Genomic DNA, 56026 nt, shown 5'->3' with positions numbered 1-56026 from the left:
ACCGGGCTCTGGCCGTGAATCCGCGCTGCGCGCCCTTCAGGCTGCCGGCTTTGTGATCACGTCGATCCGCGATGTTACGCCGATCCCGCACAACGGTTGCCGTCCGCGCAAGAAGCGCCGGGTCTAATCCTCGTTCACATGCTGTAAGAGCCTCGGATTTCATCCGGGGCTCCTCTGCGGTTTCTTCACTTGATCGCTACGATAGGATGGTAGCGACGATTGATAGAGGGATACTCACATGATCCAGAAGAACTGGCAGGAACTGATCAAGCCGAACAAGGTGGAATTTTTCACCCACGGCTCCCGCACGCATGCAACCGTCGTTGCTGAACCGCTGGAACGCGGCTTCGGTCTGACGCTCGGTAATGCTCTGCGTCGCGTGCTTCTGTCGTCGCTGCGCGGCGCTGCCGTGACCGCCGTACAGATCGACGGCGTTCTGCATGAATTCTCTTCTATTCCGGGCGTCCGCGAAGACGTGACGGATATCGTTCTGAACGTCAAGGAAATCGCCATCCGTATGGAAGGCGAGGGCCCGAAGCGCATGGTCGTCCGCAAGGAAGGCCCAGGCGCCGTTACGGCTGGCGACATTCAGACTGTCGGCGATGTCGAAATCCTTAACCCGGATCACGTCATCTGCACGCTGGACGAAGGCGCTGAAATCCGCATGGAATTCACCGTCAACACCGGCAAGGGCTATGTGCCTGCCGACCGCAACCGTGCGGAAGACGCTCCGATTGGGCTTATCCCGGTCGACAGCCTGTACTCCCCGGTTCGCAAGGTGTCGTACAAGATTGAGAACACCCGTGAAGGTCAGGTTCTCGATTATGACAAGCTGACGCTGAACATCGAGACCAACGGTTCGGTTACCGGCGAAGACGCAGTAGCTTACGCTGCTCGTATTCTCCAGGACCAGCTGGCGATCTTCGTCAACTTCGAAGAGCCTCAGAAGGAAGCTCCGCAGGAACAGGTTGCGGAACTGGCTTTCAACCCGGCTCTGCTCAAGAAGGTGGACGAGCTCGAACTGTCTGTCCGTTCGGCAAACTGCCTGAAGAACGACAACATCGTCTACATCGGCGATCTGATCCAGAAGACGGAAGCCGAGATGCTGCGGACTCCGAATTTCGGCCGCAAGTCGCTCAACGAGATCAAGGAAGTTCTCGCGTCGATGGGTCTCCATCTTGGTATGGAAATCCCGTCCTGGCCGCCGGAAAATATCGAAGATCTCGCAAAGCGTTACGAAGACCAATACTAAGCATTTCCAGCGAACTGCGAAGCGGTTTCGCGTCGGACAATGCGTAAAACGAAGATAAGACCGGCATACCCCGGTACGTTACGAATTAAAGGAGAAGGCCATGCGCCACGGTAATGGACAGCGTAAGCTGAACCGCACTGCCTCGCATCGCAAGGCAATGTTCGCCAACATGGCGGCTTCGCTCATCGAGCATGAACAGATTGTGACCACGCTTCCTAAGGCTAAGGAAATCCGTCCAATCGTAGAAAAGCTTGTCACGCTCGGCAAGCGCGGCGACCTGCATGCACGCCGTCAGGCTATCTCGGCTATCCGCGACGTTAAGGTCGTGGCTAAGCTGTTCGATACCCTGGCTACGCGCTATGCAACCCGCAACGGCGGCTACATCCGCATCATGAAGGCTGGCTTCCGCGCTGGCGACAACGCGCCTCTGGCTGTTGTTGAATTCGTGGAACGCGACGTCGATGCAAAGGGCAAGGCTGACCGCGCTCGTGTAGAAGCTGAAGCTGCTGCTGAAGCCGACGCAGCGTAATCAAGGCATTTCCAGCAAAAGCGCGAAGCGTCTTTGCGTCGGATGATGCACGATTATGAGAAGAGATTAAAAAGGGCTGCCTTGCGCGGCCCTTTTTGTTTGCGCTGTTGCCGACATATGCGCTCACACATTGATGTGAGGGAAAATTACACCAGCTTTTCGCCCGTGGTCACAATGTGGCCCTTTATCCTTGGCCTCAGTTGGTTACATATGGACAACGAGTCTCGCATGCTTCCATCGGAAGTTTTGCGGGAAGGCTGGGAAAGCGCGGAGTTTGTGCATGAATTGGCGACGTTTCGGGATTACGGGCATCATTCTGGCATCGATTGGCATGGCATGCCTGCCAGCTTCAGCGCAGGACGCGCCGACGGCGCCGGGAAAACAGATACCGCTCAGCCGCGGTGATATGCAGCTTTCCTTCGCGCCATTGGTGAAGGAAACCACACCCGCCGTTGTTAATGTCTATGCTGCGCGACAAGTGCAGGCGCAGGCACGCTCGCCGTTTGCAGGCGACCCATTCTTCGAACAGTTCTTCGGCAGGCAGTTCGGCGATAGCAAGCCGCGCATTCAGCAATCGCTCGGGTCAGGCGTTATTGTCGATGCATCGGGCATTGTCGTGACCAATAATCACGTCATCAAGGATGCGGACGAGATCAAGATTGCGCTGGCTGATGGTCGCGAATTCGAAAGCAAGCTTTTGCTGCGCGACGAGACGACCGATCTCGCCGTGTTGAAGATCGAGTCCAAGGAAAAATTCCCGGTTCTGTCGCTCGGCAATTCCGACGAGGTGGAAGTGGGCGATCTGGTGCTTGCTGTCGGTAATCCGTTTGGCGTCGGCCAGACCGTCACGAGCGGTATCGTCTCGGCGCAATCGCGCACGCAGGTTGGCATTTCTGATTTCGACTTCTTCATCCAGACCGATGCCGCCATCAATCCGGGTAACTCCGGCGGCGCTTTGGTGGATATGCGCGGACGGCTGATTGGTATTAACACGGCAATCTATTCGCGTTCGGGCGGTTCTGTCGGCATCGGCTTTGCCATTCCGTCCAATATGGTGCGCGCGGTTATCGATGCGGCGCAGCGGGGCAGTTCCAGTTTCGAACGCCCCTATATTGGTGCGACCTTCCAGGGCGTGACGGCTGATCTCGCCGAAGGCCTTGGTATGGATAAGCCCTATGGCGCTTTGATTACCGCTGTCGCCAAAGGCGGACCTGCGGAGGCTGCGGGTTTGAAGGTCGGCGACGTTGTGCTCTCCGTGCAGGGCGCACGCGTGGATAATCAGGATGTGCTGGGCTATCGTCTGTCGACCGCAGGGATCGACAGCACGGTTTCCGTTGCGATCCTGCGCGGCGGCGAAAATGTCACCGTGCCGGTCAAGCTGTCCAAAGCGCCGGAGGTGAAGCAGACAGCACCTCTCGTTATCGAGGGGGATAATCCCTTCTCCGGTGCGGCGGTGCAGGAACTGACGCCTGCCACAGCTACCAAACTGCGTCTGAAGAGCGATGTAAATGGTGTAGCTGTGATGGACGTTTATTCCGGTTCGCCTGCTGCACGGCTGGGGCTGCGCCCGGGCGATATCATTCGCAATCTCAATGGCAATGTGATCCGCAGTGTGACCGATCTTTCTTCGGTTCTGAATGCCGGCCGTGGTCTGGCATGGCGCATGGAAATCGAACGCAACGGTACGCTTCTGCGCCAGTTCGTTCGATAAACCCGCTACGAAAAGTTGCATGCCGCTTCAGGTAAGATTATGCCTGAAGCGGCATTTTATTTATCGACCGAGTTATCGAATGAGCGATCTTTTTTCATCGGCCTCAGATCCGAATGCGGACCGTAATCGTCCGCTGGCGGATCGCTTGCGCCCGAGGCACTTGTCTGAAGTGACCGGTCAGGAACATCTGACGGGACCGGAAGGCGTGCTGACGCGGATGATCGAATCCGGTTCGCTCGGTTCGATGATTTTCTGGGGACCGCCCGGAACCGGTAAAACGACGGTCGCTCGCCTGTTGGCGGGCGAAACCGATCTGGCCTTCGAGCAGATTTCGGCGATCTTCTCCGGTGTGGCCGACCTCAAGAAAGTCTTCGAGACGGCCCGTGCGCGGCGCATGTCCGGACGTCAGACCTTGCTTTTTGTTGACGAGATTCATCGCTTCAATCGCGCGCAGCAGGATTCGTTCCTGCCGGTGATGGAAGACGGCACCGTTATCCTGATCGGCGCGACGACCGAGAACCCGTCATTCGAACTCAACGCCGCTCTTCTATCGCGAGCGCGGGTGCTAACCTTTCATCCGCATGAGGCGGAGAGTATCGCAACGCTGCTGATCCGCGCCGAGGAGCAGGAAGACCGTTCGCTGCCGCTGGATGAAGAGGCGAGGGCTAGTCTGATTCGTATGGCCGATGGTGATGGCCGTGCTGCGTTGACGCTGGCCGAAGAAGTCTGGCGCGCTGCGAGACCGGACGAGGTCTTTACCGCCGAGAAACTTCAGGATGTGGTACAGCGTCGTGCGCCGGTTTACGACAAGAGCCAGGACGGGCATTACAACCTGATCTCGGCGCTGCACAAATCGGTGCGGGGCTCTGATCCTGATGCGGCGCTTTATTATCTATCACGCATGTTCGATGCGGGCGAAGATCCGCTCTATCTGGGGCGGCGCCTTGTGCGCATGGCGGTTGAAGATATCGGGCTCGCGGATCCGCAGGCGCTCGTGATTTGCAACGCTGCTAAAGACGCTTATGACTATCTGGGTTCGCCGGAAGGCGAGCTGGCGCTGGCGCAGGCATGTGTTTATCTCGCCACGGCACCCAAATCGAACGCAGTTTACATGGCTTACAAAGCCTCCATGCGCGCCGCCAAGGAGCATGGCTCTCTGGTGCCGCCAAAGCATATTCTCAACGCCCCAACCAAGCTGATGAAGAATGAGGGCTATGGCGACGGTTACGCCTATGACCATGACCAGCCGGATGCATTTTCAGGGCAGGATTATTTCCCGGAAAGCCTTGGACGGCAGAAATTCTATGACCCGCCGGAACGCGGTTTTGAGCGCGATATCCGCAAGCGGCTCGACTACTGGGCACGGCTGCGTCAGGAGCGTCAGGGTAGGGGCCGCTAAAGCGGTTCTTGACCTGACGGAAACATCTGAACCGCTCTATCCATTTGTTTTCACGCATTATCCTGTGCATCGAAGCGGGATCAGAAATCAGTCCAGTGGACTGATTTCCTCGCGTAGGCGCTTCGCACTTTTGCTGGAAATGCTCTAAGAACCTGCCCGGCTGAAACTCAACGCATGAGTGCCGGATAAGTGAAGAACAATGCGTGGCTCAGATTCAGCAGAAAATGCACTGCGATTGATGAGGTCAGCCGGCCTGTCTTGTAATAGGCCGTACCGTAAAAAATCCCGGCAACACCCGCCAGCGCGATATAGCTCCAGCCGCCATCAAAGTGCAGAAGACCGAACAGAATTGCAGAGATCGTGATCGCAAAGGCTGGATGCCAGCCACGATAGTGGGAATAGGCTAGCAGGCGTCCCTGTATCATGCCGCGAAACAGCACTTCTTCTGCAAAGGCAACGAAGACAAGATTGTTGATGGCCCAGATGCCGAAATAGGGCATGATCTTCGGGTCGAACTTGATATAGCCGATGGCCAGTGCCGCCGGGATCAAGGTGATAAGACAACCACCCCACATCAGGCCGATGATTTTCAGGGTGTATGCTGTCCCCGCTGGCTTTATCGGGGCGTCAAATTCGGTTCCAGACGTGAAAAATCGCCCACTGAGAGCGAGAAGGATCGCCGCCGCTGTCTTGTCCAAGTTCAGATACATGGAAAACGGCGCACCGCCAGCCGACATCACCTCAGCATCAATGACTTTTGTGTTGTGAAAGCCCCGCACATAATGAAGGAAAAATGCGACACTCGCTACGACCACAATCAGGTCTACAGCCCACTCCGTCCAGGGAAACCGGCGATACATGCTCTCGCGGAGAATGTTGAACCGCCAGCGCGTAAGGATCGCGAATATTGCCAGCGCCAACAGGCCTACCAGAGAGATGGACTCTCCGAGCAGCGCTGTGATGAACACGGCGATCAGGAGAGCGAGGGCGACAATTTCATGTCTGGTTACAACTGCGATGACGGATGCCGCCAGAAATATATAGGTAAATCCATAGGGAATAAAATATTGCATATAGCTCATAATTCATTCTCCAGTTATTTATAAAAATAATAATCAAACGTGTATTTTCTAGAAATTCCAAAATTTTTATCAAATATTACTCGCTTGATTTTATTTTTATTAATTTGCGTATCAATGCATTTATTCAATAATATTTCTTATTTCGGGGAAAAAATTGGTTATCGGGATGGATTTTATCTTCCAGGCCGGATGACGTGCACGCGATGCGGTGCATTCAGGTTAATAGGAAGTTTACTTTTACATTTTATCAATTTTTACAATTTGACGAGGTTTCCCATGATGCGCGTTTTGTGTCTCGTAGCGCTCGTGATCCTTGGAGGCTGTGCGACCGCCCCACGGCAGGTCAGCAATGTATGCGCAGTCTTCGATCAGCGTGACGGTTGGTTCAACAATTGGCAGAGTGCCGCGACGCGCGTATCGCGTGAGTTCGGCGTGCCTGTTCCGGTTCTTATGGCGACGATCTATACGGAATCTGGCTTCCAGCCCTATGCGAGGCCGCCTCGCACGAAGATTCTCTGGATCATTCCATGGAAACGGGCATCCAGCGCTTATGGCTATTCACAGGCGCTGAGCGGCACCTGGGAGCGCTACAAGCGTGAGACCGGTCGTTGGACTGCTTCGCGCACCAATTTTGCCGACGCCATCCATTTCATCGGCTGGTATCACTATCAGAGCTATCAGAAGAACGGCATCAGTCGTGGCGACGCCTACAGCCTCTATCTGGCCTATTATAGTGGCCATGGTGGTTATGCACGCGGGGCTTGGCGCGGCAACGCCACGGCGCTCAACGGAGCAAAGCGGGCGCAGGCAATGGCCAATCGCTACGCGGCGCAGTTGCGTTCTTGTGGCGGTATTAGCTAAAAGATGAGGACGGTGGATTCAAATACGAGATTTGGAACACCATCCGGCCTTAATCGCAATTATCATGCGCGCGGAATCGCAAATTGAGGATGACCTTTGCATGTTGAAAAGAATCGGTATCGCCCTGATTGGAGCCACTTTGCTGGCGGGCTGCACCACTGACCCATATACGGGCGAACAGAAGATGTCGAACACGGCGGGCGGGGCGGCAATCGGTGCTGCTGTGGGCGCTCTGGGCGGCCTCATGGTTGGCGGTTCCAGCCGCGCACAGCGCAATGCCGTGCTGATCGGCGCGGGTATCGGCGCGCTCGGCGGCGGCGCTATCGGCAACTACATGGATCGTCAGGAAAGCGAACTGCGTGCCCAGTTGCAGGGCACCGGTGTTTCCGTGACGCGTAACGGCGATCAGATTATCCTGAACATGCCGTCGAGCATCACGTTCGACACCGATCAGGATCAGGTCAAGAGCCAGTTCTATCCGACGCTGAACTCCGTGGCCATCGTGCTGCGCAAGTTCAACCAGACCCTCGTTGATGTTCTGGGTCACACCGACTCGACAGGTAGCGCCAGCCATAATCAGGATCTGTCGCAGCGTCGCGCCGGATCGGTGGCGAGCTATCTGGGTTCACAAGGCATCGACCCGCGTCGCTTTGCGATCATCGGTTATGGCGCAAGCCAGCCCGTGGCCACCAACGCCACGCCGGATGGTCGCGCTCAGAACCGTCGCGTTGAAATCCAGATTTCGCCGCTGCGAGCTGCAAGCTAACACTTCGGCAGACAGAATCGGGTCGTCCAGGCCCGTCATATTGAACGCAGTTCTTCGCAAGAAGGGCTGCGTTTTTGTTTGTTTGAACCGAATCGTTGATCTGTCAGAAGCGCCTGAGTGGCTTAAAGCGTGGATAGGCTTTTTATTTTACCTATGTCTAATTGTAGAGAACAATAATGGAACAAAATAATAATATCCAATAATTTCAGTGTGTTATCTGTATTGCCAAATGAGAACAAAACAGATACAAATAGATATGAGCGATGAGCCTGCCGGGCTTCTAGCGGGACAAGAGGATGGTGTAAGATGTCTCAGAATTCATTGCGACTTGTTGAGGATAATTCAGTGGACAAGACTAAGGCACTTGATGCGGCGCTGTCACAGATCGAAAGAGCGTTCGGCAAAGGCTCGATCATGCGCCTGGGTCAGAACGACAAGGTGGTCGAGATCGAAACCGTATCGACCGGCTCGCTCTCTCTGGACATCGCGCTGGGTGTAGGCGGCTTGCCCAAGGGCCGTATCGTTGAAATTTACGGGCCGGAAAGCTCTGGTAAGACCACGCTCGCGCTACACACGATTGCCGAAGCGCAGAAAAAGGGCGGTATCTGCGCATTCGTTGACGCAGAACACGCACTCGATCCGGTCTATGCACGCAAGCTCGGTGTGGATCTGGAAAACCTGCTGATTTCGCAGCCGGATACCGGCGAGCAGGCGCTTGAAATTACCGATACGCTTGTGCGTTCCGGCGCGATTGACGTTCTGGTCGTGGACTCCGTTGCAGCGCTCACGCCGCGTGCGGAAATCGAAGGCGAGATGGGCGATTCGCTGCCGGGCCTTCAGGCTCGTCTGATGAGCCAGGCGCTGCGCAAGCTCACAGCTTCGATCTCGCGCTCAAACTGCATGGTCATCTTCATCAACCAGATCCGTATGAAGATCGGCGTCATGTTCGGTTCGCCTGAAACGACGACCGGCGGTAATGCGCTGAAGTTCTATGCTTCGGTTCGCCTCGATATCCGCCGCATCGGTTCGATCAAGGAACGTGATGAAGTCGTCGGCAACCAGACCCGCGTGAAGGTGGTGAAGAACAAGCTTGCTCCTCCGTTCAAGCAGGTTGAATTCGACATCATGTATGGTGCCGGTGTTTCCAAGACAGGCGAACTGGTCGATCTTGGCGTAAAAGCAGGTGTTGTCGAAAAGTCGGGCGCTTGGTTCTCCTATAACTCGCAGCGTCTCGGTCAGGGCCGCGAAAATGCGAAGCTTTATCTGAAGGAGAATCCAGAGGTTGCGCGCGAAATCGAAACGACGCTTCGTCAGAATGCTGGTTTGATCGCGGAACAGTTCCTCGATGATGGCGGTCCGGAAGAAGACAGCGGGTCCGACGCAGCGGAGATGTAATATCCGCAGGAGGTTCAACCCGAACCTCAAGTACCGCTTGAAAGTTGGAAGCCCTGTGCTGTTGCGCGGGGCTTCACTTTTTTCAATCGCAGCTTGATGAGAATTCAAAAAGAGCTGACAGAAGGCGCTTTCTCCGGGTGAATTTGCCTTTATGGCGCACGCTGCTTATCTGGACAGAAAAGCAGCACATCGTTAAAAGCGGTCAACCGAAGAACTCCACTTCACGTCTTTGCAGTACGAGAGGGGAGTAATGCCTGCGGTTTCCGTTATTTGTTGGCGGTATGCAGGTGCAAAAGACAATCGATGCAGCCATTGAAACAGGGTGCATCAATGCAGGGCAAGAAAAGCCCAAGGGTGAATTATGGCTGGCGTCAACGAGATTAGGTCCACATTCCTCGATTACTTCCGTAAGAACGGACATGAAATCGTGCCGTCGAGTCCGCTCGTTCCGCGCAATGACCCGACACTCATGTTCACCAATGCGGGCATGGTGCAGTTCAAGAACGTGTTCACGGGCCTGGAACATCGAGCCTATAATCGTGCGACCACCTCGCAGAAATGCGTTCGCGCCGGCGGCAAGCATAACGATCTCGACAATGTGGGCTACACCGCGCGTCACCACACTTTCTTTGAAATGCTGGGCAATTTTTCGTTCGGCGATTATTTCAAGGAAGATGCCATCAGCTTCGCCTGGAACCTGATCACCAAGGAATTCGGCCTGCCGAAGGATAAGCTGCTCGTCACCGTCTATCATACGGATGAGGATGCCGCGAATTACTGGAAGAAGATCGCCGGTCTGAGCGATGACCGCATCATCCGCATTGCCACCAGCGATAATTTCTGGGCGATGGGCGATACGGGTCCATGCGGCCCGTGTTCGGAAATCTTCTTTGATCACGGCGATCACATCTGGGGTGGACCTCCCGGATCGCCTGATGAGGACGGCGACCGCTTCATCGAGATATGGAATCTCGTTTTCATGCAGTTCGAACAGGTTACGCCGGATCAACGTATTGATCTGCCGCGTCCGTCGATCGATACCGGCATGGGTCTGGAACGCGTTGCGGCCGTGCTGCAGGGCGTGCATGACAATTATGACATCGACCTGTTCAAGGCGCTTATCCGCGCTTCGGAAGAAGCAACTGGCATCAAGGCGGAAGGCGATTTCCGCGCCAGCCATCGCGTGATTGCCGACCATCTGCGGGCTTCGAGCTTCCTGATTGCCGATGGCGTACTGCCGTCGAATGAAGGTCGTGGCTATGTGCTGCGCCGCATCATGCGTCGCGCCATGCGTCATGCCCAGCTTCTGGGTGCGAAAGAACCGTTGATGTGGCGTCTGCTGCCGGCGCTCATTCGCGAAATGGGTCAGGCCTATCCGGAACTCATCCGTGCTGAAGCGCTGATTTCGGAAACGCTGAAGCTGGAAGAAACCCGTTTCCGCAAGACGCTGGAACGTGGCCTCGGCCTGTTGTCCGATGCATCGGAAAAGCTGGTTGAAGGTGACCGTCTCGATGGCGAAACTGCTTTCAAACTCTACGACACCTATGGTTTCCCGCTTGATCTGACGCAGGATGCGCTGCGCCAGCGCGGCATCACTGTCGATACGGACGGCTTCTCCACCGCCATGGAACGCCAGAAGGCCGAGGCTCGCGCCAATTGGGCCGGTTCGGGCGAAGCTGCAACCGAGACGATCTGGTTCGGCATCAAGGACAAGGTCGGCGCGACGGAATTCCTCGGTTACGAAACGGAAAGCGCTGAAGGCGTTATCGCCGCTCTGGTGCGCGACGGCGCGGAAGTGCAGTCGGCCGCCGAGGGTGAGACCGTCGCCGTCGTGGTGAACCAGACGCCGTTCTATGGCGAATCTGGTGGCCAACAGGGCGACACCGGTACGATTTCCGGTGAAGGCTTTGTCATCACCATCAAGGACACGCAGAAGAAGGGCGAGGGCGTCTTCGTTCATATCGGCGAAGTTGCCAAGGGCACTGCGAAGACCGGCGAAGCCGTCGAACTGAAAGTCGATTCGGACCGCCGCACGCGCATCCGCTCCAACCATTCGGCCACCCATCTTCTGCATGAAGCCCTGCGCGAAACGCTGGGTAGCCATGTGGCGCAGAAGGGTTCGCTTGTCGCGCCTGACCGTCTGCGCTTCGACTTCTCGCACCCGAAGCCTATTTCGGCTGAGGAACTGGCCAAGGTTGAAAACATGGCCAATGAGATCATCCTGCAAAACGCACCGGTTTCGACGCGCCTGATGGCTGTGGACGATGCGATTGCCGAAGGCGCAATGGCGCTGTTCGGTGAAAAATACGGCGATGAAGTGCGCGTCGTTTCGATGGGTACGGCCAAGCATGGTCCAAAGTCGGGTAAGGCCTATTCGGTCGAGCTTTGCGGCGGTACCCATGTGCGCCAGACGGGCGATATCGGTCTTGTCCGCATCGTCTCTGAAGGTGCAGTTGCAGCCGGTGTTCGTCGTATGGAAGCGCTGACGGGTGAGGCTGCGCGCCTTTATCTCGAAGAGCAGGATGAGCGCGTGAAGGCAATCGCCAGCGCGCTGAAGACCACGCCTGCCGAAGCATTGGAGCGCGTCAACGCCCTGATGGACGAGCGCAAGAAGCTTGAGCGCGAACTGTCGGATGCACGCAAGAAGCTGGCGCTCGGCGGCGGTTCCTCGGAAGGCGGCAGCGCGGTTGAAGCTGTGAACGGCGTCAACTTCCTCGGTAAGGTCGTGACCGGCGTTTCGCCACGCGATCTGAAGCCGCTGGCCGACGAAGGCAAGAAGCAGGTCGGTTCCGGCGTGGTTCTGTTCATCGGCGTCGGTGAAGATGGCAAGGCCAGTGCGGTTGCAGCCGTGACGGAAGATATGGTTGGCCGTTTCAGTGCTGTGGATCTGGTCCGTGCCGCTTCTGCAGCACTCGGCGGCGCCGGTGGCGGCGGTCGCCCGGATATGGCGCAGGCCGGTGGGCCGGACGGCGATAAAGCCGATGCTGCTGTAGCAGCGGTCAAGGCGTTGATCGTCTAATGAAATCTAAAAAAGGCCGGGACAACCCGGCCTTTTTCTTTGTGGCTTAGGCTGCATGAGCTGTGCGGCTGTCGTCGGGCGCTTCGCGGCGCTCATCCAGCCCGTAGTCGCGAACCACGCTGGCAACCCGCAGACGATAATCTTCAAAAACGCCGCTGCGTCCCTTGGTCTGGGCGATGCGATGCGAAGGAAGGTTACGCCAAGCGTGCACCGCCTCTTCGTCGCGCCAGAAGGACAAAGAAAGCAGCTTGTCCGGTTCCACAAGGCTTTGAAAGCGCTCGATTGAGATGAAGCCGTCGATGCGGCTGAGATCCTCCCGCAGGCTTGCCGCTATATCCAGATATTGTTCGCGCCGTTGGTCATCGGCGGGCCATACTTCGAAGATGACTGCAATCATGGCTTTTTCAACTCCGCATGGGGTGCAGATTGCAACTTGAGAAAGATGCGATCCTCAGACCGGATGAATTGTTCCCGGCGCGCAAATTCATAATTCTCGCGTCCCAGCGGGTCGGCTGCCAGCCGCGCCCGATAGGCCTCGTAAGCAGCGAAGTTCTCCAGAGAATAAACGCCATAGGCCGTCGTGGCCGAACCTTCATGCGGGCCGAAATAGCCGATCAGTTGCGCGCCACAACGTGGAATGGCTTGTCCCCAATTACGCGCATATTCGGCAAAGGCATCCGCTTTGAACGGGTCGATCTGGTAGCGGATGAAACAGGTGATCATGCGGGGGTCTCCTTGATATGCATGCTTTTGATGGAGACACTGTAGCGCTTGAACGACAACGACACTTCGGTTATGATCGAAGTATGAAAGATGGACCGATCATAGCTTCTGTCGCCTCTCTTCTCGGTGATCCGGCACGCGCAAATATGCTGACTGCGCTGATGGATGGGCGTGCCTTGACCGTCAGCGAACTGGCGGCTGCGGCGGGCGTGACGCTACAAACGGCGAGCGGGCATCTGTCGAAGCTTGATGCGGCCAATCTGCTGGTTGCTGAAAAACAGGGGCGCCATCGTTATTTTCGCCTGTCGGGCACGGATGTGGCGCAAGTGCTGGAAGGGCTGATGGGACTTGCCCAGCGAACGGGGGCGGTGCGTGTGCGCACGGGGCCGAAGGACGAAGCATTACGCAAAGCGCGCATTTGCTACGACCATCTGGCAGGCGAGCGTGGGGTTGAGATGCTCGATGCGGCGCATAAGCTCCGCCTGATCGATGATGCGGATGAACCGGTGCTGACGGATGAGGGCAAGTCGTTCTTCACCTGCCTGGGTGTTGACGTGACGGCGTTGGAACACGGCAAGAGGCCTGTGTGCCGTCATTGTCTTGACTGGAGCGAACGGCGCAATCATCTGGGTGGCGCGCTTGGCGCAGCGCTTCTGAATAATTTCATCGCACGTGGTTGGGCCAGACGCGCCGAGGGGCGGGTGATCGCATTTTCACCCACCGGCGCGCAGGCCTTTAAAAACGCTTTCTCGATTGAAGCGCAGCCGACTTGAAATCGGCGCTTTAGCTTGCGGCTTTAACGGCAGCGTCATCCAGTTCGGATGCGCGTTTCCATGCCGGACGGGCTTGCAGCCGCTCCCAATAGCTGTCGAAGGCCGGACGATGCGGCAGACTGCCGAACATCATGCCCCAGCCAATATGGGAGCCGACATAGACATCGGCGGCTGTAAAACGATTGCCGGTGATATAGGGATGGCGCGATATCGCCTTTTCCAGTGTATCGACGACGCTGTCGTAATTGCCATAGCCCATCATGCGCTCGCGGTCCGGCGGGACTTCGAAGCCCATGGAGCGGTTTGAAAGGGCTGCTTCCAGCGGACCGGCGGCAAAGAACATCCAGCGATAAAAATCGGCGCGTTCATCAGGGTGGGGCGCAAGACCAGCTTCCGGAAAGGTGACGGCCAGATAAGCACAGATGGCCGCAGCTTCGGTGACGACCGCCTGGCCGTGGCGCAGTGCCGGTACTTTCCCCATGGGGTTCACGGCACAAAATTCAGGGCCCTTCATCGGAGGGCCAAAGTCGAGAATTTGTACGTCGTAGGGCTTGCCCGTTTCCTCCAGCATCCAGCGTGCGATACGTCCACGCGACATGGGATTGGTGAAAAGCGTGAGGTCAGCCATTTTTTCCTCCTGAACCTGGTCGGCACAGGATGCGCGTTTTCCCCTATGAAGCAAATCAAAAAGAAAACGGCGGGATAAACCCGCCGTTTTGCATTTCAATAAAGGATAGGCGCTAATCAGGCAGCCATTGCCTTCTTGAGGTTTTCGTCGATCTTGTCGAGGAAGCCGGTGGTGGAAAGCCACGGCTGATCCGGACCGATGAGCAGTGCCAGATCCTTGGTCATGAAGCCGCTTTCGACGGTGTCCACGCAGACCTTTTCCAGCGTGTCGGCAAAGCGCTTCAGCTCGGCATTGTCATCGAGCTTGGCGCGGTGTGCGAGGCCGCGGGTCCATGCGAAGATCGAAGCGATCGAGTTGGTCGAGGTTTCCTCGCCCTTCTGATGCTGGCGGTAGTGACGGGTCACGGTGCCGTGTGCAGCTTCAGCTTCAACGGTCTTGCCATCCGGCGTCATCAGAACCGAGGTCATCAGGCCGAGCGAGCCGAAGCCCTGAGCCACGATGTCCGACTGAACGTCGCCGTCGTAGTTCTTACAAGCCCAGACATAGCCGCCGGACCACTTGAGCGCCGAAGCGACCATGTCATCGATGAGGCGATGTTCGTACCAGATCTTGGCTGCCTTGAACTTGTCGGCGAATTCGGTCTGGTAGACTTCTTCGAAGATATCCTTGAAGCGACCGTCATAGGCCTTCAGGATGGTGTTCTTCGTCGAGAGATAGACCGGGTAGTTGCGCTGCAGGCCGTAGTTCAGCGAAGCGCGGGCAAATTCGCGAATCGATTCGTCGAGGTTGTACATGGCCATTGCCACGCCAGCCGCCGGAGCCTGATAGACTTCGTGTTCGATGGTTTCGCCGTCTTCGCCGACGAACTTGATCGAAAGCGTGCCCTTGCCAGGGAACTTGAAATCGGTCGCGCGGTACTGGTCGCCGAAAGCATGACGGCCAACGATGATCGGCTGGGTCCAGCCCGGCACGAGGCGCGGAACGTTCTTGCAGATGATCGGCTCACGGAAGATAACGCCGCCGAGAATGTTGCGGATGGTGCCGTTAGGCGACTTCCACATCTTCTTTAGCTTGAATTCTTCAACGCGTGCTTCATCAGGGGTGATCGTCGCGCACTTTACGCCGACGCCATGTTCCTTGATTGCGTTGGCTGCATCGATGGTGACCTGGTCATTGGTCGCATCGCGGTTTTCAACCGACAGATCGTAATATTTCAGATCGACGTCGAGATAGGGATGGATCAGCTTGTCCTTGATGAACTGCCAGATGATGCGGGTCATCTCGTCGCCGTCGAGTTCAACGACTGGGTTCGCAACCTTGATTTTTGCCATGGATGAAGCCTCTTTTTAAATTCGTCGCGCCCCTATAGCACCCGTAGGGAATAAGGCAAAGCTCTCAAGCCTTATTCTTTGGCCTATAGGTGAAATTGGCAGTCAAAAAATTGGGAAGGGTGCTGGTTTGGGTCAGGCAGCGCGATGCGTTGTGGTCTCGCCGTTGCGCGGCTTCTTCCAGCTCTCCTGCTGCTGGCGATAATTTTCCTGTTCGCACGCCAGAATAGCATCGGCGTCGAGCGCGGAAATGGCTGCCGCCTTGTCGGTCGGCACAAGGCCGCTCAGTTGCAGTGAGAGATAGCGCCCGCAGCAGACGCGCAGGAACGAAGCAAAATTTTCGAGGTCGTGGCCTTCCTCGCGGGATTCACCATAGAGCTTGCCGATAAGGCGGCTTACGCTGAGGCCATCACGGGAAGCGACATCTTCCAGTGTCCACCAGAAGAAGTTTTCAAGCCGGACGCTGGTGACGACACCATCAATGCGAAGAGAGCGTGTCACGCTCTGCCAGAGTTCTGGATCGGCACCGATGAACAATCTGCACATGATTTTCTCCCGGATAAAACTCCCCGGATAGTTTTGCGCAATATGAAGCTGCCTGCAACCGATGATGGTTGCAGGCAAGATCAAGTTGGCTCAAGCGTGCGTGATCTTGGTGCCGAGAACGCCAAGGAACTGCGACAGCCACGCCGGATGGGCTGGCCAGGCCGGTGCGGTGACGAGGTTTCCGTCTGTTGCAGCCTGATCGACAGGAATATCGGCATAGGTGCCACCGGCAAGTTCGACTTCCGGGCGGCAGGCCGGATAGGCCGAGCAGGTGCGGCCTTCCAGCACGCGTGCGGCAGCGAGCAGTTGTGCGCCGTGGCAAACGGCGGCGACTGGTTTGTTTGCTTCGAAGAAGTGTTTCACGACAGCGATGACCTTATCATCGAGGCGCAGATATTCAGGTCCGCGACCGCCGGGGATGACCAGTGCGTCATAGTTCTCAGCCTTCACATCAGCGAAGCTGGCGTTGAGCGTGAAATTATGTCCCGGCTTTTCGGAATAGGTCTGATGACCTTCGAAATCGTGGATGGCGGTGGCAACCTGATCACCCGCCTTCTTGCCGGGGCAAACGGCATGAACCGTGTGGCCGACCGCAAGCAGGGTCTGGAACGGGACCATGGTTTCATAGTCTTCGCCGAAATCACCGCACAGCATGAGAATTTTTTTACCGGACATGGCTTCCTCCCTGAATCCTGATTTTCCGTGCGGATAATCTGGCATGGATGATGTGAGGGCAGGTGTTATTCAGATACTACATACGCTTTTTGCGCATGAACGTAAGGGGAATCTTTGCGATTTCGCGTCAATTATGTCAGGGAAACGCCACGATCTAATATCACTAGAGCTTTTGGCTCTCGTTTCTTTCAATGTCGCATGGTCGCGGGCGCTCAATGAAGTCATTGGGCTGCGCCATGCTTTAGCGGAAAATATCATGGCAGGAACCGACAAACAGCGCCCCTTTATCGCGGAAGGACCGGCAATCGTGCTGGTGGAGCCGCAATTGCCGGAGAATATCGGCATGGTGGCGCGCGCCATGGCGAATTTCGGTCTGGCTGAACTGCGTCTCGTCAATCCGCGTGAGGAGTTCCCGAGCGAAAAGGCGAGGGCTGCCGCCAGCAAGGCCGACCATGTTATCGACAATGCGGTGGTTTATGACGATCTGCCGTCGGCCATTGCGGATCTGAATTTTGTCTATGCCACCACGGCGCGTGAACGCGACGGCTTCAAGCAGGTGCGCAGCGCCGTTGAGGCCGGTAACGAGTTGCGCAGGCGTTTCAAAACGGGCGAAAAGACCGGCATTCTTTTTGGTCGCGAACGTTTCGGCCTCAGCAATGAGGAAGTGGGCCTTGCCGACGAATTGGTGACTTTCCCGGTCAATCCCGCCTTCGCTTCGCTGAACATCGCACAAGCCGTGCTGCTGATGTCCTATGAGTGGATGAAGTCCGGTCTGGAAACGGAGACTGAAACGGTTTTCCGTGGACCGGAGATGGAACTTGCACCGAAGCAGGAATTGCAGGGCCTGTTCAACCATCTGGAAGAAGCCCTTGATGTCAGAGGTTATTTCCGGCCGGAAGCGCGCAAGGAAATCATGGTCAATAATCTGCGTGCCGTTCTAACGCGCGCCGGTTTCGCCTCGGCAGAATTGAAACTCCTGCGCGGGGTGGTCACCTCGCTTGATGTATTCACACCTAAGAAGCCGCGTGGCTCAGGTGCGCCGGAAGGTCGTGCCCGCAAGCCCGCCCCAGAGGACAAGGCAGAATGAAAGACGCGCCCGTCGCCAGCTTTTCCGCTTCCGTAACAACCGACAAGGAAAGGCCGATACTGGTCTTCGACAGCGGTATTGGCGGTTTGACGGTATTGCGCGAGGCACGGGTGATCATGCCGGACCGGCGTTTCGTCTATATCGCTGACGATGCCGGTTTTCCTTATGGTGGCTGGGAAGAAGAAGCGTTACGGGCGCGCATTGTTGAGCTGTTCGGCGGTTTCATCGCAACGCATAATCCCGAAATTGCGGTCATCGCCTGCAATACGGCGTCGACGCTGGTGCTGGACGACTTGCGCCGCGCCTATCCGTCGGTGCCTTTCGTGGGAACGGTGCCTGCGATCAAGCCAGCTGCCGAGCGCACTTCTTCAGGACTTGTGTCGGTGCTGGCGACGCCCGGCACGGTGAAGCGTGCTTATACCCGCGATCTCATCCAGTCTTTCGCCTCGCAATGCCATGTGCGTCTGGTCGGTGCCGACCGGCTGGCGGGCGTTGCCGAGGCGCATATTCGCGGTGAAGAGATTGATGAGGCGCTTGTTGTGGAACAGATCGCGCCGTGCTTTATCGAGAAGGATGGCAGACGCACCGATATCGTGGTGCTTGCCTGCACGCACTATCCATTTCTCGCCAATGTCTTCCGCCGTCTGGCGCCGTGGCCGGTGGATTGGCTCGATCCGGCGGAAGCGATTGCGCGCCGAACCGTATCGCTGCTGCCGGCGCGCAAGGGCGATTTGGAGCTGCATCATCACGACGATTTGGCGGTATTCACCTCGCAGAAGCCGGATTATGCTGTCCGCAGGCTGATGCAGGGCTTTGGACTGCAATTCGCATAAGATATCACTCTTAAAGTCTTGAATTTTCCTGATCTTACGCGATCATGCTCATGATCCGTCGATGAGGAAAAAGCGATGACCGGCACCATACCGCAGATCAAACTTCCTTCAGGTCAGGCCGTTCCCGCCTTGGGACAGGGCACCTGGTATATGGGGGAGAACGCCGGAGAGCGTCACCATGAGGTCGAGGCGCTTCGGCACGGTATCGATCTTGGCATGACATTGATCGACACCGCCGAAATGTACGCCGATGGCGAGGCCGAAGATGTCGTGGGCGAAGCCATAGCCGGTCGCCGCGATGATGTGTTTCTGGTGAGCAAGGTTCTGCCCTATAACGCGTCGCGTCGTGGCACGATTGAGGCGTGCGAGCGCAGTCTGGAACGTCTCGGCACGGATCATATCGATCTCTATCTGCTGCACTGGCGCGGACGCCATCCGCTGGCGGAAACAGTGGCCGCTTTCGAGGCGTTGCAGCAGGCAGGCAAAATCGTCGCCTGGGGTGTCAGCAATTTCGATACGAGTGATCTGAAGGAACTGTTCGGCATTGCGGGTGGTCAGGCCGTCGCAACCAACCAGATTCTCTACAATCTTACGAGGCGCGGGCCGGAATTCGATCTCATGCCTTGGTGCGATCAGCAGCATATTCCGCTCATGGCCTATTCGCCTATCGAGCAGGGGCGGTTGCTCGGCAATCGTGTTTTGGCAGAGATTGCTGCCGAATGCGGTGTTACGCCTCCGGCTGTCGCCTTGGCCTGGACGATGCGCAATGGCAACGTCATAGCCATTCCAAAGTCGTCGAACCTGCACCACGTTCGGGATAACAGAAAAGCCGCAGATCTGCGGCTTTCCGTCGAGCAATTGGCGCGTCTTGACCAGGTTTTTGCGCCACCTTCGCGAAAAGTGGCGCTGGAAATGCTCTGATGGTATCTTGTCAGATTGAATCAGATTTCCGATATAACTATTTGTTTTAACTAGAGTTATGCGTCTCAAAGACATTCGTCATTGCGCATGCTTTTTTAGCGAGCGTCTTTCTTCGCCTGCCGCACGCTTGCCGTCTTGCGGTTGCGCCCGCGATCCGCAGCCCGTGTGAAAGTGCTGTGTTTGTCGTTCGGGACGTTACGCATACCGAGATGCGCGTGACGTGTATTGAAGGTCTTGCCCTTCCTTTCGCTGGCGAGCTTTGCCGCAAGCGCCTTCTGGGCGTTGGCGATAAGATCGTCAGCAGCAGCCATTTGTTCGCGGCGTTCGACTTCGCCATTGATACGGGCCACAGCCGTTGCAAGAACGGCGACCTTGAGATGGGAGCCATCATCGCGCTTTGAGGCGGTTGCGCCACGGGCAGCCGACTTGCCACGCATTTCGCGACGGCGCTGGTTGGCCTGATCGCGCGCCTTCTGGCGGCGCTCGCGGATCAGTTTTGCCAGTTTTGCCAGTTCTTCGTCAGACACTTCCTGCAAATGCGGATGCTGGGTCTTTTCCACCAACTCCTTTTCGTCTGCATTGAGCGCGCGCGCCTGATCCTTTCTGCTGACGGCCATGGGATATCCTTTCCTTAAAAGAGCAGTTCCCGTAAAAATCCCAATAGGGATATAGGCCCCGCTTCTGGGCCGGGAAGAGCGTGTTTTAAGTTTTTATGTCGCTCTTTTTACAATGATCGCCGCCTCTCAACTATGGAACTATCATGATGACTTCCCGTTATATGATCTGGAGATCAGCGCGGAGATCAGCACATGGAAATCGTCGAAACTCGCATCGGTTCGATTGGTGGTTTTAAGCTCTACACGGTCGAGTTTATTGCCGAGGGTGATGAAAAAGTATCCGTGATTTTCGAGAATGAAACCGGAGCGGAACTGAAGCGCGATGATGCCATTCGTCGTGCAGCGGTGAAGCTCGGAGCGGCGCTTGGCGTTGCAGCCATGGAGTGCGGGATTGAGCCAGATCGCTTGCTGACGCGCCCGAGTGCACGACGGGCAGGTGACCGGGCGGAACTGGAGCGCCAGTTGGATGAAGGGCTGGAGGATACGTTCCCCGCGAGCGATCCGGTGTCCGTCACCAGTTCTGCAATACCTGCCTCCGCCGATCCGAAATCCTGAAACCTTAAAAGCAGAAAAGCCGAAGCATCTGCCTCGGCTTTGCGTGTTGAGAAATTGAATCTCTTTTTTGGTTTAACTCTATGAATTATAGTCAAAATCAGAGATTTCGACGCTTGCCTTCCAGAATGTCCAGAACCGCGCGCGCGCAGTCCAGCACATTGGAACCGGGACCGAATACAGCAGCGACGCCGTGGTCGAACAGGTACTGATAATCCTGACGTGGCACCACGCCGCCGCAGACCACGACGATATTTTCAGCGCCCTTGGCTTTTAGCGTTTCGACAAGTTGCGGCAGCAAGGTCTTGTGACCGGCGGCGAGCGACGACACGCCAATGACATGCACTTTCGACTTGATCGCCAGGTCGGCGGCTTCATCGGGTGTCTGGAACAAAGGTCCGGCCAGAACTTCGAAACCGATATCGCCGAAGGCCGACGCAATGATCTTCGCGCCGCGATCATGTCCGTCCTGCCCAAGCTTGGCGACCATCACCTTCGGTTTTGCGCCGCTATGCTGGGAGAATTCTTCCAGCCGCGATACCAGCATCTGATATTCCGGCTCGTCTTTATAGGCATCGCCATAGACCTTGCGGATGACTTTCGGCTCGGCAGCGTGGTCACCGAAAGCACGGCGCATGGCGTCGGAGATTTCGCCGACTGTGGCGCGAGCGCGAGAAGATTCCACAGCGGCGGCAAGAAGATTGCCTTCACCGCTGATCGCGATTTTCTCAAGTTCAGCAAGAGCCGCTTCCACCTTGGCCTTGTCACGCGTCTGGCGGATACGCTCGATGCGGGCAATCTGCGACTGGCGCACAGCGGTATTGTCGATTTCGAGAATGTCGATCTCGTCTTCCTGTTCCAGACGGAACTTGTTGACGCCGACGATCACTTCCTCGCCCTTGTCGACTGCTGCTTGCCGCCGGGTGGCAGCTTCTTCGATCAGGCGCTTCGGCAGGCCACTTTCGACGGCCTTGGTCATGCCGCCTAGACCTTCGACTTCATCGATCAACGCCCAGGCTTTTTCCGCCAGTTCATTGGTCAGGTTTTCGATGTAATAGGAACCTGCCAGCGGATCGACCACCTTCGTCACGCCGGTCTCATTCTGGAGAATAAGCTGCGTGTTGCGGGCAATACGTGCCGAAAATTCGGTAGGCAAAGCAATGGCTTCGTCGAAGGCATTCGTATGCAGCGACTGCGTGCCGCCGAGTGCTGCCGACATCGCCTCGAATGCCGTGCGCACGACATTGTTGTAGGGGTCCTGTTCCTGCAACGATACACCAGACGTCTGGCAATGGGTGCGCAGCATCAGTGAGCCCGGCTTTTTCGGCTCGAACTCCTTCATGATGCGGGTCCAAAGCAGGCGTGCAGCACGCAGCTTGGCGATTTCCATGAAGAAATTCATGCCAATGGCGAAGAAGAACGACAGGCGACCGGCGAAGTCGTCGACATTCAGGCCCTTTTGCAGCGCGGCACGCACATATTCGCGCCCGTCAGCCAGTGTGAAGGCCAGTTCCTGCACCAGCGTCGCACCGGCTTCCTGCATGTGATAGCCGGAGATGGAAATCGAATTGAATTTCGGCATTTCCGTCGCGGTATAGGCGATGATGTCCGCAATGATCCGCATGGAGGGTTCCGGCGGATAAATATAGGTGTTGCGGACCATGAACTCCTTGAGAATATCGTTCTGGATGGTGCCGGAAAGCAGATCGCGCGACACGCCCTGTTCTTCACCCGCAACAATGAAATTGGCGAGGATCGGGATGACCGCGCCATTCATGGTCATGGAAACAGAGACTTTTTCAAGCGGAATGCCGTCGAAGAGGATTTTCATGTCCTCAACGGAGTCGATGGCCACGCCCGCCTTGCCAACGTCGCCAACGACACGCGGATGGTCGCTGTCATAGCCGCGATGGGTGGCAAGGTCGAAAGCAACCGAAACGCCTTGCTGCCCGGCGGCAAGCGCCTTGCGGTAAAAGGCGTTGGATGCTTCGGCGGTGGAGAAACCGGCATATTGGCGGATGGTCCACGGACGCCCGGCATACATGGTGGCGCGCGGGCCACGAACGAAAGGCTCGAAGCCGGGCAGGCTGTCGAGATGGCCGACATTTTGCAGATCATCGGCCGTGTAGAGCGGCTTTACGTCGATGCCTTCCGGCGTATGCCAGACAAGGCTATCCGCCGGACGCTTCAGTTCCTTCTCGGCCAACGCTTCCCAATCCGCGCGGGTTTTCTGCGTCATTGGCTTATTCTCCATCCCATCCTGCCCTCACCCTGAGGTGGGAGCGTAGCGACCCTCGAAGGGCGAGGGTCCAGTTCATCAGTATATCGATCCTGTCCGGCTTCCCCATCCTTCGAGACGCACCCTGCGGGCGCTCCTCAGGATGAGGAAACTACGGCTGGAGGAGGCGCGAAGCGCCGTCTCCAAGATCACTCGAATTCCATGATCAGCTCATCGACGGCAAGGCTCTCTCCGGCCTTGACCGCAATGCGCTTGACGGTGGCGCGGCGCTCTGCGCGGAGCACGTTTTCCATCTTCATGGCTTCGACTGTTGCAAGCGGCTGCCCGGCTTCTACCGTAGCGCCTTCCTCGGCCAGAATCGAGGTGATGACGCCCGGCATCGGGCAAAGCAGCATTTTCGACGTATCCGGCGGCAGCTTGACCGGCATCAGCTTTGCCAGTTCCGCAACACGCGGTTTGCGCACATGCGCCGTCAGGTCCATGCCGCGCCAGCGCAGCCGCCAGCCGGACCCTGCGCGGGCAACTTTCACGCTGACCGGCTTGCCGCCAACGGTGAAGGTGGCAAGTTGGCTGCCGGGGTGCCAATCGCTGGCAATGGTAAGGTCGCCGCCATCGGCGAAATTCACCGTTGCGCCGCCTTCGCCATCCGCAAGGCGAACGGGCACCAGATGATCACCAATCTTCACAACCCAGTCGTTACCCGGCTTAACGTCCTGACCGGAAAGGCGACCGGAAATCTGTCCATCACGGGTGACGACAGTGAGATTGATATGGGCTGCGACAGCGGCCAGCAGACGCGCATCGTCTTCTGACGGTGTCACGCCAGCGAAGCCATCAGGATATTCTTCGGCGATGAAAGCCGTGGTCAGCGCACCGGCTCTGAACCGCTGGTGATCCATAACAGCGGACAGGAACGGCAGATTATGGCCGATACCTTCAACTTCAAATGCGTCGAGCGCATTGCCCATGGCGTCGATTGCGGAAAGGCGATCCGGCCCCCAGCTGCAAAGCTTGGCGATCATCGGATCGTAATACATCGAGATTTCGCCGCCCTCGAACACGCCCGTATCATTGCGGATGACGGTTCCATCTTCGCGACGGCCTTCCACAGGTGGCCGGTAGCGGGTCAGGCGACCGATCGATGGCAGGAAGTTGCGATATGGGTCTTCGGCATAGAGACGGCTCTCCATGGCCCAGCCGTTAAGCTTTACGTCTGCCTGACCGAAGCGCAGCTTTTCACCGGCGGCGACGCGGATCATCTCTTCCACGAGATCGATGCCGGTGATGAGTTCGGTCACCGGATGCTCCACCTGCAAACGTGTATTCATTTCGAGGAAATAGAAATTGCGGCTGCCATCGACGATAAACTCGACCGTACCGGCAGAATAATAACCCACCGCCTTGGCAAGCGCGACGGCCTGTTCACCCATGGCCTTGCGGGTTGCTTCGTCGAGGAAAGGTGAGGGCGCTTCCTCGATCACCTTCTGGTTTCGACGCTGGATGGAGCATTCACGTTCGCCAAGATAGACGACGTTGCCGTGCTGGTCGCCGAGCACCTGAATTTCGATATGGCGCGGCTGCGTGACGAATTTTTCGATGAAAATGCGGTCGTCGCCGAAGGAGGCCTTGGCTTCGTTGCGTGACAGCTGAAAGCCTTCGCGGGCTTCCTCGTCGTTCCACGCAATACGCATGCCCTTACCGCCACCACCGGCAGACGCCTTGATCATCACCGGATAGCCGATCATGCCTGCGATCTTCACCGCTTCATCGGCATTCTCGATCAGACCCATATGGCCCGGCACGGTGGATACGCCTGCTTCCGCGGCCAGTTTCTTGGAGGTGATCTTGTCGCCCATCGCGTCGATGGCGTTCACCGGCGGCCCAATGAAGGTGACATTGGCTGCCTTCAGCGCTTCGGCAAAGCGCGGGTTTTCCGAAAGGAAGCCGTAGCCCGGATGCACGGCATCCGCGCCTGTCGCCTTGATGGCACTGAGAATCTTGTCGATGACAATGTAAGACTGGTTGGAAGGTGCCGGGCCGATATGAACGGCCTCGTCGGCCATTTTCACATGCAGCGCATTGCGGTCGGCATCGGAATAAACCGCCACCGTCGCAATACCCATCTTCTTTGCGGTTTTGATCACACGGCAGGCAATTTCGCCGCGATTGGCAATGAGGATTTTCTTGATCATTTTATCTACTCAACTGAACCGGATCACAGCGGAATGGTGTCGTGCTTTTTCCAGGGCGTGCTCTGCTGCTTGTTGCGCAAGCTGGCAAAAGCGCGTGCAATGCGGCGGCGCGAGGAATGCGGCATGATCACTTCGTCGATGAAGCCGCGTTCCGCAGCCACGAACGGATTGGCAAAACGCGCCTCATATTCCTTCGTGCGCGCGGCGATCTTTTCAGGGTCGCCCAGCTCCGAACGGTAGAGAATTTCCGTTGCGCCCTTTGCGCCCATCACGGCGATTTCCGCCGTTGGCCAGGCGTAGTTGATATCTGCGCCGATATGTTTGGAGGCCATCACGTCATAAGCACCGCCATAGGCCTTGCGCGTGATGAGCGTGACCATCGGCACCGTCGCCTGACTATAGGCAAACAGCAGCTTTGCGCCGTGCTTGATGACACCGCCATATTCCTGCGCCGTGCCCGGCAGAAAGCCCGGTACGTCCACAAGGGTCAGGAGCGGTATTGAGAAAGCGTCACAGAAGCGCACGAAGCGCGCTGCCTTGCGTGAGGAATCGATGTCGAGGCAGCCTGCCAGCACCATGGGCTGGTTGGCGACGACGCCGACGGTCTGGCCTTCGATGCGCAGGAAGCCGGTAATGATATTCTTGGCGAAGGCTTCCTGAATTTCGAAGAACTCGCCTTCGTCTGCCAGCGCGAGGATCAGTTCCTTCATGTCGTAAGGCTTGGTCGCGCTGTCGGGGATCAGCGTATCGAGCCTCATTTCCAGTCGCGACGGATCGTCATGGACCGGGCGAACCGGCGGCTTGTCGCGATTGTTGAGCGGCAGGAAGTCGAACAGGATGCGTACCTGTTCCAGCGCTTCGATGTCATTCTCGTAAGCGCCGTCAGCGACCGACGACTTTGCGGTGTGCGTGCGCGCGCCGCCCAGTTCTTCCGCTGTGACGATCTCGTTCGTGACGGTCTTCACCACATCCGGGCCGGTGACGAACATGTAGGATGAGTCGCGCACCATGAAGATGAAATCCGTCATGGCAGGGGAATAGACCGCGCCGCCAGCGCAGGGGCCCATGATGACCGAAATCTGCGGGATGACGCCGGAAGCATCGGCATTGCGCTTGAACACATCGGCATAACCGGCCAGCGAAGCGACGCCTTCCTGAATGCGCGCACCGCCGGAATCGTTGAGACCGATGACAGGCGCGCCGTTCTTCATCGCCATATCCATGATCTTGCAGATCTTCTGGGCATGGGTTTCCGACAGCGAGCCGCCGAGAACGGTGAAATCCTGACTGAATACATAGACCTGACGGCCATTGATCGTGCCCCAGCCGGTGACAACGCCATCGCCTGCCACTTTCTGCTCCGCCATGCCGAAATCGGTACAGCGATGCGTGACATACATGTCGAACTCCTCGAACGATCCTTCGTCGAGAAGCACTTCGATGCGTTCGCGTGCGGTCAGTTTGCCTTTGGCGTGCTGGGCGTCGATACGGCGCTGGCCACCGCCAAGACGCGCTTCGGCGCGGCGGGCTTCGAGCTGTTCTAGGAGTTCCTGCATTATTGCGGCCTTCGAAAGTCGGTTATGAAACTGAAATGATAGGCATTTTTATATGCGTTTTCTGAAACGCTTAAAGCGCTTGTGAGCCGTCTAGAAAAGCTTGAAAAGGTGCGATTGTGTAAGTTATAAATTTGCAAATAGCAAAATGCGAAATTGCGAAAATGGCACCCAAGAAGCTCTATGTCGGCAGGAAGATACGCGAAATCCGCGAACAGCATAAGGCGACCCAGTCGGCTTTTGCTGAACGTCTCGGTATTTCAACGAGTTATCTGAACCAGATCGAGAATAACCAGCGTCCGGTTTCGGCTGCTGTCCTGTTGGCGCTGGCTGAAAACTATCAGATCGATATCGGTGCAATCTCGCTTGGCGATGATGACCGGCTGCTATCGGCGGTATCCGAGGCGCTGGCCGATCCCGTATTCGATAATTACAAGCCGAACCTTCAGGAACTGAAACTCATCACCCAGAATGCGCCGGGGCTGGCCCATGCTCTGATCGCATGCCATCAGGCTTATCGGCGCAACAGTGAGCAGCTTGCCAGTCTCGATAACCAGCTGGGGCGCGCACCCTCGATAGCTGAGCCCGCGCCTTATGAGGAAGTGCGCGACTTCTTTCATTTTATCGACAATTATGTGCATGAGATTGATGTTGCAGCGGAAAAGCTTGCAGAGCAACTGGATGTTCCCGGACGGGACATCGGCGTGGCCCTGCCGCAATATATGGAAGAGCGGCATCAGGTGCGGCTGGCAAGAGCTGGCTCCGACGAGGCGGTTCTGCGCCGCTTCGATCCGGTTGCGCGGGTTCTCTATCTCAATCCCTATTCACCTGCTTCCACCCGTCATTTCCAGATTGCGTTTCAGATCGCCGAACTTGAAATGGAAGATCTGGTTAATGCGATAGCGAGGCGAGCCGATTTTCGCTCGGTTGAAGCGGTCGAGATCTGCAAGATCGGTCTACGAAACTATTTCGCTGGCGCGCTGGTCATGCCTTACCAGACTTTCCTCGCAGCGGCGAAAGAGCTGCGTCATGATCTTGAACTGCTGGCTTCGCGCTTCGGGGCCAGTCTGGAGCAGGTTGCGCATCGTCTCAGCACGTTGCAGCGCTCGGGCCAGCGCGGCATCCCTGTGTTTTTCGCGCGCATCGACCGCGCAGGCAATATCACCAAGCGCCACAGTGCCGCCAAGCTGCAATTTGCGCGTTATGGTGCTGCCTGTCCGCTCTGGAATGTGCATCAGGCCTTTGAAATGCCGGGGCGGATTATTCGCCAGTTGGCCGAAACACCCGATGGCGCACGCTATCTTTGCGTGGCGACGGAACTGACGAAGAGCGAAGGAGGCTTCAACGCTCCGCAGCGGCGCTATGCCATCGCGCTTGGCTGCGAAGTCGGCTACGCGCATGATTTCGTCTATGCGGATGGTCTCGATATCACGGCGCGGTCAGCCTTTGACCCCATTGGCGTTTCATGCCGTATTTGCGACCGTGCGGAATGTGTGCAGCGCGCTGTGCCGCCGCTCAAAAGCAGGTTGGCGGTCGATCACGACCGCCGTGGAATCCTGCCGTACCGGTTGATGTAGATAGGGTATTTCTGGTTTCAATTGAAACCAGAAATACCCTATCCATTTGTTTTGACGCACATCTTATCCGAAAACCGTTTCACACTTTTCGGGATGTGCTTTAGAAACCGGCATGTTCCTTGAGGAAATCGGCTTCGTCTTCCGTCGTGCTGCGGCCTAGCACCTTGTTGCGATGTGGGAAGCGTCCGAACTGCTCGATGATATTGTGGTGTTCGCGGGCAAAGCCGAGCGAGTATTGGTCGCCGAGCTTTTCATAAAGGTCCACGCAGCGGCGCTGGTTGTCCAGATTTTCACTGTGCATGAAAGGCAGGTAGAAAAACTGCCGCTCATCGGCGGAAAGCTGCCGGTCGAAATCGTGGTCGAGCGCCTGCATGGCCACATCCAGCGCCAGACCGTCGCTCTCGAAGGAGCGGGACGAGCCGCGGAACATATTGCGCGGGAACTGGTCGAACAGAATGGTCAGGGCCAGCGCGCTTTCCGGTTGCTGTTTCCAGGATTCGAGCTTGCCAGCACGTGCATCTTCATAGGCTGCTGCGAATTTTTCGCGAATCTCTTCGTCGATAGCGTCGCTTTTCGTGAACCAGTTTTCACGCATCTTGGCTGAAAACCAGAATTTGAGCACATCTTGCGGTTCAATAGCCATTAGGGGCCTCCTTGTCTGGTTTTTCGTCTTTTGTTTCAGGCTCAGAAACTATTGAGCCTTGGGCGGAGCCTGATCTGGCTGCGGGCAGGGCGGCTCTCCCTTGAAGTTGCGAGACATACAGGCGAATCGGTCAAAACTCTTGCCCGTATCCATGGCGGCTTTCCCCGCACCACCGCAGCCCGTCAGGATGATGCCGGATAGCAGGGTGAGGGAGATGAAAATACCGGGTCGTTTCATGGTTTTTTCCCGAAATTGGACAGGCGCTGTAGGCTGACAAGATAATAGGTACGGGCGCAACGCAGAACAATAGAGCGGTTACCGGCTGTTGTCCTGACGCACATCCGAAGGTTCACATTCTCGCCAGATTAATTGGGTATGATTGCAACCATTAACCGGTCAGCAAGTTCTATCTTCTAGTAGCGATCGGTAATGGCCTCGTGGCGGAATGCAACGCAGGGAGCCTGCAAACTCCCCTGTCCTTGGTTCAAACCCAGGGCGAGGCCTCCATTATCCCCTTCCTCGATAATTTGGCACATTCTGTTCCGGGATCCATACATCCTGGGGTGCTGCGCCGGTCTGGTAAAACACGTCAATCGGGATGCCGCCGCGCGGATACCAGTATCCGCCGATGCGCAGCCATTCCGGTTGCAGAAGGTCCACCAGACGCTTGCCGATAGTCACGGTGCAATCTTCATGGAAAGCGCCGTGATTGCGGAATGAAAACAGGAAGAGCTTGAGCGATTTGCTTTCCACCAGCCAGCGATCCGGCACATAGTCGATCATCAGATGGGCGAAATCCGGCTGGCCCGTCATGGGGCAGAGCGAGGTGAATTCCGGCGCGGTAAAGCGCACGCAATAGCGCGTGCCATGCTGCGGATTGGCGACTTTTTCGAGAACGGCTTCTTCGGGCGAGGTTGGCACGCCGGTGGTCGAACCCAGCTGGGTCAAGCCGGAATATATCGTGTTTTCTGACATTTAAGCGCCTTTCATCAGGTTACGGCGCAGCCAGTTTCGCGCTTATGCGCGCAGCACAAGCATTGCTGCTTGGCTCTTGTCCTTGTTTTGACCGGGTAGGCTGCGACCGGTGGCAAAATTGCCGATGCGGCTGACTATCAGCCAGCCGAACGTGCGTAAAGTAAAAAGCAATTTGGATGCAGGAAGGCCCGCGCGAGGGGGCGGCGCGGGCCTTCCTTAAACCGGCTTCAATCGGCTTGCTTTAACGCATATTCCGAAAACCGTTCCACACGTTTCAGAATATACTCAGCGGCGATCCGAGATCGCACATCCGATGGCCACGCCGATCAGAATGCCGAGAATGCCAGCTGTCCCGAACAGCGTAGTCGCCGTTCCGGGGTTCTCGCGTATCGTTTCCGCCACCACTTGTCCGCGATCACGAACAGCCTGCGCCGTGTGCCGCAGCCGACCCGATACGTCATCCATTGCGTCTTCCGCGCGCTCCCGGAATTCTCCGGATTGGGAGGCAAGCGTACGGGAAAGACGTTTCAGCTCACCGCGCATATCGGCGATCTGCTTTTCCAAAGCTTGCTGGATATCGTTGGTGGTCTTGTCTTCGGCCATTTGTCGTCTCCGTTTACTGATGCAAGGAAAACGTGCGGAAGGCCGTTCGGTTCCATTCCATTTCAGAGCCGGGTGGGGCTTATGGTAAACGGATCATAAACCATTTTAATTTACCAATTTCGAATACATGAACTGTCTGGAGCGGGGCCAGAATGTATATCGAGAATGGTGCGCCTATCAGCCGAAACGAGCCGGTTTCAGCACGTATCGTCAAAGCCGCAGCGCTTGCGCAATGCTGCATTGACCAGCAGGAGCCGCAGCAATCTCGTGCCTTTGCTGAAGCAAGCCTGACGTTGATGCTGGATGATCCGTCGCCCAAAGTGCGTATCGCCATGGCCGATGTTCTGTCTACCAGCGCGCATTCCCCATTGCATATCGTCACGGCGCTTGCTGCCGATCAGCCCGAAGTGGCAGGCTATATTATCGCCCGCTCGCCGCTGCTGAGCGAAGCGGATCTTATCGACCGTGTTTCTTTCGGCGCGCCGCTGATCCAGTTGCTGGTCGCGGCCCGCCCGCATGTTTCGATCGCGCTTGCTGCCGCTATTGCAGAAGTCGGCACGTTCGAATCGGTCGCCGAATTGCTTCGCAACGGTTGTGCGCGGATTGCCCCGCTGTCATTCCGTCGGATCGCGGAGCGCTGCGGACATGAGCCGCATGTGCGTGAGGCGTTATTGGCGCATCCGCAACTGCCTGCCGATTGCCGTCATTTGCTGGTGGTGAAGGTTGGCGACGCCTTGAAAGAAATGCCGCTGGTCAATCGTCTTCTGGGCGAGCGCCGCGCTGCGAAGCTCGTCGGTGATGCCGCCATGCGTGCTTCCATCGACATTGCCGAGGCCTGCTCGCATGAGGAGTTGCCAGCCGTGGTGGAGCATCTGCGTCTGCGCGGTGAGGTGACGACAACTTTCATCATCCGCGTTGTTGCAGGCGGCCGTATCGATCTGTTCGCGGCTTTGATGGCGTCGTTATCCGATCTCGACGAAGACCGTATCTGCTCAATCATCTCGCATGGACGCCCCGCAGCGCTGGTTGCATTGCTGCGTTCTGCCGGTTTGGCGGATGCCACACATGCTGCGCTGATTGCAGCCATCGAAGCATGGCGCGCCGTTGCCAGTGGACGCAGCAAGTTCGGCCCGGTTGAAGTCTCCGCCCTGATGCTCGAAACCGCTGGCAAAAGCAGACATTTGGCTGCAAATGACGATCTCTTCGCATTACTGCGCTCAATTCATCAGGAATTCATGCGCCAGACCGCGCGCGACAGGCTGAGCCTGATGTCGGTCGCCTGATCGATTATGATTTGCGGGATGGGATGAGCAGGCTGAGAAAATAGCCTGCGGTCGTTCCGCAGACTGCGCCCGCAGCCTTGAACAGAAAATCTGCGATTTCCCCGTGACGCCCAGGCGCCAGACGCTGCAAAAGCTCGAACGCGCCTGCGCAGCCAACTGTCAGCAACAAGACCGATAGCCAATGGCGGGGATAGGCGAGCGCAAAAAGCGCACCGACGACAAAGAATGCTCCGAAACGTTCAACATTCGCAGGTTCACCAGTGATCGGGCGCAAGTTGATCGGGCCGACTGTGACGATGAGAATGAAGACGAGGACAAGCCAGGCAACAATGCGCAAAAAACGCTTCATGAAAGTGTGTCCTCTATCCGTCTCTATTCTTCACTGTGATCGCCCTCAGCTTCGTCCTGCCGGGGATCGCCGCATCGGGCATACATGCGGTCTGTAACGGATTTTTTTAGATTATTGCCGAATGGCAGTTCGTAATGCGCGATGACATCGACGCCCATACACCATTTAACATCGTGCGGCGAGAGGCCATAATTGGTTTCCAGAAAGGCCGTCACATATTGAATGCCTTCGTCACAGGTGTCTGTTTTACAGAATTTGCCATCCTGCGCGAGCTGGCGAATCGATCCTTCGCCGATCTTGACCACAATAGGCTCGACCGCAAATGGAACCGCGCCGCCGATTGCGATGACGATGAGTCCGATCAATGTGTATTTTACCGAGCGCCGCATAAATTGCCGTCATACCTGTTTCGTGATGTCGCTATAACGCATGATCGGCAATATCATGGCAAGATCGCCTAGCCGGATACAGCGCTATATTGCTGTTTTAATGCGTCTTTTCTGCGAGTATTCGCGCATTCTCCGCAATTTCTGCCTGTTATAAGCCCAAGATTGCGGCTCCTAAAAGAATGCCAATATTTTAGTATGTGACGGATTGATGTTGACTTTTACGTAAATGCAGTTGCACAACATTCAATCATTTGGTGCTTGTCCCAAAAACTGTGTGACGGTTTTTGGATAAGATGAGTGTAAAATAAAGATTGAGGGTGCAAGTCTGATTCATTCAGTTCAAAACGTGCTCTTAAGTAAGGTGTGATGATCGTGGTGCGCGAATATTATACGATTACGGAGTTGACGCGGGAATTCGGAATATCGACCCGCACGCTGCGTTTCTACGAGGATGAAGGACTGATCGCGCCTGTTCGGCGTGGCCGGACCCGTTTGTTCCGTCCGTCTGACCGTCACCTTCTCAAGCAGATTCTGCGCGGCAAGCGTCTGGGCTTCTCCATTGCCGAGATTCACGAGATCATCCAGATGTATCGCGAGCCCCCCGGCGAAACGGGTCAGCTCAAGCTTTTGATGAAGCGCGTTGAAGAAAAACGCGACGACCTGCGCCAGAAGCGCCGCGATATCGACGAAACGGTCGGCGAGCTGGATCAGATCGAAGAAGCTTGCATTGAGCGGCTGGCGGAGCTCGGCGTCAGTACGTAACACCGCTTATTCGGGTTGTGTATCGGGAACTGGCGAACACATATTCGCAATCTCGCGCACCGTGCTGTTGTTCTGCTGATCGGCCTTGCCGGTAAAGACATCATCAAACAGTTGCGCCTTGTCGAGTTCACTCACGACGCAGCCGCAGAACGCATTGCAAAGCGCTTCGCTGCCGGTTTGCGAACAAGCCGCCACGCATGACTGCGTAAAGGCTTCTCTGGGCGCTGGTCGGGCAGGCGGCGCGATCTGCACAAACACATAAACCAGCGAAATGAGCACCGGCTGGTGGATGAGGTAGAAGGCAAGGCTGTGCCTGCCGATGAAGGTGAGCGGCTTTTGCAGGAAGGTGGGCTTGATGCCTCCCGCAAGCAGTGCCAGCAAATTGTAACGCTCGGCGAGACGCGCAGCCGCAATCCCCACAAGAACAGCGCCAAACCATGGGAACAACGGCACATAGTCGTTGGAACGTATGGTGACGGTTGAAAGCCCGACAAACGCCAGTGCTGGATGATTGAAAATCTCGGCTCTGGCAAAGTATGGCGCGGCGATGACCAACACTGCGACGATCAGAGTCACAATCCACGGCAGGCGCAAGAAGAGCAGGCCGAGAACACTCGCCAGTGCAATCTGATGCAGAATGCCGAAAAAGATGAAGCTCTCTGGCGACATCAGATAGGTGACGCCAGTAATGGCCGCTGCTGCGACCACGATCTGCGCCAGACGTATGCCTACCGAATGCCAGCGTATGCCACGACCATGAGCGAGAACGAGGCTGAAACCGACAAGAAACAGGAAGCTGGAGGCGATGCAGCGTGCAAACAGTTTCCAGCCGCCCTGTGCCGTCGTCGCCGGGGCCATATAGCCAAAAAACTCCAGATCCCAGCCAAAATGGTAGATCGCCATGGCGATCAGCGCGATGCCGCGCGCTATATCGATGCGCCCGAGACGCCCCAGCGAGGTGCGAGGGCTGGCAGGTGTGGTTTCTGCTTCGGCAGTGTTCTGCATGGTGCTTTCCGGCTCCGATTCCTCGCAAATCTCTAACACAGCCTGCAGCCAATTCTATAGTATTGCGATGAGCGGGATTCGATCCCGCATTGATCGTTACGCTTGGGGCTTCATAGTGTTCTATAGTTTTTCAAAACTTTTCTGGCTTTTCTTTCAACCGCTTACGATCATTTTTCTGTTCGTTTTGCTTGGCTTTGTGGCCCTATGGATCGGCTTTCGCAAAACCGGTCTGGCTGCGCTGGGTGCGGCAGCGCTCATCCTGTTTTTTAGCGCGTTCACCACACTTGGCGCATTGTTTCTCGCGCCGCTTGAAGACCGTTTCCCAAAAGCCGCATTGCCGGAACATGTCGACGGCATCGTTGTGCTGGGCGGTTATATGAACGGTGACATCAATGCGGGACGGCCGGGATTTGAACTGAACAGCGCCGCCGACCGCATCGTCGAGACCATGCGGCTTGCGCGGCTTTATCCGAATGCGAAAATTATCGTTTCCGGCGGCGAGGGCGCATTTTTTGAAGAATCGAGCAGTGAAGCCGACACGACCCGCGCGCTTTTGAATGATCTGGGTTTTTCCGGGGATCGCTATATTTACGAGAACAAGTCGCGCAACACGGTTGAAAATGCGGAGTTTTCGAAAGAGCTGGCCCAGCCCAAGCCGGGTGAAAAGTGGTTGCTGGTGACCTCCGCTTATCACATGCCGCGTTCTGTCGGCTGTTTTCGCAAGGCCGGTTTCGACGTGATCGCTTGGCCAGTCGATTACAAGACGCGTCTCAACGAAAAACTCTCCATCTATCTGGAGTCACCCAATGACGCCCTGTCACGCTTCAGCGTGGCAATGCGGGAGTGGGTCGGGCTGGCCGCTTACCGGTTCACAGGCAAGACAGATATGTTCCTGCCACAACCCTGATGCCGCAATTCTGCCGTCACTATAAAGCTTTTGTTAACGAAAAAATTTCGTAAGTGTTTGATTGGAGTTATGTTTTTGAAGTGCGGCGCTAGTGGTTTTAACAGGTCGCCGCATTTCAGCCGCTTTTCGCCGTTGCTTTTTGCGCTTCACATAGCTATATGATTGGTAACAGTGACGTGATCAAAACCGCTGTTATCCGGACCGATACACAATAGGGTTATGAAAAGTTCCATGGACGAAACCGTTCAAAAATCCTGCTGGGGCGTTACGCTCTGGGCAGTCATTGGGCTCGCCGCTATCATTCTCATGGCCTACCTCTTCTCTGTCTGATCGACGAGGCGCTGCGGATCAGGCTGATCCGACGGCAGCGCGGAAACAGAGCTACGCATTCCGGAAAATTGATGCCGCATTTCGGCAATCCGTTTGCGTTATTCCTTTCCTACACTATCTGATATGAATGTACCGAAACGCGTGTTGTATTCGCTTGCGCATACAACTGTCCTGACAGGGCCAGCGTTACGGTCAAAGCTTGGTCAGTCCTCGCATGTCGACGGGCTGTAGAAGGTGTGGAATGTTTCTGTCGGTTTTCGATCTCTTCAAGATTGGTATTGGGCCTTCCAGTTCCCATACGATGGGGCCCATGACGGCTGCCCGAATGTTTCTCAATGAGATCATCAGCGGCAACTGGCCTCGGCCTGCGCATTCCAAGATCGTTCGCCTGAAAGCGAGCCTGCACGGTTCGCTGGCCTATACCGGCGTTGGTCATGCGACCGACCGCGCGGTCATTCTTGGCCTTTGCGGTTTTCTGCCCGACACGATTGACCCCGATATCATGGATTCGGAAGTCGAGAAGGTTCTGGCAGCTAAGAAGGTGCAGCCGGAAGGCCATCCGTCCTATCAGTTCGACCCGGCGGTCGATCTCGTTCTCGACCGCAAGACGCCGCTTCCCGGCCACGCCAACGGCATGGCATTCTCCGCTTATGACCGTGACGACAATCTCCTGTTGCGCCGTGCTTATTTTTCCATTGGCGGCGGTTTCGTTGTCACGGAAGAAGAGTTGAGCCGCGTCCAGCGCAGCGGAGCGAAACAGGATGACAAGGCCGATGTGCCTTATCCTTTCCGGAATGCCGCCGAGATGCTGGTCATGGCCCATGATAGTGGGCTGTCGATCGCTGAAATGAAGCGCGCAAATGAAGAAGTGCATATGTCGCGGGACGAACTCGACGCAGGTCTGGACCGCGTCTGGGGTGCTATGCGCGGCTGCATTGAGCGCGGCCTGAGCCGTGAGGGCATTATGCCGGGGGGGCTCGGCGTTCGTCGTCGTGCGCGGCATATCCACGACAAGCTTCAGGACGACTGGCGCAACAATCGTAGCAATCCGCTGCTCGCCAATGATTGGCTGTCGGTCTATGCCATGGCGGTCAACGAGGAAAACGCCTCGGGCGGCAGGGTGGTTACGGCCCCGACCAATGGCGCGGCGGGCGTAGTCCCGGCGGTCCTCCGCTATTATCTGCATTTTCACGACGATGCCGACGAGAAGGGCATACGCGATTTTCTGCTGACATCAGCGGCTATCGGCGGCGTTATCAAGCACAATGCGTCTATTTCCGGCGCAGAGGTTGGCTGCCAGGGCGAGGTGGGTTCCGCTTCGGCAATGGCTGCTGCCGGACTCGCCGCAGTTCTCGGCGGTTCGCCCGAACAGATCGAAAATGCAGCTGAAATCGCGCTGGAGCATCACCTTGGCATGACGTGCGATCCGGTCGCCGGACTGGTTCAGGTGCCGTGCATCGAACGCAATGCGCTGGGTGCCGTGAAGGCGGTGACCGCTGCGTCGCTGGCAGTGAAGGGCGATGGCAAGCATTTCGTGCCGCTGGATGCCTGCATCGAAACCATGCGCCAGACCGGCCATGACATGAGCGAGCGCTACAAGGAAACCAGTCAGGGCGGTCTTGCTGTGAACGTGGTGGCCTGCTGAGCGCTCAATTTTAGGAGAACGCGATTCTTCACGCTTGAAGCGGTCGCGTCCCTTGGCTAAACCGCTTCCATGGCTCTCAATCTCGTCAAGCTTTGTGTTGGTTGCGATAGTATCGAAGATCTCGCAGCCTGGATCGATTTCCGCCTCGCCGAACAGCGGGGCGTTGGGCTCGTGCCCGAACAGACCCACACGACGCGGATGGTGCCAAAGCGCATTGACGAGTTGCTTGAGGGCGGTTCGCTTTACTGGGTCATCAAGGGCAATATCCAGTGCCGTCAGCGACTGCTGGATGTCCGACCCTTTACGGATGAAGCAGGTATCAGCCGCTGCCACTTCGTGCTGGAACCGAAGATCGTTCCGACGGAATGGCAACCGCGCCGCGCTTTTCAGGGGTGGCGTTATCTGAGCGACAATGAAGTGCCGCGTGATGAAGCAGCCGGAAAATCGGGCAGAGCGGCACTTCCCGCCGAACTGCGTCAGGAACTGGCCGCACTCGGGCTGCTCTGATTTGAATGTCTTTTAAAACAAAAAGCCCGCCAATCGGCGGGCTTTTTGTAGTTCAGTTTGGTTCCGTCAGTTCTCGATCGTAACGCGAACGGTGATCGTGTTCGAATTGACAGGCAGTGTCATGCGCATTCTTGCGCGTGGCTGGGAAAGGCGCTTGTTGCGGGCTGCGTGGCTAACCAGCAGGCCGACGAGATCACGGGTTTGAAACCCGGTGCCGCGGCGCACATCGGCAATTCGCAATGCGGCTTGTTTGAGTGTCTGCACCGAGAACAGCCCGCCGAGTGCAGGCGCACGGTTTTCTTCATGAGACCAGACGGTCTTCAGCGGCGGTTGTACGTAAGTGTCTTTCATATTGGACATCTCGAAACCCTCTACGCTTTACAAAATTCGGGTTTGAAGCTGTTGCGAGGGGCGAAAGTCCCCTCGCGCTTGATCAGTTGGCAACGGCATAGCAGCCGAAGCTCTTCTTCTTGAGAGATGCGCAGGCATCCCATGCAGCCTGCTTCGAGTTGAAGCCGACAAAACGGGCACGGTAGTAAGTGGCGTTGCCCTTGCTGAAGGTTTCCGTGTAGGGCGATGCACTGCGCAGCGCGCCACCGACAGACGAGGAAGCCTTGGCAAGCATGTCGCGAGCCTGACCTTCGCTTGGCAGAGAACCGATCTGGATGGCCCAGCCGCCAGCTGATGGCGCCGAAGCGGTCGTGACCGGGTCAACATCCTGCTGCGATGCCTGAGCCTGCGCTTGGGCCTGCAACGTTCCCGATGGGATAGAGGCCTTTGGCGTCGGGCGAACGGCTGCTTGTGCGGCAAGGGCTGCCGGACGGGCGGTCGGAGCGGCCAGAGCCAGCACCTGCGGCTGATCCGCATCGCCTTCACCGGATTCGTTATTGATCGTGTCGTTGACCGTTTCTACGCGTGCAACGGGAACAGGCGCCTGTTTTGCCTTCGGCAGATCGACAGCGGCAACTGTTTGCGGCACGTCATTCGTCGCTGCAATGAGGGCGTCTGTGCTGCGGCCACGTTTGGCCTGCGGCAGATATTTGTTGATCAGCTGCGCCATATGGGCATCACGGCTTGCACCGGTATTACCGCCCATGACAACGGCGACGATGCGGCGGCCATCGAGATTGACCGACGAAACGAGGTTGTAGCCGGAAGCATTGGTATAACCGGTCTTGATGCCGTCCACGCCTTCGATGCGGCCGAGCAGACGGTTGTGACCATTGATGGTCTGACCACGATAAACGAAGCTGCGGCGCGAGAAATACGCGAATTCACGCGGGAAATGCTGACGCAGCGCAATGCCGAGAATCGCCATGTCGCGCGCTGTGGAATGCTGCGCCATGTTCGGAAGGCCGGATGCGTTGCGGAAAGTGGTGTTGCGCATGCCGAGACGACGCGCCTTGGCGGTCATCATCTGGGCAAAACGCTCTTCCGAGCCGCCAATATACTCGCCGACTGCGGTGGCCGCGTCATTGGCGGATTTGGTGACCATGGCGAGTGCCGCATCTTCAGCGCGAATGGTCTGGCCGGGGCGGAAACCGATCTTTGTTGGCGGACGTGCGCGGGCATAAGCCGACACAGGAATCGGCGTATCGCGGTTGATGCGTCCGGCCTGCATGGCCTCAAACAGCATATAGAGCGTCATCATCTTGGTCAGCGAAGCGGGATAACGCTGCGCATCGGCATTCGCGGCAAAAAGCGTCTTGCCCGTGTTCGCATCGACGACGATTGCAGCATACCTGTCGCTTGCGGCAATAGCCGGTATCGTGGTGGAGGCTGTCGAACAGCCCGTCACGGTCGCGAGAAGGAGCGTAGCTTGCGCCGCTTTTTTCAGGGCATATGCGACTTTACTGAATGCCAAACGCACGATGATGACCTATCTGAATGCTGGCCTATGAGCTGGCCTTGCCGGAACTTTTATGCTGCGGCACAAAAGGCACACAGCGATCTAATTCCTCCACCCTAATGTCATCAGCGTTACCAATCCGTTTATGGTAAGCGTGTCGTTCATAATTATCCGAAAATTTTTTTGGTCGCCCGATGTGGTTCCCACCTTTGATCACGCATTTATGAAGACCGTTTTACGACTGAACGGCATCTGTTCGGACAAAATGCGACGGCGGTTTTTTGCAGAAAGCGTTAGCAAACCGGGCCTTGACCTATATTAGTTGTGTCAAGGGGCTCGCTGGTAATAAGTCTCGGTTGCAAGTGCCACTGAAGGGCTTAAAATCAGCAGGAAAAGACCTACATATTGACGCAGGGCGGGGTCGGCAGATGGGCATTTGGGTACAGGTTTCATGAGGCATTTCAATACAATCATGCAAAGCAAGACCGATGGCGGGAACGGGCCGGATAACGGCACCGTTGTGGTCACGCGCACGCAGCCTAAAACCAAGAAGCCCAGCCTCTACCGTGTCCTGCTTCTAAACGACGACTACACCCCCATGGAGTTCGTCGTACATGTCCTGCAGCGTTTTTTCCAAAAAAGCCTTGATGATGCCACGCGCATCATGCTGCATGTTCACAATCACGGTGTTGGTGAATGCGGTGTATTTACATACGAAGTCGCCGAGACCAAAGTGAGCCAGGTCATGGATTTTGCCCGCCAGAATCAGCATCCGCTGCAATGCGTGATGGAGAAAAAGTGAGGTCATATGCCATCGTTCTCTCCCAGCCTTGAAAGGGCACTGCATCAAGCCCTGACAATCGCAAACGAGCGGCATCACGAATATGCTACGCTCGAACATCTTTTGCTTGCCCTGATCGACGATCAGGATGCGGGTGCAGTGATGCGCGCCTGCAACGTCGATCTGGACCACCTGAAGCGCGTCGTTACCGATTATATCGACCGCGAACTGGATAATCTCGTCACCGGCTATGACGAGGATTCCAAACCGACGGCCGCCTTCCAGCGCGTAATCCAGCGCGCGGTCATTCACGTCCAGTCGTCGAATCGTGAAGAAGTCACGGGCGCCAATGTGCTCGTCGCCATCTTCGCGGAACGGGAAAGCCATGCTGCCTACTTCCTTCAGGAACAGCAGATGACCCGTTACGACGCCGTGAACTATATTTCGCACGGCATTTCCAAGCGTCCTCAGAGCGGTGAAACCCGTTCTCCGCGCGGCGCTGAAAATCCGAGCGAAGAGCAACGCCCCGGCGTGGAGCAGGAAGAGGGACCGAAGAAGAAGCAGGACGCCTTGTCCGCTTACTGCGTCAACCTCAATGACAAAGCCAAAGCCGGTCGTATTGATCCGCTGATCGGTCGCGACAGCGAAATCAGCCGGACGATTCAGGTCCTGTGCCGCCGCTCGAAGAACAACCCGCTTTATGTGGGTGATCCCGGCGTCGGCAAGACCGCCATTGCCGAGGGTCTCGCAAAGCGTATCGTGGAAGGACAGGTTCCCGAAGCGCTCGCCGACGCGACGATTTTCTCGCTCGACATGGGCACGCTTCTGGCTGGTACGCGCTATCGCGGTGACTTTGAAGAACGTCTGAAGCAGGTCGTGAAGGAACTCGAAGAGTTTCCGGGCGCGGTGCTGTTCATCGACGAAATTCATACGGTCATCGGAGCCGGTGCGACTTCGGGCGGTGCGATGGATGCATCAAACCTGCTCAAGCCTGCGCTTTCTTCCGGCGCGATCCGTTGCATCGGGTCAACGACCTATAAGGAATATCGCCAGTTCTTCGAGAAGGATCGGGCCCTTGTGCGTCGCTTCCAGAAGATCGACGTCAATGAACCGTCGATCCCGGATGCGATTGAAATCATGAAAGGGCTGAAGCCTTACTTCGAGGATTTTCACAAGGTCAAATACACGGTCGACGCCATCAAGTCGGCGGTGGAATTGTCCGCGCGCTATATTTCGGATCGCAAGCTGCCCGACAAGGCGATTGATGTGATCGACGAAACCGGTGCGAGCCAGATGCTTTTGCCGGAAAACAAGCGCAAGAAGACCATCGGCGTAAAGGAAATCGAAGCGACTATCGCGACGATGGCCCGTATTCCGCCGAAGTCCGTCTCGAAGGATGACGAACTGGTCCTGTCGCATCTCGATGCGGAACTGAAACGTGTCGTCTATGGTCAGGATCTGGCTATCGAAGCGCTGTCGGCCTCGATCAAGCTGGCTCGTGCGGGTCTGCGTGAACCGGACAAGCCAATCGGCTCCTATCTGTTCTCCGGCCCAACCGGCGTCGGTAAGACGGAAGTTGCCAAGCAGCTTGCTGCTTCGCTCGGTGTGGAGCTTCTGCGTTTCGACATGTCGGAATATATGGAGCGCCATACGGTTTCGCGGCTGATCGGTGCACCTCCCGGCTATGTCGGGTTCGACCAGGGCGGTCTTCTGACCGATGGCGTCGATCAGCATCCGCATTGCGTGCTGCTGCTCGACGAAATCGAGAAGGCGCATCCGGACCTCTACAACATTCTGTTGCAGGTCATGGATCATGGCTCGCTGACTGACCATAACGGCAAGAAGATCGATTTCCGCAACGTGATCCTGATCATGACCACCAATGCCGGTGCGTCGGATATGGCCAGAGCGGCAATTGGCTTCGGCTCCACGCGGCGTGAAGGCGACGATATGGAAGCGATCAACCGGCTGTTCACGCCGGAGTTCCGCAACCGTCTCGATGCGATCATTCCGTTCGGTCCGCTGCCGGTTCCGGTTATTCATCAGGTCGTGCAGAAGTTCGTTCTTCAACTGGAAGCACAGCTTGCCGAACGTGGTGTTACCTTCGAACTGACCGAAGGCGCAATCGCATGGCTTGCCGACAAGGGCTATGACGAGCGCATGGGTGCCCGTCCGCTTGGACGTGTCATTCAGGAGCACATCAAGAAGCCATTGGCTGATGAAGTGCTGTTCGGAAAGCTCAAGCATGGCGGCACAGTGCGCGTCGACGTGATCACCAAGGCAGACGGCAAGACCGACCTGTCACTGGAATCGGTTGCCGAGCAGCCTGTGAAGCCGAAGAAGGACATTCCGGCGGAGAAGAAGATTTCTCCTCGTCGGAAGGCCGCACCGAAGAAGGCTGAAAAGGAAAAGGTTCTCGCCGGTAAGGACGAACCAGCTCCGAAGCCAGCCGCCAAGGCGGCGCCGAAAGCTTCGGCTGCCAAGTCCTCGGTACCGAAAGTACCGCGCAAGAAGTAAAGCATGATAAGGCGGCCCCTCTTCGGAGGGGCCTTTTTTGTTTATGGGGGAATATGCAGTTCATAATTCGACAGGCCACGCCGTCTGATATGCCGCGCATAACGCATGTCAGAACTTCAGTAAGAGAAAACCATCTGTCTGTAGAGCAAATGGCCGATATGGGGATTACCGAAGCAAGCGTCTCAGAGATGATTCTGGCGTCTCTTTGCTGTTGGGTCGCTCTATACGACAATGAGATTGTCGGTTTTTCGATGATTGATAACGCTGAAGGTTCGCTTTTTGCGGCATTTGTTCTTCCGGGCCATGAAGGCAAAGGCATCGGAAAACGGTTGGTGCAAATCGCAGAGCAAGAACTGTTCAAGCGTCACGCGCTGATTTGGCTTGAGACAGGAGCGTCAACGCGAGCTGCTGGCTTCTATCGGAGCATGGGGTGGGGGAACGATAAGACTGTCGGGCCTGACTACATTCGTCTCGAAAAGCGGCGGGCGTCTGAAGGTGGTCTTTCTTGAAGTGGCGCTTATCGCGTTAGAATTTTGTTTTAACGCACCTTGTCACCCGAAAACCATTTCACACTTTTCGGTATGCATTCTAACGTGTCTCCATGCCAGCGACTCTACTTCCCGATCAGCCTCCGCAACAGGACGTGACTTCAGCGCATAGCGGTCAGCATTTTCGCTGGTTCCTGCGTGGTTGTGGGCGCATTTTCAGCATTCCTGCCATATTGCTGATGAGTTCGTTTGTCGGCTTTGCCGGACTTGCCATTGAAAGCGGCATCTCGGTTGGGCAGGCGGTGTTCATGACGCTGACCATCTGGGCGCTACCGGCCAAGGTCGTGCTGATCGGCGCCATCAGCGCCGGCGCGACATGGCCTGCCGCCGCACTCGCTGTCGGCCTGTCGTCGGTACGGCTTATGCCGATGGTGGTGGCGCTTCTGCCTGAACTCAAAGGACCGAAAACGCGCAAGCTGACACTGGCGGCGCTGTGCCATTTCGTGGCGGTCACGGCATGGGTCATGGCGATGGAGGAGTTGCGCAACATTCCGCGCGACATGCGCACCAGCTATTTCGCCGGAATCGGCTCGGTTCTGGTTGGAACCAATGCGCTGGTGGTGGCGATTGTCTATATGCTGTCGTCTTCGTTCCCGCCGGTTGTGTTTGCAGCACTTTTCCTGCTCACTCCGATGTATTTTCTAACCTCGCTCTGGCGGTCGGCACGCGAACGGGCAGGGCAGGTCGCCATGGCGTCCGGCCTGCTGCTGTTTCCGGTCTTTCACCAGTTCATGCCCGGATATGACCTGCTCTGCACCGGTATTGTTGGCGGCCTGATTGCCTTTGGCTTCCACCGGAAGCGCAGCTTGGCGAAGGAGGAGGCGCTATGAACTGGAACAGTTTCGACAGCTGGTGGTGGCCGTTCGTCTTCATCATACTGGCGGGATCGCTGCCAACCTATATTTTTCGCGTCATGGGCGTGATCGTTGGCGGGCGGGTGCGCGAGGATTCCGAGCTGCTCGTGCTGGTGCGATGCATCGCAACGGCGCTGGTCGCAGGCGTGATTGCGCAGCTTATCCTTTATCCGAACGGCGCTCTTGCCGATTCGCCGATCTGGCTGCGGGTCGGAGCAGCCGGTGCAGGATTTGCCGCTTATCTGATGGCCGGCAAGCGTCTGCTCGTCGGTATCGCGGTCGCGGAAATCCTGCTGATTACCGGGTTGCTGACGCTCTAAAACGGAGTCTTATCAGAGCGCTGCGCGAATTTTCTCAGCATTTGCTGAAAGAACGGCGGGGTCTTCCATCTGGCCGGTATGCGGCTTGAGAGCGAGGCCCTCAAAACGCGGAATGACATGGAAATGCAGATGATAGACGGTCTGGCCGGAAGCCGGTTCGTTGAACTGCATGACGGTGACGCCATCGGCATTAAACGCCTTCTTCACCGCCTGTGCGATTTTCTGCACGGTTCCGATCACGATAGCCAGCGTCTCGGGCTTGGCGTCGAGCAGGTTGCGCGACGGTGCTTTCGGCACGACCAGCGTGTGGCCGGTGCCCTGCGGCATGACATCCATGAAGGCGACGACATCGTCGGTTTCGTAGACGCGGGTGGACGGAATTTCACCGCGCAGGATTTTTGCGAAGATGTTGTTGTCGTCATAGGTGGCAGACATGCGATTCTCTCCAATGCTGGAATTCGACCAAATCTGACCGCACGGAGCGCATTTAGGCAAGCTTCGTTGGATCAGTCTTCGTGGCGATAGGGGGTATGTTCCTCCAGCGCCTCGTGAATTTGTTCAACCTCGCGCCGTTCCCGATCAAGATAGTCACTCACGGCATCCCGAAAACTTTCATTGACGATGTAATGCGCGGAATGGGTGGTAACAGGCACATAGCCGCGCGCGAGCTTGTGTTCGCCCTGCGCGCCTGCTTCCACCACGCGCAGCTTGCGCTCAATGGCGAAATCAATGGCTTGGTGATAGCAGACCTCGAAATGCAGGAAGGGGTGATCTTCGATACAGCCCCAATGCCTGCCGAACAGCCTGTCGCCGCCGATGAAATTGATGGCGCCTGCGATATAGCGCCCGGCGCGTTTCGCCATGACCAGCAGAATATCCTCGGCCATGGTTTGGCCGATCAGCGAATAGAACTTGCGGTTGAGATAGGGGCGGCCCCATTTGCGGCTTCCTGTATCCATGTAGAACGCAAAGAAATCATCCCAGACCGCTTCCGTCAGGTCGCTGCCGGTCAGCCATTCGATTTCAATACCGTCGGACAGCGCTTCGCGACGTTCCTTTTTGAGCGCTTTGCGTTTGCGCGAAACAAGCTCACTCAGGAAGTCATCATAATTGGAAAAGCCGTTGTTTATGAAATGAAACTGCTGGTCCGTCCGATGGAGGAAGCCTGCGCGCTCAAGCGCCACGATCTCATCGGGCAGGGCAAAGGTTACGTGTGCGGAGGACACGCCTGCCTGATCCGTCAGTTCGCGCAAGCCGCCCGCCAGCGCCAGCCGCACAGCTTCGCCGTCATAGGCGATGTGGTTGAGCAGGCGCGGTCCGGTTGCAGGCGTGAAAGGGATCGCTGCCTGAAATTTCGGGTAGTATCGCCCGCCAGCGCGTTCAAACGCGTCCGCCCAGCCGTGGTCGAACACATATTCGCCCTGGCTGTGACCCTTGAGGTAATTCGGCACGACGCCGAGCAACTCGCCATGATTGTTTTCGAGGCGAAGATGACGCGGCAGCCAGCCCGCTTTCCGAGAAACGGAACCCGATTCCTCCAGAGCGGACAGAAAAGCGCGGGTTGTAAAAGGATTATAGTTCGCATCCTGCCGGGAGGCCCCGGCAAGACTGCTCCACTCGTCTTCTGTAAATTCGCTGATATTTTCAACGATGCGAAGAACGAAGCTTTCTTCACTGTGCGGATCTTCGTCGTTCACCGCAAATCCTTTGTTGTCAGGCGACCAGTGCGCGCGGATCGAACCCTTCGAACGTTATCTGTTCGACATTGAGTTCGCTGTGCTTTTGCATCTCGCGGTCACGGACGGTCCAGCTGATCACCGGCATATGCAGCTTTTCCCGCACGAAGGTGACGAACGGGTTCGGCAGATGGTGCACATTATAGGATACGAAGGAAATGCCATGCGCGAGCATGGAGAAATGCGCTTCGAAATCCCGCGGGCGCGTGCCTTCCGCAGTCAGCCCGCCCGGAATGCCCGGCGCGTCGCTTGCAAAGCGGCGGATCAGGTGATGGTCGAACGACATGATGGCGGCTTCGCCCTTGTATCCGGCGAGTTCACGCGCAACCGCTGCAACCAGCCCATCGTCGCGACCTTCGATGCCTTTCAGCTCGATCACCAGTGGAACGCGACCATCGACCAGATCAAGCATCTGGCGGAGCGTCGGTGCACGCTCTTCAGTGCCGCCGACATGAAGCGCGGTTGCTTCAGCCAGCGTCAGATCGCTGATACGGCCCTCGCGCCCTGCAAGGCGTTGCAGGTCGTCATCATGGAAAACGACCACGCCGCCGTCTTTCGTCAAATGCACGTCGCATTCGATAGCAAAACCCGCCTTGGCGGCAGCTTCAAAGGCAGCCAGCGTGTTTTCCCAACGGGTCTTGTTCAGATCATGCAATCCGCGATGCGCTATTGGGCGCTTTGCGAGCCATTCGATGGAGGACATTATGCAACCTCGATAATCGCTTCGACTTCAACCGGTGCGTTGAGCGGCAGGCTGGCGACGCCGACAGCGGAGCGCGCATGTTTGCCTGCATCGCCCAGAACGGCGACGAGCAGATCCGACGCGCCATTGGCGACGAGATGCTGTTCAACGAAATCGGCCGTCGATGACACGAAAACAGTGATCTTTACGATGCGCTTGATCTTTTCAAGATCGCCGAGTGCGGCCTTGGCCTGTGCGAGAATATTCACGGCGCAAGCGCGCGCTGCAACCTGACCATGGGCAACCGTCAATTTGTCGCCAACCTGGCCAGTGTGCACAAGTTTGCCATTTTCCAGCGGCAGCTGGCCAGACGTGAGCAAAAGCGAGCCTGTTTCAGCAAAAGGAACATAGTTTGCGGCAGGTGCAGCCGCTACCGGCAGGGATATACCCAGATTTTTCAGGCGTCTTTCGATCGTGTCGGTCATTGCATTAATCCTTGCTTGCAAAGGGACTTCTCCGTCAACCTATAGGCAGAATCGGTGAAGCTTTTGGGAAGGGTGCGTTTTTTGCCTCGCTTCCGCCACGAGTTTTTTTATCATGCTTGTCAACTCATCGGGAGATTCATGTATGCGTTTTTTGAAGCCGGGTTTTAAGGTTGCTGTAGCTGCAAGTGGAACCGCTGCCTGTGTGTGGGCTGGACTTGCGAGCGTGGCCCAAGCGGCTTCGACTGTAACGCTGGTGCCGCACCGTGCCGTTTATGACCTGACACTGGACCGTGCCGATGAAAAGTCGGGAATCAGTGGCCTGACCGGGCGCATGGTTTACGAGTTCAACGGATCGGCCTGCGAAGGCTATACGACCAACTTCCGTTTCGTGACCCGCATCGACATGGAAGAACAACCGCAGCGCGTGACCGATCAGCAGACGACGACGTTTGAAGGCAATGACGGCAAGAGCTTCCGTTTCGTCAACAAAACCTTCGTTGACAAGGATCTCGTCAAGGAAGTGCGCGGCGATGCCAAGCTTGAAGGCGGCAAGACCGTTGTGGAACTTTCGAAGCCGAAAGAAAACAAGATTGATCTGCGGGCAACGCAGTTTCCCACCCAGCATATGGAAGAGCTGATCGGCAAGGCGGAAGCGGGCGAGAAGTTTTACCAGACCTCGCTATTCGACGCCTCTGAAGATGCCGACCGCGTGGTCGCCACCACGGTAGTCGTCGGCAAGGGGCAGAATCCAGCCGATGACGAAACCAAGTTTATGGGCAAATTTTCCAAGGATCCGGTCTGGCCAGTGACCATTGCCTATTTCGATGACAAGGAAAAGCAGGACGGACTGCCAATCTACCGCATCAACTTCAAACTTTACCGCAACGGCATCACCCGTGACCTCACCATGGACTATGGTGACTTTGCCATGCGCGGCAAGCTTGTGAAGCTCGATGTATTCGACAAGGCTGATCAGAAGGTCAGCTGCAAGTAGTAAATGTAAAGTGACATATATTTATATGAAGGCTACGATGCACTGCATTGTAGCCTTTTTTATTAATTTAATGGATTTTTATATGAAAAAGATACTGTTTGCATTGCTGTTATCTTTTCTTGGTGTTTCATTCCCGTAGATTTTCATTCTTGGGGTAATTATATAAGCCAGTAATCCGACCGTGAGCGCTGAAACGCTTTCATCCTGCGGACGGATTGCGGTATATTGGCCAAACGACTTGCAATTCATGGCGCGATCAGTTAACAGCGCGCCTATTCCACACACGGGATTGGGCTTTTGTCGGGAGAAATCCGGCAAGAACCTCCGGTGGCGAGCAATCGCCTCAGCCCGTGGAGGTTAAACCGGAAAAGGAAAATAAAGATGGCATTGCCTGATTTCAGCATGCGCCAGCTTCTGGAAGCTGGTGTTCACTTCGGCCACCAGACCCACCGCTGGAACCCGAAGATGGCGCCTTTCATCTATGGCGCTCGTAACAACATCCACATCATGGACCTGTCCCAGACCGTTCCTCTGCTGCACAACGCGCTGAAGATCGTTTCGGACACCGTTGCTCGCGGCGGTCGCGTTCTGTTCGTCGGCACGAAGCGTCAGGCTTCGGACATCATTGCCGATGCAGCAAGCCGTTCGGCTCAGTACTACGTCAACGCCCGCTGGCTCGGCGGCATGATGACCAACTGGAAGACGATCTCCAACTCGATCCAGCGTCTGCGCAAGCTCGACGAACTTCTGGCCGGCGAAGGCCAGGGCTTCACCAAGAAGGAACTTCTGAACCTTCAGCGTGAGCGTGAAAAGCTTGACCGCGCACTCGGCGGTATCAAGGACATGGGTTCGGTTCCTGACCTGATCTTCATCATCGACACCAACAAGGAAGCAATTGCTATCCAGGAAGCCAAGCGTCTTGGCATTCCGGTTGTTGCTGTGATCGATTCGAACTGCGATCCAGACCAGATCGACTACCCGATCCCGGGCAACGACGACGCCGCACGCGCTATCTCGCTCTATTGCGATCTGATTGCACGCGCTGCTCTCGACGGTATTGCTCGCCAGCAGGGCGCAATGGGCATCGACATCGGTGCACAGGCTGAAGCTCCGGTTGAGCCAGCCCTCGAAGCTCCGGCTGAAGGCGCTTAATCAGCGCATGATTTCATCCATCCGTCATATCTCTGATAGAGGCGGATGGATAATCTCGTTTCATTCCGGCGCAAGGGCGTGATTCCGAAGCACGTTTGACGGTTTTCGGGCAAAAACACGCTACGTCAAAATAGCGCCGGTTCAAAGTTGGCACACCCATTCGGTGTGCCTTCGCTTTCGTGAAAGGCGACACAATGAGCATTTCCGCATCTCAGGTTAAAGAACTCCGCGAACTGACCGGCGCTGGCATGATGGACTGCAAGGCTGCTCTTGCAGAAACCAATGGCGACGTCGAAGCTGCTGTCGATTGGCTGCGCGCCAAGGGCATTGCAAAGGCTGACAAGAAGGCTGGCCGTACGGCTGCTGAAGGTCTGGTTGGCGTTGCATCTTCCGGCAACAAGGCTGTTGTCGTTGAAGTCAACTCCGAAACCGACTTCGTTGCCCGCAACGACGCTTTCCAGGATCTGGTTCGCAAGATCGCTCAGGCTGCTCTGGCAACCGACGGTTCGACCGAAGCTGTGGCCAACGCCAATGTCGACGGCAAGTCCGTCACCGAAACTGCCAAGGACGCAGTTGCAACCATCGGCGAAAACATCAGCTTCCGTCGTTCGGCTGCCCTCAGCGTTTCGCAGGGTACCGTTGCAACCTACATCCACAACGGCGTTGCTGACGGTCTCGGCAAGCTCGGCGTTCTGGTTGCTATCGAAACCGCTGGCGATGCAGAAGCTGCAAACGCATTCGGTCGTCAGGTTGCCATGCACGTTGCTGCAATCAACCCGCTCGCGCTGACCGCTGAAGACGTTGATCCGGCTGCCGCTGAACGCGAAAAGTCGATCTTCATCGAGCAGGCTCGTGAATCCGGCAAGCCGGACAACATCATCGAAAAGATGATCGAAGGCCGTATGCGCAAGTTCTACGAAGAAGTCGTTCTTCTTTCGCAGGCTTTCGTCATCAATCCGGATCTGACGGTTGCAGCTGCCCTCAAGGAAGCTGAAAAGACCATTGGCGCTCCGGCCAAGATCGTCGGCTTTGCCCGCGTCGCTCTCGGCGAAGGCATCGAAAAGGAAGAAAGCGATTTCGCTGCTGAAGTCGCTGCTGCTGCCAAGGGCTAATCAGCTCTTTCTTCCTCTGAAAGCGACTTTCTGCTTTCAGAACAGGCTTTAGCCTGAAAAGGCTTTTGATTATGAAGGGCATCGCGTGACAACGCGGTGCCCTTCGTGTATCGGAACCCAACACAATCACTTTATTTCGATCAGCGGAGAGCATTCCATGTCCGGCAAGCCCGCCTACAAGCGCGTCCTTTTGAAAGCCTCGGGCGAGGCATTGATGGGCAGTCAGGGTTTCGGCATCGATGTTTCCGTCGCAGACCGGATCGCCAACGATATCAAGCAGGCCCGTCTGCTGGGTATCGAAGTCGGCGTGGTGATCGGCGGCGGCAATATTTTTCGCGGTGTAGCGGTGGCGTCCAAGGGCGGCGACCGCGTGACCGGCGACCATATGGGCATGCTGGCGACGGTGATCAATTCGCTGGCGCTGCGCACTTCACTGCACAAGATCGGCGTTGATGCCGTTGTTCTCTCCGCCATAGCAATGCCTGAAATCTGCGAGAGCTTCTCGCAGCGTCAGGCTACGGCCTATATGGACGAGGGCAAAGTGGTGATTTTCGCAGGCGGCACGGGCAATCCGTTCTTCACGACCGACTCTGCTGCTGCGCTGCGCGCGGCGGAAATCGAAGCGGATGCGCTGTTGAAGGGCACGCAGGTTGACGGCATCTATTCGGCTGATCCGAAAAAGGACCCGACCGCGACGCGTTTCGACACGCTCACCCACAAGGAAGTTCTCGATCGCGGCCTTGCTGTCATGGATACGGCTGCCGTCGCCCTTGCGCGCGAGAACAACATTCCGATAATAGTCTATTCCATCCATGAAAACGGCGGCTTGGCCGAAATTCTGCAAGGCAAGGGACGCTGCACGATCGTTTCCGACAATTGATCAACGATGATCGTTCACATGTCTTGCTGCGTATCGAAGGAGAATATGCATGAGTGATGCTTTTGACATCAACGACCTGAAACGCCGCATGGAAGGCGCAGTCAATTCTTTGAAGCACGATCTGAACGGTCTTCGCACCGGCCGTGCTTCCGCCAGCCTGCTTGAGCCGATCACCATCGAAGCCTATGGCGCAACGATGCCGATCAATCAGGTTGCCAATATCACTGTTCCTGAATCGCGCATGCTTTCGGTTTCCGTCTGGGACAAGAGCATGGTTGGTGCTGTCGAACGCGCTATTCGCGATTCCGGTCTGGGCCTTAACCCGATCACCGATGGCATGACGCTGCGTATTCCACTGCCGGAGCTGAACGAACAGCGCCGCAAGGAACTGGTCAAGATCGCGCATCAATATGCCGAGCAGGGCCGTATTGCCGCTCGTCACGTCCGCCGCGATGGCATGGACACGCTGAAAAAGCTGGAGAAGGACGGCGACATCAGTCAGGATGACAGTCGCGTTCTGTCCGAAAAGGTGCAGAAGCTGACCGACGACACCATTGCTGAAATGGATAAGGTCGTTGCAGTCAAGGAAGGCGAAATCATGCAGGTTTAGTGCGGTAAATCCGAAATTCGCGTACCTCGGAGCGGGGTTGCGAACGAATTTCGGATTTAAAGCCACACTAGCAATACACAGACTCTGGTGTGGCTTGCGAATTTGAAGTCCCTTAACGTGGATGCCATGTTATTAACCGGGAACTTCAAATTCACCACACCATGACCTGCGTGATTATCGTATAGGGAGAGCCAGGAATGTCCGATCCGCGCCACATCGCCATTATTATGGATGGCAATGGCCGTTGGGCGAAGGCGCGTGGCTTGCCACGCAGCGCCGGGCATCGTGCTGGCGTTGAGGCTTTGCGCGAAACGGTGCGGGCGGCAGGTGATCGCGGTCTTGGCTATCTCACGCTTTTTGCGTTTTCTTCCGAAAACTGGTCACGGCCGAGCGGTGAGGTCAATGACCTGCTCGGTCTGCTCAAGCTGTTCATTCGCCGCGACCTTGCCGATCTTCATCGCAACAATGTGAAGGTTAGCATTATTGGCGAGCGGGAAGGGCTGACCGACGATATTCGCGGGCTGCTCACCGAGGCGGAAACTCTGACCCGCCGCAATACCGGCCTCAATCTGGTGATTGCCTTCAATTACGGTTCACGTGACGAGATCGTCCGCGCGGTCAAGAGCCTGGCGCGCGATGTTGCTGCCGGTCTTTTGGACCCGTCGTCGATTTCTTCCGAGCTGATCTCGGCCAATCTCGATACTGCTTCCATGCCCGACCCGGACCTCATCATCCGCACCAGCGGTGAGATGCGTCTGTCGAATTTTCTGCTTTGGCAAGCTGCCTATGCGGAGTTCCTGTTTATGCCGGGGCACTGGCCGGATTTCCGTCCGGCAGATCTTGATGCTGCCTATGAAGTATTCCGCCAGCGCGAACGTCGCTTTGGTGGCGTCGAGGCGCGGAGCAATCTTGAAACCAGCCTCGAAGATTGCGAAGAGGGCAGCCGGGCTATCGGGCAATAGATGTCATGACGGATCGTTTCGCTGCCATGCTTCTCTATTGCCGTGTTCCATCGCATCGCATGCCCTGACGCAGCGCAAGCCGAAAGGTCTCAATGTCCAATCTGCAAACCCGTATTCTCACCGCCATTGTGCTCGGCGCAGCGGCCTTATGGCTGACCTGGGTAGGCGGGTTGGGTTTCACGCTTTTCGCAATCGCTATCGGTCTGGCGATGTTTTACGAATGGACGGCACTGAGCGCCCCGCGTCAAACCTCGTTTTCCCGTATGTTCGGCTGGGCTTGGCTGGTTCTGACAAGCGTTCTTCTGATTCTGGATCGCAGTGCGTTGCTGACTATCGGTACGCTTCTGCTTGGAACACTGATTCTTCTTGCCACCCAGTGGAAAACCGGTCGAGCCTGGCCCGCAGCCGGGCTTTTCTATGCTGGCTTCTCGGCAATATCGCTGTCGCTGCTGCGTGGTGACGAACCTTTCGGCTTTACGGCCATTGTCTTTCTGTTCGCCGTCGTCTGGTCCACCGATATTGCAGCCTATTTCAACGGACGTGCCTTGGGCGGGCCGAAGCTGGCACCGCGTTTTTCCCCCAACAAGACTTGGTCAGGCGCCATTGGCGGTGCTGCGGCGGCTGTTGCAGGCGGCATTCTGGTCGCATCACTGGTGGCAACACCGGGCAGCTTGATCGTGCCGCTTCTGGCTCTGTTGCTTTCCATCGTTTCCCAGATCGGCGATCTGGCTGAATCCTGGGTGAAGCGCCAGTTCGGCGCCAAGGATTCGGGGCGTCTTCTGCCGGGTCATGGCGGGGTGCTGGATCGCGTCGACGGGCTTGTCGCCGCCGCCGCACTTCTATACCTCTTTGGTGCCGTGATTGCTGAGCCGGATGTGCCATCTGCAATCTTTTTCAGTTTCTAAGCGGCAGGCGATTCGTAGAGTACGAGGATCGGCGCGCCAATCGAGGCCGCAGTCGATCAACGGGTGATTTGTAAGGAGTAGTGATTTGCAGGAGGCTCTGGCCTTTTTATTCGGCGGTGAAAGCCTGCTTGTCGGGACAATCGTACCGTTCCTTTTCGTTCTTACAGTCGTCGTTTTTGTGCATGAGATGGGGCATTATCTTGTCGCACGATGGTGTGGCATTGGTGCGCAGGCCTTTTCGATCGGTTTCGGCCCCGAGCTGCTCGGCTTTACTGATCGGCGTGGAACGCGCTGGAAGCTCTCCGCGATTCCGCTCGGCGGCTATGTGAAGTTCATCGGCGATGAAAGCGAAACCAGTTCGCCTGTCGGTGTGGATAGCACTGCGCTGAGCGAGGAAGATCGCAAGCGCGCGTTCCATACGCAGCCTGTGTGGAAGCGTGCGGCAACGGTTTTCGCCGGACCTGCTTTCAATATCATTCTGACGATTGTCATTTTCAGCGTTTTCTTTGCGCTTTACGGACGTCAGATCGCTGATCCGCTGATTGCAGGCGTACAGCCTAACAGCCCGGCCGCCGCGGCTGGTTTTGAACCGGGTGATCGCTTTATCAGTGTCGAGGGTGAGAAGATCACCACCTTTTCCGATGTGCAGCGCATTGTTTCGGGTCGGGCAGGTGACACGCTTGACTTTACGGTCGAGCGCGGCGGCAAGATGGTTGATCTCAAGGCGACGCCTGCGACTGTCGAGCGTGTAGACCCGCTCGGCAACAAGGTGAAGCTCGGCGCCATTGGCGTGGAGACCACGGAAGCGGTCGGCAATTTCCGCCGGATTGAATACAGCCCGCTCGAATCAGTCGGGCAGGCAGTGATGGAAACCGGTTTCATCATCAGCCGCACGGGTGAGTTTTTCACACGTTTCGCTTTTGGCCGTGAGGATAAGTGTCAGCTCGGTGGGCCGGTCAAAATTGCCAATATGGCGAGCAAGGCGGCGAGCGCCGGCTTTGACTGGTTGATACAATTGACGGCTATGCTCTCCATCGGGATCGGGCTTTTGAACCTGTTTCCCCTGCCGCCGCTGGATGGCGGGCATCTGGTTTTCTATGGTGTGGAAGCAATCAAGGGCAGCCCGGTGTCACCGGGAGCGCAGGAAATTTTCTACCGTATTGGATTCCTTCTTGTGATGGGATTTATGGGGTTCGTACTTTTCAACGACCTCTTTGCCTGCTAGATCAATTGCCGACTGTCTCAGGCAGCGGTCCTAGGAATTGAAATCTTGGGGGATGGCGATCTTGGGGTTATTGGCTCGACCGGTCTGTCCGGTTAGGCTGACTGCAAAGAGACGACGCCTTGTCCGACGGAGGCCGGGCAAGGTGTTAAACAGAAGTGAACATTGGGAGCGACGACCGGAAAAGCTAAGCAATCTGTTTACCATAACTCACAATTCGCGTGGCACGGATGCCACGCTTGTTGCCTAAGTAAACAGAATTTAACCGCAACGCTTGCTTGTATGGAAAAACCGGCTAATACGGTTGTATCTGTACGCATTTTTCTGGGTTAATCGTCCCGGGGACAGAAACGAAGGTTCGGAAAGCCTATGACGGCAAGTTCTAAATTCTTTGGCGCCGCGTCTGCGCTCGCCATGTCGGTGGCTCTAGTGGCTTCGGGTACTGCAGCGCTCTCGCTGGCATCCGTGAATGTCGCGGAAGCTGCCGTTGTGAGCCGTATCGACGTTCGCGGCAATACGCGTGTTGATGCGCAGTCCATTCGCGACAATATCGACATTCGTCCGGGTAAAGCCTTCACCAGCGCTGATATTGATGCTGCGGTGAAGCGTCTTTTCGCCATGGGCCTGTTTTCGGATGTTCGCATCAACCAGTCCGGCAGCACGCTCGTCGTGACCGTGAGCGAACGTTCCGTGGTCAACAATGTCCTGTTCCAGGGCAACAAGAAGATCAAGGATCCTGATCTGACGCGCGCCGTCCAGCT

58 protein-coding genes (1 of these 58 cut by a window edge) are annotated in these 56026 nt (G+C 56.5%); 34 read left to right on the top strand and 24 right to left on the bottom strand.

Going from position 1 to position 56026, the window contains the following annotated elements; all coding sequences use genetic code 11:
- The 5 genes from rpsK to FHW00_RS22050 all read left to right on the top strand — a co-directional run.
- Nucleotides 1-127 carry the final stretch of a 30S ribosomal protein S11 gene (gene rpsK / locus FHW00_RS22070; protein ID WP_002964339.1) on the top strand. 263 nt of this gene lie to the left of the window's left edge, so only the last 127 of its 390 coding nucleotides appear in the window; the start codon falls outside the window, past its left edge; its stop codon occupies nucleotides 125-127.
- A 111-nt stretch (nucleotides 128-238) separates the two neighbouring features.
- Nucleotides 239-1252 carry a DNA-directed RNA polymerase subunit alpha gene (locus FHW00_RS22065; RefSeq protein WP_078340789.1) on the top strand — a complete coding sequence of 338 codons (1014 nt, stop codon included), beginning with the start codon at nucleotides 239-241 and terminating at the stop codon, nucleotides 1250-1252.
- Between the two features lie 100 nt (nucleotides 1253-1352).
- Nucleotides 1353-1781 (top strand): 50S ribosomal protein L17, encoded by a 429-nt coding sequence (gene rplQ, locus FHW00_RS22060; protein ID WP_078340790.1) that lies wholly within the window; start codon nucleotides 1353-1355, stop codon nucleotides 1779-1781.
- Between the two features lie 280 nt (nucleotides 1782-2061).
- A complete protein-coding gene (locus FHW00_RS22055) occupies nucleotides 2062-3492 on the top strand; it encodes a DegQ family serine endoprotease (protein ID WP_078340791.1) in 1431 nt (476 codons plus the stop codon).
- A gap of 79 nt (nucleotides 3493-3571) precedes the next feature.
- The gene (locus FHW00_RS22050) at nucleotides 3572-4891 is read left to right on the top strand and encodes a replication-associated recombination protein A (RefSeq protein ID WP_078340792.1); all 1320 of its coding nucleotides are present in this window, start codon (nucleotides 3572-3574) and stop codon (nucleotides 4889-4891) included.
- A 167-nt stretch (nucleotides 4892-5058) separates the two neighbouring features.
- Here FHW00_RS22050 and FHW00_RS22045 read toward each other — a convergent pair whose 3' ends face one another.
- Nucleotides 5059-5973, bottom strand: coding sequence for a CPBP family intramembrane glutamic endopeptidase (locus tag FHW00_RS22045; RefSeq protein WP_078340794.1), 915 nt, complete (start codon nucleotides 5971-5973; stop codon nucleotides 5059-5061).
- A gap of 276 nt (nucleotides 5974-6249) precedes the next feature.
- Here FHW00_RS22045 and FHW00_RS22040 point away from each other — a divergent pair, with 276 nt between their 5' ends.
- From FHW00_RS22040 to alaS, 4 genes are all read left to right on the top strand, one after another.
- Entirely contained in the window at nucleotides 6250-6834 is a 585-nt protein-coding gene (locus tag FHW00_RS22040; RefSeq protein ID WP_078340795.1) for a transglycosylase SLT domain-containing protein, read from the top strand.
- Nucleotides 6835-6934: 100 nt separating this feature from the next.
- A complete protein-coding gene (locus FHW00_RS22035; protein ID WP_113533607.1) occupies nucleotides 6935-7600 on the top strand; it encodes an OmpA family protein in 666 nt (221 codons plus the stop codon).
- 306 nt (nucleotides 7601-7906) lie between these two features.
- Complete coding sequence (gene recA, locus FHW00_RS22030) at nucleotides 7907-8995, top strand: recombinase RecA (RefSeq protein WP_078340796.1); 1089 nt, start codon at nucleotides 7907-7909, stop codon at nucleotides 8993-8995.
- Between the two features lie 361 nt (nucleotides 8996-9356).
- Complete coding sequence (alaS, locus tag FHW00_RS22025) at nucleotides 9357-12014, top strand: alanine--tRNA ligase (RefSeq protein WP_078340797.1); 2658 nt, start codon at nucleotides 9357-9359, stop codon at nucleotides 12012-12014.
- A gap of 46 nt (nucleotides 12015-12060) precedes the next feature.
- Here alaS and FHW00_RS22020 read toward each other — a convergent pair whose 3' ends face one another.
- Together FHW00_RS22020 and FHW00_RS22015 are read right to left on the bottom strand one after the other, a co-directional pair.
- The gene (locus FHW00_RS22020; protein WP_078340798.1) at nucleotides 12061-12411 is read right to left on the bottom strand and encodes an antibiotic biosynthesis monooxygenase family protein; all 351 of its coding nucleotides are present in this window, start codon (nucleotides 12409-12411) and stop codon (nucleotides 12061-12063) included.
- On the bottom strand, nucleotides 12408-12737 hold the full coding sequence (locus tag FHW00_RS22015; RefSeq protein ID WP_078340799.1) for an NIPSNAP family protein: 330 nt from the start codon (nucleotides 12735-12737) through the stop codon (nucleotides 12408-12410). Before FHW00_RS22015 ends, FHW00_RS22020 begins: the two co-directional genes overlap by 4 nt.
- Nucleotides 12738-12820: 83 nt before the next feature.
- Here FHW00_RS22015 and FHW00_RS22010 point away from each other — a divergent pair, with 83 nt between their 5' ends.
- Nucleotides 12821-13510 (top strand): ArsR/SmtB family transcription factor, encoded by a 690-nt coding sequence (locus tag FHW00_RS22010; RefSeq protein WP_078340800.1) that lies wholly within the window; start codon nucleotides 12821-12823, stop codon nucleotides 13508-13510.
- A gap of 10 nt (nucleotides 13511-13520) precedes the next feature.
- Here the strand turns inward: FHW00_RS22010 and FHW00_RS22005 are convergent, their stop codons facing one another.
- From FHW00_RS22005 to FHW00_RS21990, 4 genes are all read right to left on the bottom strand, one after another.
- Nucleotides 13521-14138: a glutathione S-transferase family protein gene (locus FHW00_RS22005; protein ID WP_078340801.1), complete on the bottom strand. Its 618-nt coding sequence runs from the start codon at nucleotides 14136-14138 to the stop codon at nucleotides 13521-13523.
- 116 nt (nucleotides 14139-14254) lie between these two features.
- Entirely contained in the window at nucleotides 14255-15469 is a 1215-nt protein-coding gene (locus FHW00_RS22000) for an NADP-dependent isocitrate dehydrogenase (RefSeq protein WP_078340802.1), read from the bottom strand.
- Between the two features lie 132 nt (nucleotides 15470-15601).
- Nucleotides 15602-16012: a ribbon-helix-helix domain-containing protein gene (locus tag FHW00_RS21995; protein WP_078340803.1), complete on the bottom strand. Its 411-nt coding sequence runs from the start codon at nucleotides 16010-16012 to the stop codon at nucleotides 15602-15604.
- A 90-nt stretch (nucleotides 16013-16102) separates the two neighbouring features.
- Nucleotides 16103-16687 carry a DJ-1/PfpI family protein gene (locus FHW00_RS21990; RefSeq protein WP_078340804.1) on the bottom strand — a complete coding sequence of 195 codons (585 nt, stop codon included), beginning with the start codon at nucleotides 16685-16687 and terminating at the stop codon, nucleotides 16103-16105.
- A 256-nt stretch (nucleotides 16688-16943) separates the two neighbouring features.
- On the opposite strand from FHW00_RS21990, the gene FHW00_RS21985 reads away from it, so the two are divergent.
- From FHW00_RS21985 to FHW00_RS21975, 3 genes are all read left to right on the top strand, one after another.
- Complete coding sequence (locus FHW00_RS21985) at nucleotides 16944-17774, top strand: RNA methyltransferase (RefSeq protein WP_078340840.1); 831 nt, start codon at nucleotides 16944-16946, stop codon at nucleotides 17772-17774.
- Nucleotides 17771-18607 (top strand): glutamate racemase, encoded by an 837-nt coding sequence (gene murI, locus FHW00_RS21980; protein WP_078340805.1) that lies wholly within the window; start codon nucleotides 17771-17773, stop codon nucleotides 18605-18607. The genes FHW00_RS21985 and murI overlap by 4 nt, the downstream gene beginning before the upstream one ends.
- A 75-nt stretch (nucleotides 18608-18682) precedes the next feature.
- Nucleotides 18683-19528: an aldo/keto reductase gene (locus FHW00_RS21975; protein WP_078340806.1), complete on the top strand. Its 846-nt coding sequence runs from the start codon at nucleotides 18683-18685 to the stop codon at nucleotides 19526-19528.
- A gap of 95 nt (nucleotides 19529-19623) precedes the next feature.
- On the opposite strand, the gene FHW00_RS21970 is transcribed toward FHW00_RS21975, so the two are convergent.
- The gene (locus FHW00_RS21970; protein ID WP_078340807.1) at nucleotides 19624-20145 is read right to left on the bottom strand and encodes a hypothetical protein; all 522 of its coding nucleotides are present in this window, start codon (nucleotides 20143-20145) and stop codon (nucleotides 19624-19626) included.
- 192 nt (nucleotides 20146-20337) lie between these two features.
- Here FHW00_RS21970 and FHW00_RS21965 point away from each other — a divergent pair, with 192 nt between their 5' ends.
- Nucleotides 20338-20700: a hypothetical protein gene (locus FHW00_RS21965; RefSeq protein WP_078340808.1), complete on the top strand. Its 363-nt coding sequence runs from the start codon at nucleotides 20338-20340 to the stop codon at nucleotides 20698-20700.
- A gap of 97 nt (nucleotides 20701-20797) precedes the next feature.
- On the opposite strand, the gene scpA is transcribed toward FHW00_RS21965, so the two are convergent.
- The 3 genes from scpA to FHW00_RS21950 all read right to left on the bottom strand — a co-directional run bounded on the left by scpA (nucleotide 20798) and on the right by FHW00_RS21950 (nucleotide 26684).
- The gene (gene scpA, locus FHW00_RS21960) at nucleotides 20798-22936 is read right to left on the bottom strand and encodes a methylmalonyl-CoA mutase (protein ID WP_078340809.1); all 2139 of its coding nucleotides are present in this window, start codon (nucleotides 22934-22936) and stop codon (nucleotides 20798-20800) included.
- 188 nt (nucleotides 22937-23124) lie between these two features.
- Nucleotides 23125-25128, bottom strand: coding sequence for an acetyl-CoA carboxylase biotin carboxylase subunit (locus FHW00_RS21955; protein ID WP_078340810.1), 2004 nt, complete (start codon nucleotides 25126-25128; stop codon nucleotides 23125-23127).
- Between the two features lie 23 nt (nucleotides 25129-25151).
- Nucleotides 25152-26684 carry an acyl-CoA carboxylase subunit beta gene (locus tag FHW00_RS21950; RefSeq protein WP_078340811.1) on the bottom strand — a complete coding sequence of 511 codons (1533 nt, stop codon included), beginning with the start codon at nucleotides 26682-26684 and terminating at the stop codon, nucleotides 25152-25154.
- Between the two features lie 161 nt (nucleotides 26685-26845).
- Here FHW00_RS21950 and FHW00_RS21945 point away from each other — a divergent pair, with 161 nt between their 5' ends.
- Nucleotides 26846-28258: an XRE family transcriptional regulator gene (locus tag FHW00_RS21945; protein ID WP_113533591.1), complete on the top strand. Its 1413-nt coding sequence runs from the start codon at nucleotides 26846-26848 to the stop codon at nucleotides 28256-28258.
- Between the two features lie 100 nt (nucleotides 28259-28358).
- Here the strand turns inward: FHW00_RS21945 and FHW00_RS21940 are convergent, their stop codons facing one another.
- From FHW00_RS21940 to FHW00_RS21925, 4 genes are all read right to left on the bottom strand, one after another.
- Nucleotides 28359-28901: a DUF924 family protein gene (locus FHW00_RS21940; protein WP_078340812.1), complete on the bottom strand. Its 543-nt coding sequence runs from the start codon at nucleotides 28899-28901 to the stop codon at nucleotides 28359-28361.
- Between the two features lie 48 nt (nucleotides 28902-28949).
- Nucleotides 28950-29138 carry a hypothetical protein gene (locus tag FHW00_RS21935; RefSeq protein ID WP_078340813.1) on the bottom strand — a complete coding sequence of 63 codons (189 nt, stop codon included), beginning with the start codon at nucleotides 29136-29138 and terminating at the stop codon, nucleotides 28950-28952.
- Between the two features lie 270 nt (nucleotides 29139-29408).
- Nucleotides 29409-29876, bottom strand: a complete 468-nt coding sequence (gene queF, locus FHW00_RS21930; RefSeq protein ID WP_182514696.1) for a preQ(1) synthase — start codon at nucleotides 29874-29876, stop codon at nucleotides 29409-29411.
- 285 nt (nucleotides 29877-30161) lie between these two features.
- Nucleotides 30162-30479, bottom strand: a complete 318-nt coding sequence (locus FHW00_RS21925) for a DUF883 family protein (RefSeq protein WP_078340814.1) — start codon at nucleotides 30477-30479, stop codon at nucleotides 30162-30164.
- 152 nt (nucleotides 30480-30631) lie between these two features.
- Between FHW00_RS21925 and FHW00_RS21920 the strand changes: the two genes are divergently transcribed.
- Nucleotides 30632-31762 carry a DUF2336 domain-containing protein gene (locus FHW00_RS21920; RefSeq protein WP_078340815.1) on the top strand — a complete coding sequence of 377 codons (1131 nt, stop codon included), beginning with the start codon at nucleotides 30632-30634 and terminating at the stop codon, nucleotides 31760-31762.
- Nucleotides 31763-31766: 4 nt separating this feature from the next.
- Here FHW00_RS21920 and FHW00_RS21915 read toward each other — a convergent pair whose 3' ends face one another.
- On the bottom strand, nucleotides 31767-32111 hold the full coding sequence (locus FHW00_RS21915; protein WP_078340816.1) for a VanZ family protein: 345 nt from the start codon (nucleotides 32109-32111) through the stop codon (nucleotides 31767-31769).
- 23 nt (nucleotides 32112-32134) lie between these two features.
- On the bottom strand, nucleotides 32135-32500 hold the full coding sequence (locus tag FHW00_RS21910; RefSeq protein ID WP_078340817.1) for a hypothetical protein: 366 nt from the start codon (nucleotides 32498-32500) through the stop codon (nucleotides 32135-32137).
- Nucleotides 32501-32875: 375 nt separating this feature from the next.
- Here FHW00_RS21910 and FHW00_RS21905 point away from each other — a divergent pair, with 375 nt between their 5' ends.
- Nucleotides 32876-33262 carry a MerR family transcriptional regulator gene (locus FHW00_RS21905; protein ID WP_078340841.1) on the top strand — a complete coding sequence of 129 codons (387 nt, stop codon included), beginning with the start codon at nucleotides 32876-32878 and terminating at the stop codon, nucleotides 33260-33262.
- Nucleotides 33263-33268: 6 nt separating this feature from the next.
- On the opposite strand, the gene FHW00_RS21900 is transcribed toward FHW00_RS21905, so the two are convergent.
- Entirely contained in the window at nucleotides 33269-34267 is a 999-nt protein-coding gene (locus FHW00_RS21900; protein WP_078340818.1) for a heparan-alpha-glucosaminide N-acetyltransferase, read from the bottom strand.
- Nucleotides 34268-34382: 115 nt separating this feature from the next.
- On the opposite strand from FHW00_RS21900, the gene FHW00_RS21895 reads away from it, so the two are divergent.
- The 3 genes from FHW00_RS21895 to FHW00_RS21885 all read left to right on the top strand — a co-directional run bounded on the left by FHW00_RS21895 (nucleotide 34383) and on the right by FHW00_RS21885 (nucleotide 37656).
- The gene (locus FHW00_RS21895; protein WP_078340842.1) at nucleotides 34383-35174 is read left to right on the top strand and encodes a YdcF family protein; all 792 of its coding nucleotides are present in this window, start codon (nucleotides 34383-34385) and stop codon (nucleotides 35172-35174) included.
- 571 nt (nucleotides 35175-35745) lie between these two features.
- Nucleotides 35746-37149, top strand: a complete 1404-nt coding sequence (locus FHW00_RS21890; protein ID WP_078340819.1) for an L-serine ammonia-lyase — start codon at nucleotides 35746-35748, stop codon at nucleotides 37147-37149.
- Nucleotides 37150-37218: 69 nt separating this feature from the next.
- Entirely contained in the window at nucleotides 37219-37656 is a 438-nt protein-coding gene (locus tag FHW00_RS21885; RefSeq protein ID WP_078340820.1) for a DUF1489 family protein, read from the top strand.
- A gap of 66 nt (nucleotides 37657-37722) precedes the next feature.
- Here FHW00_RS21885 and FHW00_RS21880 read toward each other — a convergent pair whose 3' ends face one another.
- On the bottom strand, nucleotides 37723-38016 hold the full coding sequence (locus FHW00_RS21880; protein ID WP_078340821.1) for a hypothetical protein: 294 nt from the start codon (nucleotides 38014-38016) through the stop codon (nucleotides 37723-37725).
- A gap of 73 nt (nucleotides 38017-38089) precedes the next feature.
- A complete protein-coding gene (locus FHW00_RS21875; protein ID WP_078340822.1) occupies nucleotides 38090-39526 on the bottom strand; it encodes a D-alanyl-D-alanine carboxypeptidase in 1437 nt (478 codons plus the stop codon).
- Between the two features lie 430 nt (nucleotides 39527-39956).
- Here FHW00_RS21875 and clpS point away from each other — a divergent pair, with 430 nt between their 5' ends.
- The 5 genes from clpS (at nucleotide 39957) to FHW00_RS21850 (ending at nucleotide 44525) form a co-directional block, all read left to right on the top strand.
- A complete protein-coding gene (gene clpS, locus FHW00_RS21870; RefSeq protein WP_078340823.1) occupies nucleotides 39957-40307 on the top strand; it encodes an ATP-dependent Clp protease adapter ClpS in 351 nt (116 codons plus the stop codon).
- A gap of 6 nt (nucleotides 40308-40313) precedes the next feature.
- Nucleotides 40314-42803 carry an ATP-dependent Clp protease ATP-binding subunit ClpA gene (gene clpA / locus FHW00_RS21865; protein ID WP_078340824.1) on the top strand — a complete coding sequence of 830 codons (2490 nt, stop codon included), beginning with the start codon at nucleotides 40314-40316 and terminating at the stop codon, nucleotides 42801-42803.
- A 53-nt stretch (nucleotides 42804-42856) separates the two neighbouring features.
- Nucleotides 42857-43312 (top strand): GNAT family N-acetyltransferase, encoded by a 456-nt coding sequence (locus tag FHW00_RS21860; RefSeq protein WP_078340825.1) that lies wholly within the window; start codon nucleotides 42857-42859, stop codon nucleotides 43310-43312.
- A gap of 218 nt (nucleotides 43313-43530) precedes the next feature.
- Nucleotides 43531-44181 carry an AzlC family ABC transporter permease gene (locus FHW00_RS21855; RefSeq protein ID WP_113533606.1) on the top strand — a complete coding sequence of 217 codons (651 nt, stop codon included), beginning with the start codon at nucleotides 43531-43533 and terminating at the stop codon, nucleotides 44179-44181.
- Nucleotides 44178-44525 carry an AzlD domain-containing protein gene (locus FHW00_RS21850; RefSeq protein ID WP_078340827.1) on the top strand — a complete coding sequence of 116 codons (348 nt, stop codon included), beginning with the start codon at nucleotides 44178-44180 and terminating at the stop codon, nucleotides 44523-44525. Before FHW00_RS21855 ends, FHW00_RS21850 begins: the two co-directional genes overlap by 4 nt.
- A gap of 12 nt (nucleotides 44526-44537) precedes the next feature.
- Here FHW00_RS21850 and FHW00_RS21845 read toward each other — a convergent pair whose 3' ends face one another.
- The 4 genes from FHW00_RS21845 to FHW00_RS21830 all read right to left on the bottom strand — a co-directional run bounded on the left by FHW00_RS21845 (nucleotide 44538) and on the right by FHW00_RS21830 (nucleotide 47428).
- Nucleotides 44538-44960: an HIT family protein gene (locus FHW00_RS21845; RefSeq protein ID WP_078340828.1), complete on the bottom strand. Its 423-nt coding sequence runs from the start codon at nucleotides 44958-44960 to the stop codon at nucleotides 44538-44540.
- A gap of 71 nt (nucleotides 44961-45031) precedes the next feature.
- Nucleotides 45032-46222: a GNAT family N-acetyltransferase gene (locus FHW00_RS21840; RefSeq protein WP_078340829.1), complete on the bottom strand. Its 1191-nt coding sequence runs from the start codon at nucleotides 46220-46222 to the stop codon at nucleotides 45032-45034.
- A gap of 16 nt (nucleotides 46223-46238) precedes the next feature.
- A complete protein-coding gene (locus FHW00_RS21835) occupies nucleotides 46239-46964 on the bottom strand; it encodes a glycerophosphodiester phosphodiesterase (RefSeq protein ID WP_078340830.1) in 726 nt (241 codons plus the stop codon).
- A complete protein-coding gene (locus tag FHW00_RS21830) occupies nucleotides 46964-47428 on the bottom strand; it encodes a RidA family protein (RefSeq protein ID WP_078340831.1) in 465 nt (154 codons plus the stop codon). The genes FHW00_RS21835 and FHW00_RS21830 overlap by 1 nt, the downstream gene beginning before the upstream one ends.
- Before the next feature lie 142 nt (nucleotides 47429-47570).
- Between FHW00_RS21830 and eipB the strand changes: the two genes are divergently transcribed.
- The 9 genes from eipB to FHW00_RS21785 form a co-directional block, all read left to right on the top strand.
- Entirely contained in the window at nucleotides 47571-48422 is an 852-nt protein-coding gene (gene eipB, locus FHW00_RS21825) for a cell envelope integrity protein EipB (RefSeq protein ID WP_078340832.1), read from the top strand.
- Nucleotides 48423-48803: 381 nt separating this feature from the next.
- Nucleotides 48804-49574 (top strand): 30S ribosomal protein S2, encoded by a 771-nt coding sequence (gene rpsB / locus FHW00_RS21820; protein ID WP_078340833.1) that lies wholly within the window; start codon nucleotides 48804-48806, stop codon nucleotides 49572-49574.
- Nucleotides 49575-49768: 194 nt separating this feature from the next.
- Complete coding sequence (gene tsf / locus FHW00_RS21815; protein WP_078340834.1) at nucleotides 49769-50686, top strand: translation elongation factor Ts; 918 nt, start codon at nucleotides 49769-49771, stop codon at nucleotides 50684-50686.
- Nucleotides 50687-50843: 157 nt separating this feature from the next.
- A complete protein-coding gene (gene pyrH, locus FHW00_RS21810; protein ID WP_078340835.1) occupies nucleotides 50844-51566 on the top strand; it encodes a UMP kinase in 723 nt (240 codons plus the stop codon).
- Between the two features lie 49 nt (nucleotides 51567-51615).
- A complete protein-coding gene (gene frr / locus FHW00_RS21805; RefSeq protein ID WP_078340836.1) occupies nucleotides 51616-52176 on the top strand; it encodes a ribosome recycling factor in 561 nt (186 codons plus the stop codon).
- 197 nt (nucleotides 52177-52373) lie between these two features.
- Nucleotides 52374-53138, top strand: coding sequence for an isoprenyl transferase (locus FHW00_RS21800; protein WP_078340837.1), 765 nt, complete (start codon nucleotides 52374-52376; stop codon nucleotides 53136-53138).
- Between the two features lie 92 nt (nucleotides 53139-53230).
- A complete protein-coding gene (locus FHW00_RS21795; protein WP_113533586.1) occupies nucleotides 53231-54043 on the top strand; it encodes a phosphatidate cytidylyltransferase in 813 nt (270 codons plus the stop codon).
- A gap of 85 nt (nucleotides 54044-54128) precedes the next feature.
- Nucleotides 54129-55268 (top strand): RIP metalloprotease RseP, encoded by a 1140-nt coding sequence (gene rseP, locus FHW00_RS21790; RefSeq protein ID WP_078340838.1) that lies wholly within the window; start codon nucleotides 54129-54131, stop codon nucleotides 55266-55268.
- A 366-nt stretch (nucleotides 55269-55634) separates the two neighbouring features.
- On the top strand, nucleotides 55635-56026 hold a 392-nt coding region (locus FHW00_RS21785; protein WP_182514695.1), incomplete at its 3' end, for an FtsQ-type POTRA domain-containing protein.

This window comes from Ochrobactrum sp. P6BSIII, from assembly GCF_014138065.1.
Lineage (GTDB): Bacteria > Pseudomonadota > Alphaproteobacteria > Rhizobiales > Rhizobiaceae > Brucella.
This window is presented reverse-complemented; position numbering and strand designations above follow the sequence as displayed.

Bases quoted from the DNA above. Each gene is read 5' to 3' on its own strand.
- FHW00_RS22065 (WP_078340789.1), top strand. From the start codon at position 239: ATGATCCAGAAGAACTGGCAGGAACTGATCAAGCCGAACAAGGTGGAA.
- rplQ (WP_078340790.1), top strand. From the start codon at position 1,353: ATGCGCCACGGTAATGGACAGCGTAAGCTGAACCGCACTGCCTCGCAT.
- FHW00_RS22055 (WP_078340791.1), top strand. From the start codon at position 2,062: ATGAATTGGCGACGTTTCGGGATTACGGGCATCATTCTGGCATCGATT.
- FHW00_RS22050 (WP_078340792.1), top strand. From the start codon at position 3,572: ATGAGCGATCTTTTTTCATCGGCCTCAGATCCGAATGCGGACCGTAAT.
- FHW00_RS22045 (WP_078340794.1), bottom strand. From the start codon at position 5,973: ATGAGCTATATGCAATATTTTATTCCCTATGGATTTACCTATATATTT.
- FHW00_RS22040 (WP_078340795.1), top strand. From the start codon at position 6,250: ATGATGCGCGTTTTGTGTCTCGTAGCGCTCGTGATCCTTGGAGGCTGT.
- FHW00_RS22035 (WP_113533607.1), top strand. From the start codon at position 6,935: ATGTTGAAAAGAATCGGTATCGCCCTGATTGGAGCCACTTTGCTGGCG.
- recA (WP_078340796.1), top strand. From the start codon at position 7,907: ATGTCTCAGAATTCATTGCGACTTGTTGAGGATAATTCAGTGGACAAG.
- alaS (WP_078340797.1), top strand. From the start codon at position 9,357: ATGGCTGGCGTCAACGAGATTAGGTCCACATTCCTCGATTACTTCCGT.
- FHW00_RS22020 (WP_078340798.1), bottom strand. From the start codon at position 12,411: ATGATTGCAGTCATCTTCGAAGTATGGCCCGCCGATGACCAACGGCGC.
- FHW00_RS22015 (WP_078340799.1), bottom strand. From the start codon at position 12,737: ATGATCACCTGTTTCATCCGCTACCAGATCGACCCGTTCAAAGCGGAT.
- FHW00_RS22010 (WP_078340800.1), top strand. From the start codon at position 12,821: ATGAAAGATGGACCGATCATAGCTTCTGTCGCCTCTCTTCTCGGTGAT.
- FHW00_RS22005 (WP_078340801.1), bottom strand. From the start codon at position 14,138: ATGGCTGACCTCACGCTTTTCACCAATCCCATGTCGCGTGGACGTATC.
- FHW00_RS22000 (WP_078340802.1), bottom strand. From the start codon at position 15,469: ATGGCAAAAATCAAGGTTGCGAACCCAGTCGTTGAACTCGACGGCGAC.
- FHW00_RS21995 (WP_078340803.1), bottom strand. From the start codon at position 16,012: ATGTGCAGATTGTTCATCGGTGCCGATCCAGAACTCTGGCAGAGCGTG.
- FHW00_RS21990 (WP_078340804.1), bottom strand. From the start codon at position 16,687: ATGTCCGGTAAAAAAATTCTCATGCTGTGCGGTGATTTCGGCGAAGAC.
- FHW00_RS21985 (WP_078340840.1), top strand. From the start codon at position 16,944: ATGGCAGGAACCGACAAACAGCGCCCCTTTATCGCGGAAGGACCGGCA.
- murI (WP_078340805.1), top strand. From the start codon at position 17,771: ATGAAAGACGCGCCCGTCGCCAGCTTTTCCGCTTCCGTAACAACCGAC.
- FHW00_RS21975 (WP_078340806.1), top strand. From the start codon at position 18,683: ATGACCGGCACCATACCGCAGATCAAACTTCCTTCAGGTCAGGCCGTT.
- FHW00_RS21970 (WP_078340807.1), bottom strand. From the start codon at position 20,145: ATGGCCGTCAGCAGAAAGGATCAGGCGCGCGCGCTCAATGCAGACGAA.
- FHW00_RS21965 (WP_078340808.1), top strand. From the start codon at position 20,338: ATGGAAATCGTCGAAACTCGCATCGGTTCGATTGGTGGTTTTAAGCTC.
- scpA (WP_078340809.1), bottom strand. From the start codon at position 22,936: ATGACGCAGAAAACCCGCGCGGATTGGGAAGCGTTGGCCGAGAAGGAA.
- FHW00_RS21955 (WP_078340810.1), bottom strand. From the start codon at position 25,128: ATGATCAAGAAAATCCTCATTGCCAATCGCGGCGAAATTGCCTGCCGT.
- FHW00_RS21950 (WP_078340811.1), bottom strand. From the start codon at position 26,684: ATGCAGGAACTCCTAGAACAGCTCGAAGCCCGCCGCGCCGAAGCGCGT.
- FHW00_RS21945 (WP_113533591.1), top strand. From the start codon at position 26,846: ATGGCACCCAAGAAGCTCTATGTCGGCAGGAAGATACGCGAAATCCGC.
- FHW00_RS21940 (WP_078340812.1), bottom strand. From the start codon at position 28,901: ATGGCTATTGAACCGCAAGATGTGCTCAAATTCTGGTTTTCAGCCAAG.
- FHW00_RS21935 (WP_078340813.1), bottom strand. From the start codon at position 29,138: ATGAAACGACCCGGTATTTTCATCTCCCTCACCCTGCTATCCGGCATC.
- queF (WP_182514696.1), bottom strand. From the start codon at position 29,876: ATGTCAGAAAACACGATATATTCCGGCTTGACCCAGCTGGGTTCGACC.
- FHW00_RS21925 (WP_078340814.1), bottom strand. From the start codon at position 30,479: ATGGCCGAAGACAAGACCACCAACGATATCCAGCAAGCTTTGGAAAAG.
- FHW00_RS21920 (WP_078340815.1), top strand. From the start codon at position 30,632: ATGTATATCGAGAATGGTGCGCCTATCAGCCGAAACGAGCCGGTTTCA.
- FHW00_RS21915 (WP_078340816.1), bottom strand. From the start codon at position 32,111: ATGAAGCGTTTTTTGCGCATTGTTGCCTGGCTTGTCCTCGTCTTCATT.
- FHW00_RS21910 (WP_078340817.1), bottom strand. From the start codon at position 32,500: ATGCGGCGCTCGGTAAAATACACATTGATCGGACTCATCGTCATCGCA.
- FHW00_RS21900 (WP_078340818.1), bottom strand. From the start codon at position 34,267: ATGCAGAACACTGCCGAAGCAGAAACCACACCTGCCAGCCCTCGCACC.
- FHW00_RS21890 (WP_078340819.1), top strand. From the start codon at position 35,746: ATGTTTCTGTCGGTTTTCGATCTCTTCAAGATTGGTATTGGGCCTTCC.
- FHW00_RS21885 (WP_078340820.1), top strand. From the start codon at position 37,219: ATGGCTCTCAATCTCGTCAAGCTTTGTGTTGGTTGCGATAGTATCGAA.
- FHW00_RS21880 (WP_078340821.1), bottom strand. From the start codon at position 38,016: ATGTCCAATATGAAAGACACTTACGTACAACCGCCGCTGAAGACCGTC.
- clpS (WP_078340823.1), top strand. From the start codon at position 39,957: ATGAGGCATTTCAATACAATCATGCAAAGCAAGACCGATGGCGGGAAC.
- clpA (WP_078340824.1), top strand. From the start codon at position 40,314: ATGCCATCGTTCTCTCCCAGCCTTGAAAGGGCACTGCATCAAGCCCTG.
- FHW00_RS21860 (WP_078340825.1), top strand. From the start codon at position 42,857: ATGCAGTTCATAATTCGACAGGCCACGCCGTCTGATATGCCGCGCATA.
- FHW00_RS21855 (WP_113533606.1), top strand. From the start codon at position 43,531: ATGAGTTCGTTTGTCGGCTTTGCCGGACTTGCCATTGAAAGCGGCATC.
- FHW00_RS21850 (WP_078340827.1), top strand. From the start codon at position 44,178: ATGAACTGGAACAGTTTCGACAGCTGGTGGTGGCCGTTCGTCTTCATC.
- FHW00_RS21845 (WP_078340828.1), bottom strand. From the start codon at position 44,960: ATGTCTGCCACCTATGACGACAACAACATCTTCGCAAAAATCCTGCGC.
- FHW00_RS21835 (WP_078340830.1), bottom strand. From the start codon at position 46,964: ATGTCCTCCATCGAATGGCTCGCAAAGCGCCCAATAGCGCATCGCGGA.
- FHW00_RS21830 (WP_078340831.1), bottom strand. From the start codon at position 47,428: ATGACCGACACGATCGAAAGACGCCTGAAAAATCTGGGTATATCCCTG.
- eipB (WP_078340832.1), top strand. From the start codon at position 47,571: ATGCGTTTTTTGAAGCCGGGTTTTAAGGTTGCTGTAGCTGCAAGTGGA.
- rpsB (WP_078340833.1), top strand. From the start codon at position 48,804: ATGGCATTGCCTGATTTCAGCATGCGCCAGCTTCTGGAAGCTGGTGTT.
- tsf (WP_078340834.1), top strand. From the start codon at position 49,769: ATGAGCATTTCCGCATCTCAGGTTAAAGAACTCCGCGAACTGACCGGC.
- pyrH (WP_078340835.1), top strand. From the start codon at position 50,844: ATGTCCGGCAAGCCCGCCTACAAGCGCGTCCTTTTGAAAGCCTCGGGC.
- frr (WP_078340836.1), top strand. From the start codon at position 51,616: ATGAGTGATGCTTTTGACATCAACGACCTGAAACGCCGCATGGAAGGC.
- FHW00_RS21800 (WP_078340837.1), top strand. From the start codon at position 52,374: ATGTCCGATCCGCGCCACATCGCCATTATTATGGATGGCAATGGCCGT.
- FHW00_RS21795 (WP_113533586.1), top strand. From the start codon at position 53,231: ATGTCCAATCTGCAAACCCGTATTCTCACCGCCATTGTGCTCGGCGCA.